Genomic DNA, 54,544 nt, shown 5'->3' with positions numbered 1-54,544 from the left:
GCGAGCACCGAGACGGCGATCGCGACGGCGAGCACCGCACGGCGGGCCCGCACGTCGGCGGTCGGGCCGGGCACGGCGGCGGCTGGGGTGGCGGTCACGCCCGCGACCTCACAGCTGCGCCCGCACGGCCGCGTGGAGTTCACGCAGGCCGGCGCGGTCGGTCGCGACCTCGAGCACGCGGATGCCACCGGCGGGAACCGTTGGGTCGGCGAGCGCGGCGGTCAGTCCGGGCAGATCGACGCGGGTGTGCGGGACGCGGTAGGCGGCGCACAGCGCGGCCAGGTCCATGCCGTGCGGGGTGCCGAAGACGCGTTCGAACACCCCCGCGTACTGGGGGTCACCCTGTTCGAGCAGCTCGAAGATGCCGCCACCGTCGTCGTTCGCGACCACGATCGTCAGATCGCGGGGACGCGGTTCGGCGGTGCCGATCAGCAGACCGGACGCGTCGTGCAGGAATGTCAGGTCGCCGAGCAGCGCGACCGTGCGGCCGTCCTCGTAGGCGAGGGCGGCACCGACCGCGGTGGAGACGGTGCCGTCGATTCCGGCGACCCCGCGGTTCGACAGCACGGTCACGCCCTGCTTGGGGTAGCTCACGAGCGCGGCGTCGCGTACCGGATTCGACGCGCCGAGCAGGAGCTGGTCGCCGGAGCGCAGAGCGTCGGTGACGGCCGCGGCGACGTGCAGGCCGGTCGCTTTCGGATGCCGGTCGAGCTGGGTGCGCACCGCCTTGTCGGTGTGCGCGGTCAGCCGGCGGCAGCGGTCGAGCCACGCCGGATCGGGGGTGCCGGTGACGACCGCACGGGTGCCGGTAGCCAGCACGTTGCCGGACACGTCGGGCCAGCGCGGCCCGGTGGTGAGTGCGTACACCTGCACGGACGGGTCCGCGAGCAGCTTCGACACGGGCCGGTGCAGCGTCGGCCGGCCGGTGACGACTGCTTGGCGGGGCTGAAGCTGCGGCAGGGCCATCGGGTGGACGGGGATGCCGTGCATCGGCGCGGTGGGTTCGGCGACGGTGGGCAACCCCGCCAGTTCCGGCCGGTACGCCGAGCCGTGCCCGGAGATCACGACGGTGTCGCCGGTGACGTCGAGTTCGAGCGGCACGTCGAGGGTGGCGTGCGTCGTGGTGGTCCAGGCGCTGCCGTCGGCGCGACCTTCCGGCGCCGGCCCCTGCGCGTGCACGTCGGGGACGAGCGGTTCACGCAGCGGAATGTCGAAGTGCACGGGACCCGCGTTGCCGGAGCGGGTGCCGCGCGCGGCGGCGAGGACGCGGCTGACGGCGGACCGCCACTGACTGTTCTGTTCGAGACCCTCGGCCAGGCCCAGGCTGATCGTCGCCCTGACCTGGCTGCCGAACAGTCCGAGCTGCTCCACGGTCTGGTTGGCGCCGGAACCGAGCAGCTCGTACGGCCGGTTCGCGCTGAGCACGACGAGCGGCACGCGGGCGTAGTTCGCTTCGAGGACGGCCGGCCCGAGGTTCGCGACCGCGGTACCGGAGGTCATGACGACCGGCACGGGCCGGCCGGACGCGAGCGAGAGGCCGATGGCGAGGAACCCGGCGGTGCGCTCGTCGATGCGCATATGCAGCCGCAGCCGGCCGGCCGTGTCTGCCGCCTGCAACGCGAACGCGAGCGGCGCGTTGCGCGAGCCCGGGCACAGGACCACGTCGCGAACACCGCCTCGGGCGAGTTCGTCGACGACTGCGGTGGCCTGGGCGGTGGACGGATTCACGGCGTCCAGCGTAGTTCGGCGTTCGCTGCGGACAGCCGTCCCCCGGCCGATCGGGAGGGGTGTCACAGTACGAATGTGCGCGGAGCCCGGCGAGAATGGGCGCATGCGCACAGTCTTCGAGCCCGCCGAGCTCAGCCCCGGTCGCTTCTACCGGCTTCTCACGGCGACGATCGTCCCGCGTCCGATCGCGTGGGTGTCGACGGTCTCGGCCGACGGTGTGGCCAACGTCGCGCCCTACAGTTTCTTCACGGTCGCGAGCGTCGCGCCGCCGGTGGTGCAGTTCACGTCGGTGGGCCGCAAGGACAGTGTCCGCAACATAGAGGAGACCGGCGAGTTCGTGATCAACATCGCGACCGTGCCGTTGATGGAGCAGGTCAACGAGACCTCGGCCGGGTTCGCGCACGACGTCGACGAGTTCGCGCAGGTGGGTCTGCGGGCCGAATGCAGCGAGCGGGTGCATCCGCCGCGGGTCGCCGAGTCCCCGGCTTCGATCGAGTGCACGCTGCACCGGATCATCGAGGTCGGTGACTGTTTCGTGGTGATGGGTGACGTGGTGGCGGTCACGGTGCGGCCCGACGTTCTCGCCGAGGACGGGGCGCCGAATTTCTCCGCGCTCGCCCCGGCCAGCCGTCTCGGGCGCACCGAATGGGGATTGACACCACAGATCCGCACGCTCGAGCGTCCCGAGTTCTGAGCGTCCCGGCTGGCACACTCCGGTCGTGGACAGTCGCGTCGTACTCGGTTTCATCGCAATCTTCGCCGGCCTGATCGCCGGTGCGGCGCTGTTCGTGCCGTTCGTCGCGGTGAGCTATCGCCGCCGGGGCAGGGTCTCGGTCGGGCGGCTGGCGGTGTGGGTGGCGGCCCTCGTCTATTTCTGGGCGCTCTGGGCCTACACCCTGCTGCCGTTGCCCGATCCGCAGACGCTGATGTGTGCCGGGACCAACACGGACCTCTTCGCGTCGGTCGACGATCTGAGGGGCGCGTGGTCGAATGCCGGGGGCCGTCCCACCGCCCTTCTCGGTGACGCGGCATTTCTTCAGCTTGCTCTGAACGTCCTGTTGTTCGTTCCTCTCGGTTTCCTCGTCCGGATACTCGGGGGCCGCGGACTCGTGGTGGCGGCCGCGCTCGGGTTCGCGACGTCGCTGTTCGTCGAGCTCACCCAGCTGACCGGGATGTGGGGTGCGTACGACTGCGCGTACCGGGTGTTCGACGTCGACGATCTGCTCACGAACACCGTCGGGGCGGTGCTCGGCTCGCTGCTGGCGCTCGCGGTTCCACGCGGCCTGCTGGACCGGTCCGGCGACGCCGACCCGGGGGAACCGCGCCCGGTCACCGTGCCGCGCCGGTTGCTGGCGATGGCGTGCGACTGGCTCGGCTACATGCTGACGACGTTCACCGTGGCGGTCGCGGTGCGGGCCTACCTGATCTACCTGGCCGACGATCGCGCGACCGCGGTCGACGGGCCGGTGTCGACGATCGTCGGCGGTGGCGTCGCGCTCGCGGTGTGGTTGCTCGTCACCCTCGTCAGCGGCGCGTCCCCCGGCGATCACGTGGTGCGGCTGCGGTACACGGGCGGGTCGATGCCCGTGGCGTTCTCGCGGCTGCTGCGGTTCCTCGGCGGCATCGGCGGGTACGGCCTGCTCGACCTGCTCCCCGAGCGGTGGAGCGGCCTGGTCACCGCGTTCGCGTGCGTCGCGGTCCTGGCGGCGGTGTTCACCCGCAACGGCCGTGGTCTGCCGGGTGTGCTGACCGGGCAGGAACTCGTGGACAGTCGCGCACCCGAACGGACACCGGTCGACATAGGTTAGGCTCGGCTGACCTCCGATCAGTTTCGGGGGGCAGGAGGTGGACATGGCCGATCGAGCCCGGACCGCGGCGCGCAGGACCTCGAAGTTCCTCAAACCGGCCACGCGCGAACTCGTGCGCGCCCGGGTGCTGGCGTCCGAGCGGATCAGCCCCTCCTTCGTCCGCGTCACCGTCGGCGGGGAACGCCTCTCGAGCATCGCCCCGATGGGGTTCGACCAGTGGTTCCGCATGCTGTTCCCGGACGCCGGGCAGAACGAACTGCACCTGCCGGTCGCGGACGACGACCAGTGGTGGCCGGGGCTCCAGGCCATGCCCGCCGACATCCGCCCGGTGCTGCGCAACTACACGATCCGCCGCTACCGCCCGGCCGGCGCGGGACGGTTCGGGGACACCGCGGAGATCGACATCGACTTCGCCTCGCACGGCGATCTGGGCCCGGCGTCCGTGTGGGCCGACACCGTCCGGCCCGGCGACGAGCTGGCGCTGCTCGACGAGGGCATCATCTATCAGCCGGCTCCCGAGGCGCGGTGGCAACTTCTCGTCGGCGACGAGAGCGCCCTGCCCGCGCTGGCGGGGATCCTCGATTCGGCGGAGTTCGACATGCCGGTCGAGGTGTTCGTGGAGGTCGCCGATCCGGACGACGTCACGGCGCAGAATCTGCAGACCGGGCCCCACGTGCGAGTGCACACGGTCGTGCGGCCGGATCCGGATGTGCGTCCGGGGGCCGCGGTGGTCGATGCGGTGCGGACGGCGGTTCTGCCGGACGGGCCCGGCTATGCGTTCGTGGCCGGCGAATCGGAACTGGCCACGGGTGTGCGGCGGCACCTGGTGCGCGACCGCGGACTACCGAAGTCGGCGGTGACCTTCACCGGTTACTGGAACCACGGTGCGGCCGCCTACTAGTCGGCGATGAAATGGGTGATGCCTTCCCGGGCCCGTCCCCGCCCCGAGACCGGAAAGGCATCTACTGCTCAGCTCAGCCGGCGTGCTTCTGGATGAGCGCACCCAGGCGCGGCAGCGCCTCGGCGACGTGCTTCTGTGCCGACCCGCGCAGCGAGTCGTACACCTTCTTGACGGCGGCCTTCGACGAGCCGGCGATGCGCTCGTCGGTCACACCCAGGAGCGCGTTCGAGACCTCGTCCTCGCGGGCGACGAGGAAGTCGGCGAACGATCCGTTGCCGCCGAACTCGTTCCAGAACGGCTGGATCTTCTCGACGAACTCGGGCAGCAGCCCCTCGATCGCGCCAGGCACGATCGACGGTCCCACCTTCTTCACCGCGGCGTATCCACCCTTGAGGGCGAGACCCGAGGCGCCCTTCTTGTCCGAGACCTCAGCATCGATCAGAGCCTCGACATCGGAGATGACTGCCGGGAACTTGTCGGCGCCGAGCAGAGCATCACCCAGAGCTGCAACCACTTTCACTGCCTCCATACATGGGACTTGTGACGATTGGGACGCCCGAACGATATACGACCCGGCGACGGCGACATACTCCCGAGTTACCCGAGAAGCGTGTGGCAGCGTCGGAGCCGGTCCGTCCACCACCGAACCCGCTCACTGGAGGCCGCCACCTCGGCCAGCAGCGCGGGGTCGGGGGCGATCGCCCCGACCGGGATCACCCCGTCGGACATCGTCCGCACCGGCGCCACATCGGCCGTGAAGAAGCCACCGGTGCCCAGGCCACAGGCGTACGGCAGGTCCGGCAGCGCTGCCGCGGCGGCCAGCCCCGAGCCCATGCCGACCGCGGAATCGAGTGCGCTCGACACCACGACGGGCACCCCGTGCTCGGCCAGCTCGGCAGCGAGGGCCAGGAGCCGCCGGGCCCCACCGAGAGGTGCGACCTTGACCACAGCGACGTCGGCACCACCCGCGCGGACCACCCGCAACGGATCCTCTGCCCGCCGGATGCTCTCGTCCGCCGCAACCGGCACGTCCGGCAGCCGGCGTCGCAGCTCGACGAGTTCGGGCACGGTGGCGCACGGCTGCTCCGCGTACTCGAGAGGCGCGTCCGCGGTGAGGGCGGTCAGCGCGGTCACGGCCTCGTCGACCTCCCAGCCGCCGTTCGCGTCGACGCGCACGTTGTCGATCAGCTCGCGGACCGCCCGCACCCGCGCAATGTCCTGCGCGAGGTCCTGCCCCTTCTCGGCGACCTTCACCTTCGCGGTCCGTGCCCCGGGGAACCTGGCCAGGATCTCGGGCACGCGGTCCGGGTCGACCGCGGGAACGGTCGCATTGACCGGCACCGCCGTGCGGCGCGGTTCGGGATCGCCGAGCCAGGCGGACTCGATCGCCGACCGCAGCCAGTGCGCGGCCTCGTCGTCACCGTATTCGGGGAACGGGCCGAACTCGCCCCAGCCGGCCGGTCCCTCGATCAGCACGACCTCGCGGGTGGTGATCCCCCGAAACCGCACCCGCATGGGCAGCGACACGACGACCGCGCCGGCGAGGACCTCGTCGACCGGGGGCAGGTCGAGTGGGGGCAGCACCGGATCGGTCACGGCTGGCCGGGCAGCAACTGGATCATGAGGGCTTCGCAGTCGCACAGCAGCGTACCGTCGGGCGTGCGCAGCTCCGCGGAGCAGAAGATCTTGCGGCCCTCCACCCGGTCCACCCGGCCCTCGACGACCAGCTCGGATCCGATCGGGGTGATCTTGCGGTAGTTGACGTGCAGATATCCGGTGCGGGAGATCGGATGCCCGGAAGAGTGCACGACCATGCCGAACAGATCGTCGAACAGCAGCGGGATGACGCCGCCGTGCACGGCATTGTTCCCCCCGCGGTGGAACAGGCGGAACGTGCCGCGCTCGCGGACGCCCTCGGCGTCGAACTTCTCGATGAGCCACGGCGGCTGCAGCAGGCTTCCGCGGCCGGGCAGCTCCGGATTGAACCCGGCCGGCGACTTGCCTTCCGGAACCTGATGCGGCTCGAGGAGATCACCGAGGGCCTCGGCCTGCGCGATCGCCTGCTCGACCACGTCGTCCGGAGGGTTGGTCGAGACCGCTAGATCCTGCAGGCGCCGCAGTGCTTCGACGAGCCGCCCGTAGTTCGGACCGGCCTTGACGGGCGTGTACACGGGGAACCCGCCGTGGTGTTCGTGTTCCGTGTCCACCGACCGGTCCGTTTGTTCGCTCATATCGAGCACGTTATCGGCCGCCGACGATCGGGTCGTGGCGAACCCCACCCTCTAAGGTGACGACGTGACCTTCAATCCTGAGTTGTGGCGCCCGGTCCCGGGCTTCGAGAACCTCACCGACATCACGTACCACCGGCACATCACGCAGGGCACCGTCCGCGTCGCGTTCGACCGGCCCGAGGTGCGCAATGCGTTCCGCCCGCACACCGTCGACGAGCTGTACCGGACGCTCGACCACGCGCGCATGACGTCGGATGTGGGTGCGGTGCTGCTCACGGGCAACGGTCCGAGCCCGAAGGACGGCGGCTGGGCATTCTGCTCGGGCGGCGACCAGCGCATCCGTGGCCGCAGCGGCTACCAGTACGCGAGCGGCGAGACCGCCGACACCGTGGACAAGGCGCGGGCCGGTCGGCTGCACATCCTCGAGGTGCAGCGGCTGATCCGGTTCATGCCCAAGGTCGTGATCGCGCTCGTCAACGGCTGGGCCGCCGGCGGCGGGCACAGCCTGCACGTCACGTGCGACCTGACCCTCGCCTCCCGCGAGCACGCCCGGTTCAAGCAGACCGACGCCGACGTGGGCAGCTTCGACGGCGGGTACGGCAGCGCCTACCTCGCGAAGATGGTCGGGCAGAAATTCGCCCGCGAGATCTTCTTCCTCGGCGACACCTACACCGCCGAGGAGATGCATCGGATGGGTGCGGTGAACCGGGTCGTCGACCACGACGAACTCGAGAACGTCGCGCTCGAGTGGGCGGCCAAGATCAACGGCAAGTCCCCGCAGGCGCAGCGCATGCTCAAGTACGCGTTCAACCTGCAGGACGACGGACTCGTCGGGCAGCAGTTGTTCGCGGGTGAGGCCACCCGCCTGGCGTACATGACGGACGAGGCCGTCGAAGGTCGCGACAGCTTCCTCGAGAAGCGCGACCCGGATTGGTCGCCGTTCCCCTGGTACTTCTGACCTCCTCTCCGGTTGCTCGCCTCCGGACGAGCAACCGGAGAAAGCCGGGCGTTTCGTTCGGCGAATCGGTCGCGAATCCCGGCCGGTCCGGCACACTGTGGTCCATGACCGACCGCGAGCGCCCGGCACCCGAACACACCCGGCCGGACGGAGTCGACGACGCGACGATCGAGGCAGTGGGCAAGCTGTCCGAGGCGCTCGAAACCATCGAACAGGCCCGCGGTCATCTCTATGCCTTCCATCAGCTCATGGGCCGCGGTGACCTGCAGGCCGGCGACGCCGCCGATCTCCTCGAGGCCGCCGGGCACACCGAACTCGCCGAGAAGGTGCGCACCGAACTCGTCGGCCGCAACGTCATCGAGGGACGGTGGAGTTTCCAGCTCGTCGAGGAGTTCGACGACGGCTACTGGTCGGAGTTCCGGGCTCTGGACTCGGACGTGCGCAGCAAACTGGTCGACGGTCGCCGGCACCTGTTCGAGGCCGAGATGAAAGAGGAACGACGGACCCACGGCCGGCGAGGTCACGAATCGTGCCCCGGCACGCACGAGTAGAGGAAGGAACCCGGAACGTGGAGGTGCTGAGCAGCCGGACGATCCTGCGTCCGCGCGACTACGACGCCGCGCTCGAGTTCTACGGGAAAACGCTCGGTCTCGCGATCGCCCGTGAGTACCCGGGCGGCACGGTGTTCTTCGCCGGGCAGGGGCTGATCGAGATTGCGGGGCACGGCGCGTCCGACGAACCGACCCACTTCGCCGGCGCCCTCTGGCTGCAGGTGCGGGACGTGTACGACGCCGAGGCGGAACTCGTTCTCGCCGGCGTCGAGATCGTGCGGGAGGCCAGGCAGGAACCGTGGGGGTTGCACGAACTGTGGATCGCGGACCCCGACGGCATCCCCGTCGTGCTCGTGCAGATTCCCCCGGACCACCCGATCCGGCGCGACACCCGGTAGCGCGAGCGGTGCCGGGAAACCGGGCCGAGGACCGGTCCGGGGCACCCGGGAAAGTAACGATGAGAACAAGATCACATCGCTCCGCGAGTGACTCCTCCCACACGCTTCGAGCGGCACCCTCCCGCGACCTCGTGTAACAGGTTCGAAACGCTTTCAGTTCATCAGAGCTTCGCTGTACTTTTGCCTAACCGCTACCGCACAATCTTCAGATGTGACCGCTGAGCTTGTTGTCCTCCTGGTAGTGGTCGTCACTGCCCTCGCATTCGACTTCACCAACGGATTCCACGACACCGGCAACGCAATGGCCACATCCATCGCCACGGGTGCGCTGAAGCCGAAGGTGGCAGTTGCGCTCTCGGCGACTCTCAATCTGGTGGGCGCCTTCCTGTCCGTCGAGGTCGCCGCGACCGTCGCGAAGGGCGTCGTCGATCTGGGCAGCACCGGCGGCGAAGAACTCCTCATCATCGTCTTCGCGGGTCTCGTCGGCGGCATCCTCTGGAACCTCGCCACCTGGCTGTTCGGCCTGCCCTCGAGCTCGTCGCACGCGTTGTTCGGCGGCCTGATCGGCTCGGCACTCGCGGCCATCGGCATCAACGGCGTCGTGTGGGACGGCGTGCTGGGCAAGGTGATCATCCCGGCACTGCTCGCGCCGGTGGTCGCCGCACTCGTCGCGACGGTCGGCACCTGGGCCGTTCACCGGCTCACCCACGACATCCCCGAGAATCACCGCTCGCACGGCTTCCGCATCGGCCAGGTGGGGACCGCGTCGCTCGTGTCACTGGCTCACGGCACCAACGACGCCCAGAAGACGATGGGCGTCATCTTCCTCGCGCTGGTCGCCCACGGCACCATCACCGCCGACGCCGAGATGCCGTTCTGGGTCAAGCTCGCCTGCGCGGTCGCGATCGCGCTGGGCACCTACCTCGGCGGCTGGCGGATCATCCGCACCCTCGGCAAGGGCCTCGTCGAGATCTCCCCGCCGCAGGGCATGGCGGCGGAGTCCTCGTCGGCCGCCATCATCCTCACGTCCAGCCATTTCGGTCTGCCGCTGTCGACCACGCACGTCGCGACCGGCTCGATCCTCGGCACCGGCCTCGGCACCAAATCGGCCGACGTCCGCTGGGGTGTCGCCGGGCGCATGGCCGTGGCCTGGTTGATCACGCTGCCGTCGGCCGCTCTGGTCGGCGCGATCTGCTGGGGCATCGCACACCTGATCGGCGGTCTCCCCGGCGTCCTGGTGGTGTTCGCGATCCTCTGCGCTCTGGCGCTGTTCATGTATCTGCGGTCGCGTAAGCAGCCGATCGACGCCTCCAACGTCACCGCCGAGTGGGAGGGCGGAAACAAAGGCAACGCCTCCGGCGCACACACCGTGTCGACGGATCCCGACGCGCGTCCGGCCGGGTCGAAGGGGCGCCTGTGAATCTCTTGGTCCACACTCTGAGTTCCCTGTGGCAGGTCGTGCTGGTCGGACTGATCTTCGGTGCCGGTCTTCCGGCACTGTTCGCCCTCGGAATGCGGTCGCTGGCGTCGGGCGGTACCGATGAGAACGCCGGTCCCACCCTCATCGGCAAGGCCGGTGCAATTGTCTGCTTCGCTGTGGTTGTGATTGCCATCATTGCGGGAATACTGCTGTTGACTGCCGACTTCCTGTCCAGCAGTTTCGGCATCAACCTGTTCTGATCGCACACCACGAAAGAAGCCCAGTGTCCAAGTATTCGCTTCGCTCGGTCCTCGACTGGCTGCGCGCCGGCTACCCGGAAGGCATTCCGGCAAAGGACCACTTCGCGCTGCTCGCGGTGCTTCGGAGACGGCTGACCGACGAAGAGATCGCCCAGGTCGTCGAACTGTCCATCGCTACCGCGCACGAACGTCCCGATCGTCACGTCGACTACGACACTCTCAAGAAGATCATCGCGGGGGTCCTGCACGAGGAGCCCACGGAGGAGGACGTCGAGCGGGTCACCGCACGTCTCGCCGAAGGCGGATGGCCGGTGTTGGCCGCCGAGGACGCCGCGTCCACCGAAGACACCGCGTCCACCGAAGACACCGCGTCCACCGAGGACACCGCCTCGGCCGACACCGCTGCCGCCGGTGAATCCGTCCCCAACGACGACCGGTTCTCCGACGACGGGGTCGCCAGGAACGGGATCTCCAGGAACGGGATCTCCGAGGACACGGCCCAGGACGACACGGCCCAGGACGACTCGTCCGCGAGGACTGCCGCCCGCGGACCGGCTAGAGGGGCGCCGTGATCTTGCCTCCGTTCCTCTCCTCGATCATCGAATGGCTCCGCGCCGGCTACCCCGAAGGGGTGCCGGAGCAGGACTACGTTCCGCTGCTGGCGCTGCTCACCCGCCGCCTGTCCGAGGACGAGGTCGACCAGGTCGCCGATGCGCTGATCGAGGCCGGCGACCTGCCGATAACCAAGACCGACATCGCGGTGCTCATCACGAAGGTGACCAACGAGATGCCGCTCGACCAGGACGTGGACCGGGTCCGGAAGCACCTGGAGGCCGGGGGCTGGCCCCTCACCGGCCGCGACCTGTGAGTGACGTTCTCGAAGTCCTGCGCGTCCCGCCGGGGCGGGACGTCGTCGCGATACTTCCCACGCTGCGCCGCATGCTCGACGGTGAGGGTCCCGCTCTGCTGCCCGTGCCCGCCGCGGACGAGCGCGAGACCCGCCGCCTGACCGACGCGCTCCGCCCCGGCGAGCCGATCGACGACGGCATCGGGCTGGTGATGGCGACGTCCGGCACCACCGGAACCCCGAAGGGCGCCCAGCTGACGGCGGCGGCCCTACGTGCCAGCGGGGACGCCACGCACGAGCGGATCGGTGGAACCGGATCGTGGCTCCTCGCGCTGCCCGCTCACCACATCGCAGGGATGCAGGTGCTGTTGCGCAGTCTGCTGTCGGGCACCGATCCGGTCGTAGTGGACGTCGCGAACGGATTCGATCCGGCAGCGCTTCCCGCGGCGGTCGCCGCGATGGACGGGCCGCGGCGGTATTCGTCGATGGTGCCGACCCAGCTGATCAAGACCCTCGAGCATCCGGAGGCCACGCGCGCCGCGGCCCGACTCGACGCGATCCTGCTCGGCGGTGCCGCGACCCCGGCGCCGGTGCTGCGCCGCGCCCGCGAGGCCGGCATCACGGTCGTGCGCACCTACGGGATGAGCGAGACGTGCGGCGGCTGCGTGTACGACGGGGTGCCGCTGACCGGGGTGGACGTTCGGGTCGACACCGAATCGCGGGTCTGGCTCGGCGGCGCAACGCTGGCGTCCGGGTACCGCGGCCTGCCCGACCATCCCGGGTTCGCCACTCCCGGCTGGTTCCGGACCGCCGACGCCGGGATCCTCGACGACGGGGTGCTCCGCATCCTGGGCCGGCTCGACGAAGCCCTGTCGACGGGCGGGCTCACCGTCGTGCCGCAGGTCGTCGAAGCGGTCCTGATCGAGCATCCCTCGGTGCGGGAGGTCGCGGTGATCGGCCTGCCCGACGCCCGCCTCGGGCAGCGCGTGGCTGCCGTCGTGGTCGCGGCACCCGGCTGCTCCCCCGCTCTCGACGAGTTGCGCGACCACGTCGCCGCGACACTCGACCGCACCGCCGCTCCGCGCGAACTGCACGTCGTCGACGCCTTGCCGCTGCGGGGACCGGGCAAGGTCGATCGCCGCGCGCTCGTCGCCCGATTCTCCTGACCACCGGGCAGGGTGCGAAGATCGATCCATGGCAACCGCAGGTCAATGGCTCGAAGGCGCCCGCCCGCGCACCCTCCCCAATGCGATCGCTCCGGTCGTCGCCGGTACCGGCGCCGCCGCCGCCATCGACGGCGCGGTGTGGTGGAAGGCGCTGCTGGCGTTGTGCGTCGCGTTGCCCCTCGTCATCGGGGTGAACTTCGCGAACGACTATTCGGACGGTATCCGCGGCACCGACGACGATCGGGTCGGTCCGCTGCGCCTGGTGGGTTCGGGTCTGGCCTCACCGGCGAGCGTCAAGCGCGCAGCGTTCGTGTGCTTCGGGATCGGCGCGGTCGCGGGCCTCGTGCTGGCGGCGACGAGCGCGTGGTGGCTGATCCTCGTCGGCGCGGTGTGCATCGTCGGCGCCTGGTACTACACCGGTGGCCGCAACCCGTACGGCTATGCCGGCTTCGGTGAGATCGCGGTGTTCGTGTTCTTCGGTCTCGTCGCGGTGCTCGGCACGCAGTTCGTGCAGGCCGGCCGGGTGACCTGGGCGGGTCTGGCGTGCGCGGTCGCGGTCGGGTCGTTGTCGACGGCCGTGCTGGTGACGAACAACCTCCGGGACATCCCGACCGACACGGTCAGCGGCAAGCGCACGCTGGCGGTGCGGCTCGGCGATCCGCGCACCCGCACGCTGCACCTGATTCTGGTCGGGGTGCCGTTCGTCGCGTCCCTCGCGCTGGTCGCGGTGACACCGTGGGCCCTGGCGGGTCTGCTCGCCGTGCCGTTCGCCGTGCGCGCCCACGCCCCTGTCCGCGCCGGAGGTCTGGGCAAGAGCCTGATCCCGGCGTTGCAGGATTCGGGGCTCGCCATGCTGGTGTGGGCGGTGGCGACCGCGCCGGCCCTCGCGTTCGGCTGAGCATTCGGCTCGGCCTCCGGCGGGGGCGCGGCGCGGTGGCGGTCAGTCGCCGGGCACGAACGCGCCGAGCACGAGATTGACGATGGAGATGATCAGGGCGCCCCACACGGCCGCCCAGAATCCGCTCAGGGTCAGGCCGTAGTCGGTGAACGAGCTGATCCACGAGGTCAGCCACAGCATCAACGCGTTGATGACCAGGGTGAACAGTCCGAGGGTCAGAATCAGCAGTGGCAGCGACAGCAGCTTGACGAACGGCTTCACGAGGGCGTTGACGATCGTGAAGATCACGGCGAGCACCAGCAGAGCCAGAACGGTGCGGCCGGTGAGCCCGTCCTCGCCTTCCATCGCGCCGATCCGGACGCCGTCGATGAGCGTGGCGGCGAGCCACAGCCCGATGGCGTTGATGACCAATCGCAGGATCAGTGATGTCATACCGCCACTGTTACACACGTCGGCCGCTGTGGCGGGTGGGACCAGCGGGGCGATCAGGCAGCGCGGTCGAGACGCGCGGCAAGGAGTTGCCGCAGGTCCCCGCTCGTGATGTGCTTTTCGATCAGCCCGAGCGCGGTGGGGTCGTCGGAGCGCAGGATCCCGAGGAGCAGGTGTTCGGCGGTGATGGATCGCTCTCGCCGGGCAATGGCTTCGCGCAGGGCCAGTTCCAGCGACTTCTTGGCGCCGCGGGCGAATGGCATGTGGCCCCACCGGCCCGGGCGTCCTGCAGCGGGCGATCGGCGGTCGAGGATCCCTTCTCCGAAGGTGCTCTCGAGTCGTTCGCGGATGGCGTCGAGGTCGATGCCGATGCTTTCGAGGGCGTCGGCGTCGTCCGGTCCGAGCACGCCGTCTGCGGCTTCGAGGTCGGCGAAGACGGCGTCGCCGGTGAGTCCGACACCGGCCAGTTGCGCGCGCAGCGATCGGTCGGCGGTCGCGAGCACTCCGAGCAGGAGGTGCTCCGGGCGGATTTCGGTCGCGTCGAGCGCTCGGGCCTGGGCCTGGGCGTCGACGACAGCGGCACGGGCGCTGTCGGTGAATCGTTCGAACATCGCGGTCACCTGCGCTTCCGGTTGTACTTCTGGTGGACGGCCTGCCGGCTCACCTCGAGTTCGTCGGCGATGGCCTGCCAGGACCAGCCCTGGGTGCGGGCGTTCTCGACCTGGATCTCTTCGAGTCGTTCGAGCAGTCGCCGCAGCGCACGTACTGCCCGTAGCCCTTCGGCGGGATCGGGGCTGGCGGCGGATGCGGCGAGCGCCGTTGCTTCGCTCATGTTGTCAATCTAGGTTGACAACCCCACCGTGTCAACGAATGTTGACGATTCGTTGCCGATTCCGCCCACGCGAAACTCGGGCGAACGCCGCCCGATCACCCGGAGACCGCGTCGCCGGAACGGTCACCCTCGCACTGCACCTGCCGCTCGGCCGCCTCGGCGTAGGCCTCGGTGAAGACTTCGAGGTTCCGGACGAAGTCGTCGCGCGCGTCCGCTGGGAGCGCGTCCAGCGCGGCCGCGAAGATCGTCATCTTGCGTGCGAGTTCGGTTTCGAACATGCCCCGGCCCTCGGCGGTGGCTTTCAGGGTCTTGGCCCCGCCGCCGGCCTGGTCCAGGCGCTCGACCAGGCCGCGGGCCAGGGCGGCGTGGACCTGACGGTTCACCGTGGACTGTTCCAGCCCGAGAGCCTCGGCCACCTGGCGCATCGTCTGTGGCCCCTGCGTGGTGAGCAACCACAGCAGGCGGTTGTCGGCAGCGTTGAGCTGATTCAACGACTGCGCGGCGCGCTGTCCTCGTTCGAAACGTGAGGTCGCCACGACGAGTGCCCACTCGGGCATCGCGCGCACCGAATCGACCAGGCCTGTGATAGGAACCACCCCTATTCGAGTACTTCTTCACCCGCGGACATGTGTATTCTACACATCTAAATATGTAACTTACATATCTCGTTACGTCAGGAACTCATGGACACCACCGCCGCGAAGAGCGCGCCGGCACCGCTCATCTCGTCGAGCCGCGCCACCGCCGTCATCATCACCCTGTGCTTCGGTTCCCTGGCCGGAGCACTCATGCAGTCGCTGGTCATCCCGATCCAGTCCGAACTGCCCGAACTGCTGAACACCACGGTCGCCAACGCGTCGTGGGCGATCACCGCCACTTTGCTGGCCGCCGGCGTCTCGATGCCGGTCACCGGCCGCCTCGCCGACATGTACGGCAAGAAACGCGTCATGGTCGGCTCTGCTGCCGTGCTCGTCGTCGCCTCGCTGCTCTGCGCACTGGGTTCCGGCCTCGTGCCGTTCCTCGTCGGTCGCGCGCTGCAGGGTATCGCGATGGGTTACATCCCGGTGGCCATCTCGGCCGTCCGTGAGCTGGCCCCGAAGGAGAAGCAGGGCACCGCGGTCGCCACCGTCTCCGCCACCCTCGGTGTGGGCGGCGCCATCGGTCTGCCGCTGTCGGCCTGGATCGCCCAGACCTTCGACTGGCACGCGCTGTTCTACGTCTCCAGCGCCCTGGCGATCATCGTCCTCGTGGCCACCGCACTGGTCGTCCCGGCCACCCAGGACACCCACCCGGCCCGCCTCGACTACGTCGGCGTCCTGCTCCTGGCAGTCGGCCTCGTCTCACTGCTCGTCGGCGTCTCGAAGGGCTCGACCTGGGGCTGGGGCAGCAGCACCACCTGGGGCTGCATCATCGGCGGCGCGATCGTCCTGGTCCTCTTCGGTGTCTTCGAGCTGCGTCACCACGACCCGCTGGTCGACCTGCGCACCATGGGCCACCGTCCGGTCCTCTTCACCAATATCGCCGCCATCCTGATCGGCTTCGGCATGATGGCGTCCTCGATCGTCGTGCCGCAGCTCCTGCAGATGGACGAGCGCACCGGCTACGGCCTCGGACAGACGATCCTCCAGGCCGGCCTGTGGATGTTCCCCGGTGGCCTGATGATGATGATCTTCGCCCCGATCTCCGCGAGGCTGATGTCCGCCATCGGCGCCCGCCTCACCCTGGCCATCGGCGCCACGATCGTGGCCTGCGGCTATGTCTTCGGCGCCGTCATGATGGACGCGCCGTGGAAGCTGATGGTCAGCGTCGTCATCTCCTCCGCCGGCGTCGGCATCGGCTACGCCGCCTTCCCGACCCTCATCCTGGACAACGTCCCGATGGAGGAGGCCGGTTCGAGCGTGGGTGTCAACTCGCTGATGCGCTCGGTCGGCACCACCGTGGCCGGCGCCGTCATGGCAGCCGTGCTCACCAGCAAGACCATGGACCTGGGGGGCCACTCGATCCCGACCGAGTCCGCGTTCCACCTCTGCCTGTTCGTCGGTGCGGGTGCAGCCCTGGCCGGCGCCCTGGTCGCACTGCTCGTCCCGGCCCGCACCAAGCAGGCCCCGGCCGAGCCGAGCACCCCGGATCAGGAGGCCGTTCCGGCCCACGCCTGACCCGGACGGGTCGGCTTCATGCACCCACCACGGCACACGACGGGCGCCTCCCTCACCCCTCGAACTGGGGCAGCGGGGCGCCCGTCGCGTATCAGCCGGTCCGGTACACCCGTCCGGCTTCGTCGAGATACTCCCGGAGCGCCCCCAAGATCGGCCGCTGCCCCTTCACCAGCGCGGATTCCGCCACGGGCAGCGTGACCCAGCGGGCGTCGTCGACCTCGGGGAACTCCTGGAGCCGTCCCGACCGCGGCGGCCATTCGAGTTCGAACGTGTTGCTGCGGACGAACGCGAAGCCCTCGGCGTCCTCGTCGGCCTCACCCACGTACACGGTGACGACCTTGCCGGAGGGCTGCCGGAACCTCCCCAGGAGCGAGGTCGACACCTCCGGGGCCGGGAATCCGCACTCCTCCTCGAATTCGCGCAGTGCCACGACGAGGGGATCCTCGTCCGCGGTGTACTCCCCCTTCGGGATCGACCACGCCGCCTCGTCCTTCCCCTTCCAGAACGGACCGCCGGGATGAACGAGCCACACGGTGAGCAGGTCCGACGGATCGATACGGTACAGCAGCAGACCCGCGCTCGTCACCGCCATCGGCCGTCCCTCCCCGACTCCGTGTGGATACCGTGCGATGTGGATACCGTACGGCGGCGTCAATACCGTGCGACCGCGCCGTCGACCGCCCGCTGCAGTTCCTCCGCGACCCGGTGGGTGATCTCCCGCGGAGTGCCGGTGAGCCCGAGTACCGGCTGGGTGATGAAGACGCTCGCGGGTTTCCGGGGATCGTTGTCCGGTCCGTAGCAGATGCCGACGGTCACCAGCGCCGGTTTCGCGCCGAGCCCGTCGGCGCGGCGCACGATGTGGCCGATGCCGGTGCCCATTGCCTGCACCCGGGCCGGGTCGACGGTGTTGCACGTTCCCTCCGGGAAGATCGCCAGCGAATCACCCCTGCTCAGGCGCAGCGCAGCGACGTCCATCATGCGGCGGCCCGCCTCGGCGGCGGCTCGCACCCCGTAGTTCTTCGCACGGAACACCGGGATACCGCCCATCATGTCGACCTCGCGACGCTGTCGCGGCTCGCGGAACAGTTCGTCCTTCGCCAGGACCCGGGTGCGGCCGATCAGCGTGCGCAGCGGGGACCGCCATGCGGTGGCGGCAAGGGTGTACTGGTCGCTGTAGGTGAGGTGATTCGCGACGATCACCAGAGGCGTGCCGTCCGCGATCACCGCGCGCAGCGCATCGCGGGCCCCACCTCGATAGTTGACGCGGGGCCGGTAGCGGGCCGCGAGCATCGCGTAGGCGGCCAGGGCGAGCAGGCGGGGCTGCCGGTGGTCGCGGTAGAAGTCGTAGACGGCGTCGGCGTTCGCCAGGGTCACCTCGGGGCGATCCATGCGTCCACGGTACGCGGGTGCCTTCGGCCGGTGTGCCTATGTGGCGGTCCCAGCCGCCATTAAGGCACACGAGCGGCGGAGCCGCACAGCGTCAGGGAGCCCAGCCCCCGGTCTTCGCGAACAGCTCCAGGGTGTCGGCCGGGCCGGTCAGGTCCAGACCTTCGGCCGCGACCCACTCGTCGGAGTAGTAGGTCTGCGCGTAGCGTTCCCCACCGTCGCACAGCAGGGTCACGACGCTGCCGCGGCGACCCTCGGCGAGCATCTCGGCGACGAGCCCGAACGCACCCCACAGGTTGGTGCCGGTCGACCCGCCGACGCGCCGGCCGAGGACCCCGCTCGCGTGCCGTGCTGCGGCGATGGACGCGGCGTCGGGGACGCGGATCATCCGGTCGACGACCTGGCCGACGAACGACGGTTCGACGCGCGGCCGTCCGATGCCCTCGATGCGGGACGGCATCCCCGTCGTGTAATCGGCCGATCCGGTGGCATAGCCGCCGAAGAAGGCGGAGTTCTCCGGGTCCACGACCGCGAGCCGGCTGCGATGACGCTGGTACCGCAGGTAGCGGCCGATCGTGGCGCTGGTGCCGCCGGTACCCGCACCGACGACGATCCACTCCGGCACCGGATGTTCCTCGAGCTGCAGCTGCGCGAAGATCGACTGGGCGATGTTGTTGTTGCCGCGCCAGTCGGTGGCGCGCTCGGCGTGGGTGAACTGGTCCATGTAGTGGCCGCCGAGCTCGGTGGCGAGGCGCTGGGCCTCGGAGTAGATCTCCGGGGGCCGGTCGATGTAGTGGCAGCGCCCGCCCTGCGCCTCGATCAGCGCGACCTTCGCGGCGCTGGTGCTGCGTGGGACCACCGCGACGAAGTCCAGTCCCAGCAGCTTCGCGAAGTACGCCTCGCTGACCGCGGTCGATCCGGAGGACGCCTCGACGATCGGGGTGTCCTCCCGGATCCAGCCGTTGCACAGCCCGTAGAGGAACAGCGACCGCGCGAGCCGGTGTTTGAGGCTGCCGGTGATGTGGGTGGACTCGTCCTTGAGGTAGAGCTGGATGTTCCAGTCCGCGGGCAGGGGGTACCGGAGCAGATGCGTGTCCGCGCTGCGCTGCGCGTCGGCCTCGATGAGCCGGATCGCGTTGTCGACCCAGTCCCGCGGCGCGCTGTTGTCGACGACGACCGGCTCTCCGGGTTGGGTCACTTGCCGTCCCGGCCGCGCAGGCGGGCCTCGAGGTCGGCTCGTTCGGCGCGACGGCGGGCGTCGACGTCGGCGATGCCCGCGTTCACCCGCCGCCGCAGCGGCGCGAACAGCACGAGCGACAGCGGCATCGCGATGAGGACCGCGAACAGGGCCGCGATGAGGAGCGGGATTTCCACCCCGAAGGAGCGCGGAACGTAGAGGATCAGGACTGCGAGCACGAGAACCAGCAGCATCCGGGCGAGCGAGTACACGACCACGTCGCGGGCGAGTGCTCCCTTGCCGGTGGCGGTCGGTCGGTCCTGGTCGGGGCGGTTGGCGGCTGCGTCGTTCACGCATCCAGGGTAGCCGTCCGCGGCGGCCCCGAATTTTCGTGCCGCGTCCCCCTCCGGGACGGCAGACAAAACGTCCGTTTTGTCTATTACTTCCGCTTTACCAACCGTAGACCGTTCGAGCAACCAGGGGTTTCGGTGTCAACATGGCTGGGAACAACCGATCGAATCACCCGATCACGACGAAACACCCGGAGGACTACAGCAATGAGTGCACCCGCTTTCAACGGCGCCAAGGAATCTCTGCTGACGCCCGGTCAGGTCGCCGCCCTCTTCCACGTGGATCCCAAGACCGTGACCCGGTGGGCCCACGCCGGCCGGTTGGGCTCCCTGCGCACCCCGGGCGGACATCGCCGCTTCCGGGAATCGGAGGTCCTGGCGTTGCTCCGCTCGCTCACCACCGAGGCGACCCGCTGACAGCACCTCTTCTCGACACCACACCGAGAGTCGCATTCCGACCTTTCGGACGAACCCGGCACCTCGGGTCGCCGGGGGCGTCGGGGACGCCTGACGGTGTCCCCGCTGGTCGGGGCGCATAGACTGGTGGAAGAGTCGCCCACGGCCCGGTCCGGACCGACAGGGGCGCGTCCACGGCAAGGAGGTGCATCGTGCTCTATCTGCTGGCATTCATCGGTGCGGTAACACTCGCGGTTCTGCTGTGGAAGGCGTTCGGTCCGGCAATGCACACGCAATCCGGACGCGCTCTCGGTCCGGACGACGATCCCGAATTCCTGTGGAAGGTCGATCGCGAGGTACACCGGCGTCGCACCGAAGGGCCGGCCGCCCCCGATCAGGACCCCGGCGACTGATTCCCCGACCGCCGCGGAAAATCCGCGGCCACATCCGCCGCGAGCCCCAGCAGCGCGCGGCGGGTGGTTGCGTGCAGGCGATCGAGATCGATCTCGGCGCCCTCTTCGAGATGCGGGTCGAAGGGCAGCACGTGGACCGCGCGGCAGCGCTGCGCGAAGTGCCCGACGAGCCGATCGATATCGACCTTGCCCGACCGCGGCCGCACTGCGTTGACCACCGCCACCGACTCCGCCACCAGCTGCCGATAGCCGTGCGCGTCGAGCCAGTCCAGCGTCGCGGAGGCACTGCGCGCGCCGTCGACCGAACCGGAACTCACGACGATCAGCGCGTCGGCGTTCTCGAGGATCGCGCGCATCGCCGAATGCATCAGCCCGGTTCCGCAGTCGGTGAGCACGATGCTGTAGAACCGCTCGAGCGTCGACAGGACCTGCTCGTAGTCCTGCGCGCTGAACGCCTCCGATACCGCCGGGTCGCTGTCGGAGGCGAGCACCTCGAGCCGGTGCCGGTTCTGGGAGGTGTAGGCGCGGACGTCGCCGTAGGTGCGCACGCGTGATTCGTCGCGCAGCAGGGTGCGCACGGTCGCCGGGGTTTCCGACGGCACCTTCTGGCTGAGCGTGCCCCGGTCCGGGTTCGCGTCGACCGCGATCACCCGGTCCCCGCGCAGCGCCGCGAACGTCGACCCGAGCGTGACCGTCGTCGTGGTCTTGCCGACCCCGCCCTTGAGGCTGAGCAGTGCGATGCGGTAGCAGCCGTGCAGGGGCTGCCGGACCTGGTCGGCCAGCTCGACCCGGCTGCGGTCGCGGCCGTTCTCCCCGACGTTGATGCGACCGCCCGTACCCCGGTAGAGCGCCCGCCGCCAGCCCCGCGCCGGGGGTGGCGTCACCCGCCGCACCAGCAGCGACGCATCGAGATCCTGCGCCGACGGCCCCCGCTTCGTCCCGTCCGGCATCGCCCGTTCCCCCTTGTTCTCGCCCCCACCAACGATCGCGGAGACGATAGCAGGATCAGGTCAGGCCGGCGTACGAGTGCAGACCGGACACCACCATGTTGATGATGAACAGGTTGAACAGCATGGCGACGAACCCGGCCACGTTGATCCAGGCCGCGCGGGTGTTGCGCCACCCGGACGTCGCGCGGGCGTGGAGGTAGGCCGCGTAGACGACCCAGGTGATGAACGAGACGGTTTCCTTCGGATCCCAGCCCCAGAACCGGCCCCACGCGGCCTCGGCCCAGATCGCACCGAGGATGATGCCGGCACCGAACAGCGGGAAGGCGATGATCGTCGTGCGGTAGGCCAGGCGGTCGAGGGTCTGCGCGTCCGGCAGGCGCTGGGCGACGCGGCCGAACACACCGCTCCCCTCGGCGTCCTTCTGGAAACGGATGCGCAGCAGGAACAGCAGGCTGGCGACACCGGAGACGAGGAAGATGCCGCTGCCGACGCTGATGATCGTCACGTGGATCGGCAACCAGAACGAACGCAGAGCCGGCACGACGGGCGCGGCGTCCGCATAGAGGACGGTCGCGGCGAGGAACATCAGGATCAGCACCGGCACCAGCAGGTAGACCCACATGATGCGGTAGGCGGGCTTGCGGAGCGCCACCAGGCCGAACAGGACCGCGGCGGTGCAGGCCATCGCCACGAACTCGTACATGTTGCCGAGCGGGAAACGCTCGGTGGCGAATCCGCGCAGCACGATCGAGGCGACCATCAGCGCGGCGACGACGACCACGAGGGCGCGACCCATGTTGCCGAGCCGCTCCGACATCGTCCGGCTCTGCGGACCGTCGACGCGGCCCGGGGTCGGCGGACCGTCGACGCGGCCCGGGACCTGTGTTCCACCGGAGGGGGCGCCGGCGGTGACGAGTTCGCGCTCGGCGACCCGGTCGGCCCGGTGGGTCGCGTACTCGGCGACGAGCAGCACCAGCGCCAGCACCAGCACGGCGAAGGCCGATTCGAAAGCCCAGTCGCTGTACCGCGCGAGCGTCTCGTGAGCAATCATCTGTTCTTCTCCTCTGCCGAACCGGCAGCGTCGTGACCGAGCAGGCGCGCAACCAGACGGTCGAACTCGTCACCCCAGCCGGCCTGATCCGTGCGGGCCAGACCACCGAGCTCTACTACGGTTTGTCGTTCGCCGTCTGTCACTGTACCGGCCGGATACACCCGGACCCAGACGCGCCGCCGCTTGACCAGCAGCGACACGAGCAGTCCCGCCATCATCGCCAGCGCCGACACGAGCACCCACTGCTGCGCCGGGTCGTGCGAGACCTGCAGGTTCACGAAGTCGGTGGCGCCGTCGAAGCGGACCTGGGTGCCGTCCGCGAGCGTGGCGCTCTCCCCCGGCTTCAGGTTCACCCGATCCTGCTTGACCAGGCGACCCTGGTTGATCAGCTCGCCGTTGAGCGAGAACAGCGACTGCGGGCTGCCGGTGTCGAGGCCGGCGTCGCCCTTGTAGATGTCGATCGCGACGGCCGGATCCAGCATCTTCGGGAACGCCGACGACAGCAGCGATCCGTGCAGTGCGGCCGTCGGCGCGAACAGGCCCTCGATCGCGATCTGGTTCCTGCGGCGTTCGTCGGCGTCGGGGAACATGCCGCCCGGCGGGTCGAACCGCATCGCGCCGCTGCTCAGGAACGTCCTCGGATCGTCGGGGGCGAACTGCAGCGTCTCGGTGCGGGTCTCGCCGTTCGGCCAGGTCACCGTGAACGTCGGCGCGAATCCGTGCCCCTGCAGGTACACGCGGTCGCTGCCGACGCGCAGCGGATGGTTCACCTTCAGCTCGGCCTGCCGCCACGTGTTCGAGGTGATGTCGTCGCCGTACTGGTAGTCGATGTTCGAGGTGAACATCTCGGCCTGGCCGTTGTCGAGGTAGTCCGCCTCGAAATCGTTCACCCGGATGCACATCGGGTTCAGCCCGGTGCCGTCCAGGGTGACACCGGCACGGAACGAATCGAACGACGCCGGGGAGGTCGTGCAGAACTCCTCCCCGTGCGCGATGAGGATGCGCTGCCCCTCGTATCCGAAGAGCTTGCCCATGGCGACGGTGAAGAGCAGACCGACCAGGGAGATGTGGAAGACCAGGTTGCCGAACTCGCGCAGATAGCCCTTCTCGGCGGACAGGGTCAGCTCGCCGTCCTTCGCGCGCGGTCCCCCGGCACGTTCGGCGATGCGCCAGCCCTTCAGCTGCCCACGGACCCGGGCGAGAATCTCCTCGGGACTCCCGCCGACGGTCGTCTCGGCGTGGTGCGGCAGCCGGCCCAGGTTCCGCGGCGCCGGCACCGGGCGGGTGCGCAACGCCCGGAAGTGCTCGACGCACCGCGGCAGGATGCACCCGACGAGCGAGACGAACAGCAGCACGTAGATCGCGGTGAACCAGAAACTGCCGAACACGTCGAACAGCTCGAGCTTGTCCATGAACGGTCCGAGGGTGGGCCGCGCGGCGATGTACTCGTCGACCTTGCCGGCGTTGAGGCTGCGCTGCGGCAGCAGGGCACCCGGGATGGCGGCGAGCGCGAGCAGGAACAGCAGCACCAGCGCCGTGCGCATCGACGTCAGCCCGCGCCAGGTGTTGCGCACGAACGCGACGGCGCGCCCGGCCGGACCCTGCCGAGGCGGCACCGGCTGCGGCGCGGTGGTCGGGGTGTCGGTCGCGGTCACCGGTGACCTCCCACGATGCTGCGACCTCCCGTGCGGACCATCTGACCGGGCTGCATGTACTGCCTCTCGAAACGTTCGGAACTGGTGGCGACCTCTGCCGTCAGATCGGCAGCGTCACCTCGGAGATGAAGGCGTCCCGCACCCAGGACACGAACATGTCCCACGCGCCGGTGACCAGGGCGACCCCCACCGCGACGAGCATGATGCCGCCGAAGATCTGCACGGTGCGGGCGTGCGATCGCAGCCAGCCGACCCCCCGCAACGCGCGCGCCGACCCCAGGGCCAGCACCACGAAGGGCAGACCCAGCCCGAGGCAGTAGAAGACGATCAGGGCGACACCCCGCGCCGCCGTCGTGCCTTCGGTGCCGGCCGCCAGCGAGATCACCCCGGCCAGCGTCGGCCCGAGGCAGGGGGTCCAGCCGAGCGCGAAGACGCCGCCGAGCAGCGGCGCACCCGCCAGGCTCGACAGTCGGCGCGGTTCGGGCCGGGTGTCGCGCTGCAACGCCGGGATCAGGCCCACGAACACCAGGCCCATGACGATGGTGACGACCCCGCCGACCCGCATCAGGACGTCACGGTTGACCGAGAGCAACGAGATCGCGCCGAAGACGGACGCGGTGGCCAGGACGAACACCACGGTGAACCCGGCGACGAACAGCGCCGCGGCGCCGGCGACCCGCAACCGGCCGTCGCTGCGCAGCGTCGTCGTGCGGGCCTGGGCCTGCGCCTCGGTGACCGCCGGTGCTTCCGCACCGACGACCCCGGCCAGGTACGACAGGTAGCCGGGAACGAGCGGCACCACGCACGGCGACGCGAACGAGACGAGCCCGGCGAGCAGGCACGCACCGGCGGCGAGCAGTAGCGGCCCGCTCGCGGCCATCGACTGGAAGGTGTCACCCACCCCGGACGCCAGCACCGTGTCGGCGCCGGTCGCGGTGAACGCTGCGGTACTCGTCGTCACTGCCGTACTCGTCATCACTGCTGTCCGGCCGGTTCGGCGGCGATCCGCTCGACCACCGGCTGCAGGTCCTCGGCGAGCAGTTCGGTGAGGAACACCGCGGCGACGCGATGGTCGCGGTCGAGCACCACGGTCGTCGGCACCACCGAGGTCGGATAGTTGCGGCCCAGCGCGAGCAGCGACCGCATCGCCGGGTCGTAGATCGACGGATAGGCCACCTTGTTGTCGACGACGAAGTCCTGCGCCTTGTCACGCTGGTTGTCGCGGACGTTGATGCCGAGGAACTGCACGCCCAGGTCCTTGGTCGACTCGTACACCTGCTCGAGGTCCCCGACCTCGCTGCGGCAGGGAGCACACCACTGACCCCACACGTTCAGCACGACGACCTGGCCCTCGTAGTCGGCGAGCGAGAGCGTCTGCCCCTCGTTCATCAGGTCCTCACCGGACAGGTCACCGAGGGTGCCTCGTTCGGCCGGCGGATCGTAGAAGATGCGGGTCTGACCGCCCGGGGAAACGAAATCGAACGTGCCGCCGGTGGCGACGGCGTCGTCACCGGTCGCGCACGACGTCAGAGCCGCGACGCTGCACAGCAGCGCCGCGACGACCACGAAGATCCTTCTCATGCGCCGTGCACATTCGGGTCGGAGGCCCCGGCCGGCTCCGAGTACACGATGTCGACGAGGGTGTCCCCGTCGTACACCAGAGACGTCAGAGACGCGAGACTGCACTGCCGGTTCCGCGGGTCGTGCCACAGCCGCTCCCCTTCGAGGAATCGGCGCAGCGTCCACACCGGAAGCTGGTGGCTCACGCACACCGCCTCGCGGCCGACCGCGGCGACGCGCGCGGCGTTGACGGCGGCGAGCATGCGATGCGCGATCTGCAGGTAGGGCTCGCCCCACGAGGGGGTGAACGGGTCGCGCAGCTTCCACCAGTGCCGGGGACGGCTCAGCGCGCCGTCGCCCACCGCGACCTTCAGGCCCTCGAACTGGTTGCCCGCCTCGATGAGGTTCTCGTCCGTGAGGACCGGCAGTCCGTGCTTCTCGGCGATCGGCGCGGCGGTCTGCTGCGCGCGCTCCAGCGGGGACGCGACGACGTGCGCGATGTCGTGGTCGGCGAGCACCGCCGCCACCGACCGTGCCTGCGACTCACCGGTGACGGACAACCGGTAGCCCTGCAGCCGGCCGTAGAGGATGCCGGTGGGGTTGTGCACCTCGCCGTGCCGCAGCACGTGCACGATGGTGCGCTTCTCGGACGGGACGGTTTCGGTCACGTGGGTATTCCTCGCGTCGGGCGTCAGCGGATCGGGATGGAGGCGGGTCGGGTCGGGTCAGGGGGCGGTCGCCGCCGCGGCGGCCTTCGCGGCGTGCGGCAGGGCGTCGGCGATCCGCGAGAAGGCGTCGTCGTCGAGGGCGGACGAGACGAACCAGGTCTCGAAAGCGCTCGGCGGGGCATACACGCCGTGCTCGAGCAGGGCGTGGAAGAACGCCGGGAAGCGCCAGGTCTGCGCGGCCTTCGCCTCGTCGTAGTTCGTCACCGGCGCGTCCGTGAAGAAGACGCTGAGGAGGGTGCCGGCGTTCTGCACGCGGTGCGGCACGCCTTCGGCGGTGAGGGCCTCGTCGAGCAGCCGGCCCAGGGTCGCGGCGTTGCGGTCGAGGGCCGCGTACACGTCGGCGTCGGCGGCGCGCAGGCTCGCGAGACCCGCGGCGACCGCGACCGGGTTACCGGAGAGGGTGCCGGCCTGGTAGACCGGGCCGGCGGGGGCGAGACGGGCCATGACGTCGGCGCGGCCACCGAATGCGGCGGCGGGCAGGCCACCGCTCATCACCTTGCCGAAGGTCATCAGGTCGCCGGCCACCCCGTCGATGCCGTGCCAGCCGGTGGCGCTCGCGCGGAACCCGGTCATCACCTCGTCCATGATCAGCAGCGCGCCGTGCTCGCGGGTGATCTCCCGCAGTCCCTCGTTGAACCCGGGCAGCGGCGGGACGGTACCCATGTTGCCGGCGGCCGCCTCGGTGATGACGGCGGCGATCTGCCCCGGGTTGGCGGCGAACGTGGCACGGACGGCCTCGAGGTCGTTGTACGGCAGCACGAGGGTGTCCTCGGCCTGCGCGCCCGTCACGCCCGGGGAGGTGGGCAGGCCGAAGGTCGCGAGACCGGAGCCGGCGTCGGCGAGCAGCGCGTCGACGTGACCGTGATAACACCCGGAAAATTTGACGATCTTGCTGCGGCCGGTGAATCCGCGCGCCAGACGCACCGCACTCATCGTCGCTTCGGTCCCGGAATTGACGAGCCGGACCTGTTCGACGGGCGCGATGCGCGCCACGATTTCCTCGGCGAGTTCGACCTCACCGGCGGTCGGCGCACCGAACGACAGACCGGACGTCGCGGCGGTGCGGACCGCCTCCACGACCGCGGGATGCGCGTGGCCGAGAATCATCGGCCCCCACGAACACACCAGGTCCACATAGGAATTGCCGTCGACGTCGGTGAGGGTGCTGCCCGAGGCCGAGGCGATGAACCGGGGGGTTCCGCCGACCGAACCGAACGCTCGAACCGGCGAGTTGACGCCTCCGGGCGTCACCTTCGACGCCCGGTCGAACAGGGCGGCGGAAGCAGTGTCGTGGGTGCGGGAGGCATCGGGGGTCGCAGTCACGACCTCCAGTGTCCCAGTTTCGGCGGATTTGCCAAAAGGCACCCGGGCGTGCGTGACCTCCGTCTCGGTCCGGCGGGAACACCGGTTGTCCGGCGGGAACGCCGATTCACGGCACCCGGTTCACGGCGTGCCGCACGCGGAACCGCAGCACCAGCAGGGGCACCGCCCTAGGGTCGGATTCATGGCGACCACAGCTGATCATCTCCGTGACACTCTCGACGGCGCGTGGCGGCAGGCCCGCTCCCGGGCCCGCACCGACCTGGCACGGGAGGAATTCGCTCCCCATCACATCCCCGATCTGGACCGGGCCCGCGCGACCGTCCTCGACCAGATGCGGCTGCTCGCCGAGGCCGGCTACGCGTCGGCCGGTTTCTCGGAGGCGAGCGGCGGCACCGGCGACCCCGGCAGCGCGGTCGCGTCGATCGAGATGCTCGCGATGTCGGACCTGTCGCTGATGGTCAAGTCGGGCGTGCAGTGGGGCCTGTTCGGCGGTGCCATCGAGAACCTGGGCACGCAGCGGCACCACGAGCGCTACATCCGCCCGCTCATCGACCTCGAGTTGCTCGGGTGCTTCGCGATGACCGAGACCGGCCACGGCAGCGATGTGCAGGCGCTCGAGACGACCGCGACATACGACCCGGCCACGCAGGAGTTCGTCATCGACTCCCCCACCCCGTCCGCGCGCAAGGACTACATCGGCGGGGCGGCACAGCACGCGACGGTCGCGGCGGTGTTCGCGCAACTGATCACCGGCGGCGTGACGGAGGGTGTGCACTGCTTCGTCGTGCCGATCCGCGACGAGCACGGCAACGACCTGCCCGGCGTGACGACCTCCGACTGCGGATACAAGGGCGGGCTGCCCGGCGTCGACAACGGCCGCATCAGCTTCGACGGGGTGCGGGTGCCGCGGGAGAACCTGCTCAACCGGTACGCGGACGTGGACCCGGACGGCACCTACCACTCGCCCATCGAGAACCCGAACCGCCGGTTCTTCACCATGGTCGGCACCCTCGTGCGCGGCCGCGTCACGGTCGGCGGGTCCGCCGGGGCCGCGGCGCGCGTCGCGCTCACGATCGCCACGCAGTACGCGCTGCAGCGCCGCCAGTTCTCCGCGCCGAACGACGAGCAGGAGGTGCTGCTGCTCGACTACCTCGTCCACCAGCGCCGACTGTTGCCGCTCATCGCCCGCTCGTACGCGCTCGGGTTCGCGCAGAACGAGCTGATCTCGACGATGCACCGCATCCAGACCACCCCCGTCGAGGACGTCGACCCGCAGGAGCAGCGCGAGCTCGAGGGCCGCGCGGCGGGTCTGAAGGTCGCGAACACCGAGCACGCGACCCGCGCGATCCAGGAGTGCCGGGAGGCGTGCGGCGGCGCCGGCTACATGGCCGAGAACCGGCTGACGTCGCTGCGGGCGGACACCGACGTGTTCACCACCTTCGAGGGCGACAACCACGTCCTGACCCAGCTCGTCGCGAAGGAACTGCTCACCGCGTACGCCGACGAGGTGCGTGGCATGAGCCCGGTCGAGTGGATGCGGTTCGCGGCGACCACCGTCTCCGACATCGTCAAGAAGCGCACCGCGGCGCAGCAGATCATCCAGACGCTCGTCGACACCCGGCAGGACAACGAGGAGGACGGCAGCCTGTTCAACCGGGGCACGCAGCTCACGATGTTCGAGGACCGCGAGCAGTACCTGCTCTCGACGGCGGCGCGGCGGCTGCAGGCGGCGTCGAAGCGGGAGAAGAGCCAGTTCGACGCGTTCAACTTCGTGCAGGACCACGTGTTGCACGCGGCCCGCGCACACATCGACCGGGTCGTGCTCGAGGCGTTCGTCGCCGGGATCGAGTCGTGCGAGGACGAGACGACCCGGGAATTGCTGTCGGACGTGTGCGATCTGTACGCGCTGAGCGTCATCGAGGACGACAAGGCGTGGTTCATGGAGCATCGGCACCTGTCCGTGGAGCGGGCGAAGGCGGTGCTGCGCGGCATCAACGAGCGGTGCCGGACGTTGCGCCCGCACGCGGCGACGCTCGTCGAGGGACTCGGCGTGCCCGAATTCCTGCTGGGGTCGGCGATGCTCGACGGGCCGGGAACCGACGCGGGCCGAGTCTGAACCTCAGTTCGGAATCACCCGGAGGATGCGGTCGTCGTCTCCGTTGTCCGTGGTCACCAGCAGGGAACCGTCGGGCAGCGGGGTCAGCGACCGCAGCCGCCCGTAGGTGTCTTCGAGCAGGGTCGCGGAATCGACGACGCTGCGCCCGTCCTCGGACAGCTTCAGCAGGATCAGCCGGGCCGCCTGCTGGCTGCTGACCACGAGGGCTCCCGACCACGGCCCCCACGCATCGCCGGTGACGAATGCGAGGCCCGGTGTCGCGATCGTCGGGGACCCGGAACTCCACACCGCACCGATCGCGCCGGGCACCCGGTCGGGGTCGGTCATGGGCACCGACTCGTCGTAGCGGCCGGGTTCCCGGTCGGGCCGGTAGCCGTAGTTGCCGCCGGGTTCGAGCAGGTTGACCTCGTCGTCGCGGCGGGTGCCCTGTTCGACGGCATAGATGCGCCCGGTGCCGGGCTGCAGTGCCAGTCCCTGCACGTTCCGGTGGCCGAGGGTGTAGATCGGGCTGCCGGGATCGGGGTTGCCGGCGGCGGGTGTTCCGTCGGGGTTCAGGTGCAGCACCTTGCCGCCGAGGCTCGCCCGGTCCTGCGGGACGGTGGGGCGGGCGCTGTCGCCGGTGCCCACGTAGAGGGTGCCGTCCGGGTGGACGAGGATCCGGCAGCCGGCGTGGCGGCCGCCCGCGGCGACCGGCATGCCGGAGACCACGGTGCGGACCCGGGTGGCGGTGGTCCAGTCGGGGTCGACCGTCCAGGCGAACACGCGCACGTCGTCCGGGTCGCGGTGACCCTGGCACGAGTAGAAGGTCCGGTCGGTGGCGAAGTCGTCGGACAGCGCCAGCCCCATCAGGCCGGTCTCCCCGACCGCGTAGAGGTCGGACAGGTCGGCCTGCAGCGCGGTGACCTGCCCGTCCGGGCGGCGGACGACGAAACGCCCGCCGCGCTCGCCGGTGAGGAGCGTGCCGTCGGGAGCCCGGACGACGTCCCACGGATGGTCCAGCCCGTCGATCAGTATCTCGACGGTGACCGACGGCGGGGCGCTCACGGCGGGGACCGTCACGGAGGTCTCCTCCACCGTATCCCCGGGTGGCGCCGCCACCGTGTTTCCGGGCGGCTCGGCCGCCGTGCTTCCGGGCGGCTCCGCCACCGGTGTCCTGGGCGGCTCCGCGTTCGTGCACGAGGCCGCCGCACACACGAGTGTGGCGGCGGCCAGGAGGGACCCGGCGGTCCTGCGCAGTCTGCTGCTCATGATGCCGGCGGGGTCACGGGATCAGGCGACGAGCGCGTATCCGGCTTCGTCGACGGCATCCGCGACCGCCTTCGGATCCAACTCGGTGTCGCTGACGACCACGACGGTGCCGGTCTCGAGGTTCACGTCCACCTCGGAGACACCGGGGATCGCGGAGATCTCCTCGCGCACGGCGGAGACGCAGTGTCCGCAGGTCATGCCCTCGACACGGTAGGTGTTCTGCATTGTGGCTCCTTCGAGTCTCGACATCACCACCGACGATACCCCCAGGGGGTACCTGCCGTCATCCGGTCCGTCAGCGCGCACGCCCGCTCACGAGGCCGTCGAGGCACCTGCGCAGCTCCGCATCGTCCTTCGCCCACGCCCTCACGAACGTGCCACCGCGCAACCGCAATCCGACGGCGGTGCGCTTGCGCGGTACGCCGGACAGCTCCCCGAGGGTGCGCGCATTCTCCCAGCGGGCCGGGTCCCGCGACGCGGGATCTGCGGGTGGCAGGACCGCCTCGATGTCCGCGACCGGCAGCTCCTCGGTCCCCTGCCGCAGCACCGTCTCGGTCAGTTCGACGCTCACGTGCCGACGGCCTGCGACGACCATGATGTACGCGAAAACGGCCAGTACCACCGCGATCACCGGCAGCGCGAACCAGTGCACGACCGGCCCGGTCGCCACTTCGATCAGCAGACCGACGAGGCAGAACAACGGACCCGACGCGACCGCCCGCCAGCGGGCGCCGGGTTCGTGGAACAGCGGCGCGGGCACACTGCCGTTCAACGTGATACGCCGTTCAACGTGAGACGCCGTTCAACGTGAGCCGTCCGTCGGGCGCAGCAGTCCGTCAGGCCGAGAAGGTGCCGGGAACGACCAGGAGCACGAGCGTTACGAGACCCAGGACTGCGATGAGGCCGATCAGGAGCGCCTCACGTCGACGGCTGTAGGGTCGCGGTTCCACGTACGGGTGTTCCACCTGCATGAGTCCTCACGCTCGTCGGGTACGGCCACAGACCGTTGGTCGAGCCCACCGTACTCCCTACGCGCGCAAGGTCAAATAGCCGGACGAAACCCTCTCCGTAAGCTCAATTATTAGGAATCCGAAGGAAGTACAGATTTGCGTCGCGCCGATGCATGAGTACGATCGCGCCCACCGTCAGCACCGACTGGAGGATGCCGACGATGCCGAGCACCCAGCCTTCGACGCCCGTACCGGCGCCCACACCGAACAGCGTCGGCACCGTCGACAGGGTCATGAAGACCCCGACCAGCGTCAACAGCATGCGCGCCCAGTTCTTTCCGCGGCGCATCTGTCGCACGACGAGATAGAGCAAGCCGAGAATCACGAAGCTGCCGACCGCCGCCGCGCCCAGACCGAACGGAATCAGTGCGAGGAAATCGTCGCGCGTCAACGTCTCCGACCCGGACATCTCCGGCATCTGATCCATCAATCGATCGACGAACGCCTGACGATCACGCCACATCACGGCCATGCTTGTGACCGCCGACACAATTCCGAGAATCAGGACGCCACACCACAATTGGCACGCCGTTCCGACGTCGACGGGCATCGGACGCGGTTCGCCGACCGGCCGCTGCGGCGGTGTGGGCATCGGCATGGGCCCGGTCACGACAACCAGCCTGCAGCCTCGGCGGCCCAGTAGGTCAGGACGATGTCGGCGCCGGCGCGACGGATGCTCGTCAGCGACTCGAGGACGGCGGCGTCACGGTCGATCCAGCCGTTCTGCGCGGCGGCCGTGATCATCGAGTACTCTCCCGAAATCTGGTACGCCGCAACGGGAACGTCGGAACGATCCGCGACCTCGCGCAGGATGTCGAGATAGGACATCGCCGGCTTGACCATCACCAGGTCCGCACCCTCGGCGAGATCGAGGTCGACCTCCCGGAGCGCCTCGCGCCGGTTCGCCGGATCCTGCTGGTAGGTACGGCGATCGCCCTCGAGCGACGATCCGACGGCCTCGCGGAACGGGCCGTAGAACGCCGACGCATACTTGGCCGCGTACGCCAGCTGCCCGACGTCCTGGAAGCCGGCCGCATCGAGAGCCGCGCGGATCGTCGCGACCTGCCCGTCCATCATTCCGCTCGGACCGAGCAGATGTGCACCCGACTCTGCTTGCGCCACAGCCATTTCCGCGTAGCGCTCGAGTGTCGCATCGTTGTCGACCCGCCCGGACTCGGTGAGCACACCGCAGTGCCCGTGATCGGTGAACTCGTCGAGACAGGTGTCGGCCATGAGCACAGTCGCGTCACCGAGTTCGTCGCGCAGGTCCCGCAGCCCCCGGTTGAGCACCCCGTCGGGATCGGTGGCGCCGGATCCGCGCGCGTCCTTGTCCTCCGGGCGGGGCACACCGAACAGCATCAGACCGCCGACGCCGGCCTCGACCGCCGCCGTCGCCGCGGCCCGCAGCGAGTCGAACGTGTGCTGGAAGACGCCGGGCATCGACGAGATCTCGCGGGGTGCGCCGATCCCGTCGGCGACGAACATCGGCAGCACCAGATGTCGTGGCTCGAGCGAGGTTTCGGCGACGAGTCGCCGCATCGCCGGGGTAGTACGCAGCCTGCGGGGACGAAATTCCGGATACACGGTTCACACCTTCCGATACGAGTCGTGCGCGGTTCCGGTAGCGGTGGCTACCGAAACCGCGCACGAGTGGAGTCAGCGCCGGGCTCGGGACTTCTTGCGCGGCGGCGGCAGAGCGCCCTCGGCGCGCAGCCGGGCGGCGTGCTCGGCGAGCGCCTCGACCAGCGGACCGACCTGCGCGGTCTCGGGCTGCACGTCGACCCGCAGACCGAACTCGATCGCGGTCTCCGCGGTCTTGGGACCGATGCAGGCGACGATCGTGCGCGCGTGCGGCTTACCGGCGATACCGACGAGATTCCGGACCGTCGACGACGAGGTGAAGCACACCGCGTCGAAACCACCGGTCTTGATCATCTCGCGGGTCTCGGCCGGCGGCGGCGCGGCCCGGACGGTGCGGTACGCGGTGACGTCGTCGATCTCCCAGCCGCGTTCGCGCAATCCCTCGGCGAGCGTCTCGGTCGCGATGTCGGCGCGGGGCAGCAGGATCCGGTTGACCGGGTCGAACACGTCGTCGTACGGCGCGAACTCGGCGAGCAGGCCCTCGCTGGACTGCTCCCCCGTCGGCACCAGCTCCGGGGTGATACCGAACGACCGCACCTTGTCCGCGGTGGCCTGACCGACGCAGGCGATCTTCACGCCGGAGAACGCACGTGCGTCCAGACCGAACGCTTCGAACTTCTCCCACACCGCGCGCACCGCGTTGGTGGAGGTGAACACCACCCACTGGTAGCGACCGTCCACCAGGCCCTTGACGGCCCGCTCCATCTGGGCGGGGCTGCGCGGCGGCTCGACCGCGATGGTCGGCACCTCGATGGGAATCGCACCGTGGGTGACGAGACGATCGCTCATCTCACCGGCCTGATCCTTGGTGCGCGGCACCAGCACCGTCCAGCCGTACAGGGCGCGCGATTCCCACCACGACAGCTTGTTGCGGTGCGAGACGACCTTGCCGACCGTGACGATCAGCGGGCCCACCAGCTCGGATCCGGCGTCGTTGAGGGTCGCGAGGGTCGCTTCGACGGTGCGCTGCTGACGGGTCGTGCCCCGCACCGTGATCGCGGCCGGGGTCTGCGGCGCGAGACCGTGCTCGACGAGGGCACTCGCCGTCTCGGCCAGGTGACCGGAGGTCGCGTGCAGCACGAGCGGGCCGGGTGCGGCGGCAAGCGCAGCCCAGTTCACCTCGCCGCGGACGTCGACCTCGGTGTGGCACGAACCCAGCGCCATGCCGGCGTAGCTGGGGACGGCGGAGCCGGACGGCAGGCCCGGCAGGACCTCGAACACCACCTGGGTGCGGGAGACGGCGTTGACCTCGGCGATCACCGAATCGGTCGTCATCGGATCCCCGGCGACCAGACGCACCACGTCGTGGCCGTTCCTGGCCTCGGCGACCAGCGTCTTCGCGACCTCGGCGGGCTCGCCCAGCGCGGGACGGACCTCGGCGATCGGTTCCCCGGTCTCCGGGTCGCGGCCGGCGTCGCGGCCGACGAGCGCGACGACGGCCTTGTCCACGTCGGGGTCGGTGAAGGCCATGGTGGCGCTCGTCAGCACGTCGCGTGCGCGCACGGTGAGCAGCGCCGGGTCGCCCGGCCCCGATCCCACGAACAGGATCCGTCCGGGAGTGTGCTTGCGGACTCGGCTCATCGGTGATTCTCCAGTGCGATCAAATCTGCGGTATCGGGAAATCGGAAACGGGAAGGCAGGGCGTCAAACATCTGCTGCACTTTCTTCTGCCGGTCTGCCGGCACCTTCGTCGGCGGCCATGAGGTCGCGGGCTCCGAGGTCGAGCAGCTCCCGGGCGACGGCGCGACCGAGCTCGGTGGCACGCTCGAGCGGTCCGACCGCGCTCGCGCGGATCGCGTCGGAACCGTCGATCGCGGCGGCACAGCCACGCACCGACAGCTCCTCGAACACCCGGCCGTCGTCGTCGAGGGATTCGACGACCTCGGCGAGCGCCCCGACGGGCGCGGTGCACCCGGCCTCGAGTTCGGCGAGCAGTGCACGCTCGGCGTCGACGGCGGCGCGGCTGGCCGGGTCGTCGAGCTCGGCGAGCACGGCGATCATCTCCGGATCGTCGGCACGGCACTCGACGGCGAGTGCCCCCTGCGACGGTGCCGGCAGCATCTGCACCGGTTCGAGGGACTCGGTGATGCGGTCGGTCCGGCCGATGCGGGAGAGACCGGCGCGGGCGATGACGATCGCGTCGAGCTCGCCGGATTCGACCTTGCCGAGCCGGGTGTCGATGTTGCCGCGCAGCGGCTGGATGTCGAGGCCGAGACCGAGCGCGGCGAGCTGCGCGCGGCGCCGCGGCGCCGACGTGCCGACCTTCGATCCGGGCGGCAGTTCGCCCAGCACCAGGCCGTCCCGCGCGACGAGCGCGTCGCGGGGATCCTCGCGCGGCGGGACCGCGGCGATGACCAGGCGCGGATCCTGGAAGGTGGGCAGGTCCTTGTACGAGTGCACGGCGAGATCGACCTCGCCGGCGAGCAGCGCCTCACGCAGTTCGGCGGTGAACACGCCGACGCCGATCCGCTGGACCGGGCCTGCGGTGACGTCGCCCTTGGTCGTGATGATCACCAGCTCGGCGGGATGCCCGGCGGCGATCAGTGCGTTTCTGACGGTGCCCGCCTGCGTGGTCGCGAGGAGGCTGCCGCGCGTTCCGATACGCAACGTGCGGCTGCCGGCCCGGTCGTCGCTCCGGGTGACCGATGCGGCCTCGGCGCTCATGCCTGCCTGTCCTTTCGTGGAGTCCGCAGCTCCGTTGTGAGGGCGGGATCGAGAGCTGCGGACAGGTCGGTGCCGACCGGCTCCGCCAGGGCACCCGGTTCCTTCGTCATGGGCATGGCGACGGCCTCGACCGCACCCGGTCGCAGTTCGAACAGTTCGCGCAATGCCTCGGCGTACTGGTCGCCGCCGGGAGTGGAGGCCAGTTGTTTCACGCGCACGGTCGGCGCGTGCAGGAGTTTGTCGACGACGCGACGGACGGTGCGCGCGACCTCGCCGCGTTCCCCCTCGTCGAGATCGGGCAGCCGGGATTCGAGACGCATCAGCTCGGCCTCGACGACCTCGGCGGCGCGCTGCCGCAACGCGGTGACGGTCGGGGTGACCTCGGCGAGACGCTGAGAGGTCAGGTAGTCGGACAGTTCGGCGGCGACGATCGCGCGGGCGGCCTCGGCATCCGATGCGGCCGCGCCGGCGGCGGGATCGTTCTGCAACGCCTCCATGTCGAAGACGGTGACGTCGGGAAGACCCGAGACGGACGCGTCGACGTCGCGCGGCAGGCCGAGGTCGCAGATGACGAGGGGGCGGTCCGATCCGCGGCCGGGCTCGGCGAGCGCGCGGTGTGCGTCGGCGAGGGTCACGACGGTTCCGACCGCGCCGGTACAGGTCACCGCGACATCCGCGCAGGCGAGCGCGGACGCGAGATCACCGAACGCGACCACCTCGGCCTCGACGCCGTTGCCGCGGGCCGTTTCGGCGAGTCGTTCGGCGCGCTCGCGCGTGCGGTTGGCCACGATGATCCGCCCGATCCCGGCCCGGGTCAGATGCGCGACCGCGAGACCGCCCATCGCACCGGCACCGACGACGGCGGCGGTGCGGCCGGCGAGACCACCGAGCCGGGCACCGGCCTTGTCCAGCGCGACCGACACCACCGAGGCGCCGGCGGCGTCGATACCGGTTTCGCTGTGGACGCGCTTGCCGACGCGCAGCGCCTGCTGGGCGAGTTCGTGCAGTGCCCGGCCCGCGGCCTGCTGCGCGTCCGCGCTGGCATAGGCGGCGCGGATCTGGCCGAGAATCTGCTGTTCCCCGACGACCATCGAGTCCAGGCCGCTGGCGACCGAGAACAGGTGCTCGGCGGCGGCCTCGCTGTACCGCACGTAGGCGTGCCGGTGCAGATCGGACAGGGTCAGACCGGAATGCTCGGCCATCAGTGCGCTGACGTCGGCCAGGGCGCCGTGGAACGCGTCGACGACCGCGTAGATCTCCACCCGGTTGCAGGTGGAGACGATCATCGCCTCGGAGATGTGCCCGGAGGACATCATCTTGTCGGTCAGCTTCGGTCGGTCGGTGTCGGTGACCGCGACCTTCTCGAGCACTGACACCGGGGCACTCCGGTGCGAGATCCCGACGAGGAGAACACTCACGGCGCGATCACCGATCCGTTTCTTGTCACGGTCGAACCCAGCGGGCCCGACTTCCCGGACGAGGCCCGGTGCGGGGCGCTCGTTGCCTTCACCGCGGTAGCGCGGGAACTCATCGGCTGCCCCATTCCGGTGGGACGTGCGTCCCCGGCAGCGTGTGCGAGTTCGTCGTTGCGGGCGCTGTTGAACGAGAGCACCTGCATCTCGACGGAAAGATCGACGCGGCGGACCTCGACGTGTTCGGGCACCTCGAGCGGCGTCGGAGCGAAGCTCAGGACGCTGCGCACCCCGGAACGGACCAGGACGTCGCACACCTGCTGGGCGGCCTCACCGGGTGTCGCGACGACCCCGATGGTCGCGCCGAGTTCGCGGGCACCGGACTCGAGGCCGTCGACGTGGCGGATCGTCAGATCGCCCACACGGGTGCCGACGATCTGCGGATCGGAGTCGAACAGGCCGGCCATGGTGAATCCGCGGCGGTCGAAACCCGGGTACCGGGCGAGCGCACGACCGAGATTGCCGACGCCGACCAGCACCACGCGGTGTCCCTGGTCCAGGCCGAGCGCGTTCTCGATGCGCGCCTGCAGGCGCAGCACGTCGTAGCCGACGCCGCGAACCCCGTTGGGGCCGAGGAACGACAGGTCCTTGCGGAGTTTGGCGGATCCGACCCCGGACGCGGTCGCGAGTTCCTCGCTCGAGACGATGAGCGTCCCGGCGTCCGCGAGCCCACCGAGGACCCGCAGATAGGTCGCGAGACGCGTCACAGTAGCCTGAGGGATGTCGCGCACCGGAACTCCGGGAGAGGCACCCCCGCCGCCCCCGGCGTTGTCGCGGGCGTCGTCGCCCTGCGGGGGGTGCAGCTCTGTCACGTTCGTGGCTCCTCGTCCGGCCGACGGATACACGTCGGTCCTCACGGTGATCCGGGGTTTCGTTCACACCACGGTAACCGCTTGTGAAGCCATGCACAAAGTTGCTCGAAGGGCCCCGAATGTGCTCGCTACCTGCGCGACGGACCGCGCCGACCGTGGTCAGCGAGCGAGATCGGCCCTGAGTCGCGGCTCGTCCACCTCCCAGTAACTGTGCTCGCGGCCGTCGAGCAGAACGACCGGCAACCGGTCCCCGAATTCGGCGCGCAGCTCGGGATCCGTTGCGGCAGCGGCGTCGACGTCGACGCATGTCGGAGTGAGCCCGAACTCCTCGCACACCTGCTCGAGCCGAGCGCGTGCGGGCGCGCACGCGCCGCAGCCGGCGCGGACGAGGAGAGTGACTTCGTGGGCGGGTGCGGAGGCGCCGGCGGCGTCCTGTCGAGGCTCTGTCATTCCCCTACTGTGCGCCATCGCCGGTCGAGATGAACGTCACACCCGGTCCGTGCGTTCGCTCCCGCCCGGAATGCGGTCCGGTCGCGGGCTAGGCTGGGCGCGTCGTCCGTTGCCCGCGGCGACACGGCCGTCGTGACACGGAGGTGCGAGTGCCTGGACGTTCATTGCCGTACGGGTGGGGAATCGGCGAGTTTCTGTCCGGCCTCATCCGACCGGGACGCCGCCGGTGGTTCAGCAAGTTCGGTCCCAGCGAGGCCGAGGTGCGCGCGAACCTGGCCGGTGAGGCCAGCGCCGACGCCGCACTGGCGCTGCACGAGGCGCGCGCCGAGGCCGAGGTCGAGGCCGGGATCGAAACCGAGGCCGCGACCCCCGCGCCGCGCGATCTGACCGCGGCGGCGTTCTTCGACGTCGACAACACGATGGTGCAGGGCGCCTCGATCATCCATTTCGCCCGGGGTCTGGTCGCGCGGGACTACTTCCGCAAGACCGATCTGCTCGAGTTCGCCTGGCAGCAGGTGAAGTTCCGGGTCACCGGCAAGGAGAACTCGAACGACGTCGCGAGCGGCCGCGAGAAGGCGTTGTCGTTCGTGCAGGGACGGTCGACGGAGGAACTGCGCCGCCTGGGAGAGGAGATCTACGACGAGATCATCGCCGACAAGATCTGGCCGGGCACGCGCGCGCTCGCGCAGATGCACCTCGACGCGGGCCAGCAGGTGTGGCTGGTCACCGCGACCCCGGTGGAACTGGCCGACGTCATCGCCAAGCGGCTCGGGTTGAGCGGCGCCCTGGGTACGGTCGCCGAATCGAAGGACGGCGTCTTCACGGGCCGGCTCGTCGGCGACATCCTGCACGGGCTCGGCAAGGCGCACGCGGTGCGTGCCCTGGCGATCCGGGAGGGCCTGAACCTCAAGCGGTGCACCGCCTACTCCGACAGCCACAACGACGTGCCGATGCTGTCGCTGGTGGGTACGGCCGTCGCGATCAATCCCGACGCGGACCTGCGGGAACTCGCCAAGACCCGCGGCTGGGAGATCCGGGATTTCCGGACCGCCCGCAAGGCCGCGCGGATCGGTGTGCCGACCGCGCTGGGGATCGGTGCGGCGGGCGGAGCGCTCGCGGTCCTGCTCGGGCGGCGGCGGGACCGCGCCGCGTAGTTCCGGTTCCGGTGCGCGTCAGCCGAGGAAGACGTTGCGGCGCCGGGTGAGCAGCTTGTACAGCGTCTGCTGAATGGTCTCCCGCACGTGGTCGGTGACCTCGAACAGCACCATCGGGTCGTCGGCGGCCGCGTCGTCGTACACGTCGGTGGTGATCGGGGTGCCGAACTCGATGTACCACTTCGACGGCAGCGGCACGAGGCCGAGCGGACCGAGGGCCGGGAACAACGGCGTGACGGGGAAGTAGGGCAGGCCGAGCACCCGCGCGAGCGACGTGAGGTCGGCGATGTTCGGGTAGATCTCCTCCGAACCGACGATCGAGCACGGCACGATCGGGGCGCGCGTCTTCAGTGCCGCGGACACGAATCCACCGCGGCCGAACCGCTGCAGCTTGTACCGCTCGCGGAACGGTTTGCCCAGGCCCTTGTAGCCCTCGGGGAACACCGCGACCACCTGGTCGTCGCGCAGCAGCCGCTCGGCGTCCGGGTGGCAGGCGAGTGTGTGGCCGGCCTTGCGGGCGACGTTGCCGATGACCGGCATGTCGAAGGCGAGGTCGGCGGCGAGCATCCGCAGCGGCCGGTGGGCCTGGTCCCACACCGCGACCGAGGTCATCAGCGCGTCGAGCGGCAGGGTGCCGGCGTGATTGGCGACGACGAGGGCGCTGCCGTCGGCGGGGATGTTCTCGATGCCACGGACCTCGACGCGGAACCACTTGTCGAACAGCGGCCGCAGCACCGGCATCACGACGTGCTCGGTGAAGTGCGGATCGAATCCGAAGTCGTCGACGTCGTAGTCACCGGTCATGCGGCGCCGCACGAACTCGGCGGTCCCGGTGACCTGCTCGATCAGGGTCCGGCGGAGGTCGTCGAGGAAACCGTCCGCCGGGGTGTGCTGTTTCGGCAGATCGAAGGGCTCGAGGTCGCGGCCGGCGGGATGACCGCTGCCGGGTCTCGCACCGCCGCGGCGCTGCGCATTCGGTCCGCCGTGCAGCGGAATGACCTTTGCAACCTGCGTCATCGCGCCTCCGTCCTCTCTCCCAGTGCGGAGAGCACCATCGATTCGGCTCGATCGACCCATTCGGTCTTCACGATGCGGCTGCGCCCGATGCTGCGGGCGAAGTCGTCGAGTGCGTCCATCGTCGTCCAGCGCGGCTCGAACCCGAGTTCGGTACGCATCCGGGTGGTGTCGAGTCCGCAACCGAAGTGGAAGTAGTCGAGTTCTTCCTTGGTGAACGATTTCATGACGGATCCCATGAGGGCCTGTCCCGCCGTGCGGAAGAGCCCGTACGGCATGGGAACCGGGATCCCGCCCGCGCGGCGGACGGCCTGCGAGACCATCACGACGCCGTCCCCGGCGATGTTGAAGGTCCCGGCGGGACCGGCGACGGTGGCTCGTTCGAGTGCGCCCAGCGCATCCTCTTCGTGCAGCAATTGCAGCCGGGCGTCGCGCCCGAACACGGTCGGCACCAACGGCGAGGTCAGATATGTGGACACCGAACCGGGCATCCGGTTCCCGACGGTCGGGGCGAGCCGCAGGATCGTGGTCGAGATGTCGCTGCGCCGGCGGGCCAGACCCCGCAGATAACCTTCGATCTCGATCATGTCGCGGGCGAAGGCGCCGGTCGGCCGACGACGGGCGCTCATCTCCTCGGTGAACTTGGCGGGGTCCTTGGCGCTGGATCCGTACACCACCGACGACGACCGCAGCACCACGCGCCGGACGGACGGCACCTTCTGGCACACCGCGAACAACTGCATGGCACCGAGGACGTTCATGTCCTTCATGGCGGTGCGGCTACCGGACTTGGGGGCCTTGGTCACCGTCGACGCGTGGACGACGGTGTCGACGTCCATGTTGCGGATGACCTTGCCGATCAGGGGGTTCCGGATGTCGGCGAGGACGAACTCGGCGCGGCCCATGCGGCGGAGCATGTCCTTGGTGGGCGACTGGGTGTCGACCGCGATGACCCTTTCGATCGCCGGATTCTGAGCGAGCCGGGTGACGAGGAATCCGCCGAGGAAACGGCTGGCACCGGTCACCAGAGCTACCTTCGGCGGCTCGATGTCAGCAGTCGAAGTCACGCACAACCCCCTGTTTCCAGACCTACCGGCTCTCCGGACCCCACGTGCTCGGCGAACCGGCGCTCGTCATGTCGGCAGACCGACCTCGTGGTGTCGACCGAATCGACTCGTATCACGGAACGACTCTCGCGCGGTATGGGTCCCAACAATACGGTGAGTTGCGCGACACCGCATTACACAGAGGTCAACACTCTTCCCGAAGTCCGCACAACGGACGAATCACCCCCGGAATGCCGGATGCCCGCCACCGAAACGGTGACGGGCATCCGGAATGTCGAAATTACTTGCCGAGTTTACGACGCTGAACGCGCGTACGGCGGAGCAGCTTGCGGTGCTTCTTCTTCGACATGCGCTTGCGGCGCTTCTTGATCACAGAACCCATGGTGGGCTTCCCTCGTTCTCTCTATCGGTCCTGCGCACGCCGGTGACGTACGCCTGTATGTCGACGCTGGGCCCCGTGGTGACGAGCGCAGCGCCTTACGACACCGGCTGGCCGGTACGACGACTTGCAATCGTACCGGGGCGAATCCGCCGAACGAAAACGAGGTCCGCTCCGCTCGTCGATGCGCCCGACGACAGTTACCCGACGTCGAAGTACGAAGTCTCCAAGTAGTCGTGAACGGCCTTTGCGTGGACGCGGAACGACCGTCCCACGCGCACGGCAGGCAGCTCGCCACTGTGGACCAACCTGTACACGGTCATCTTCGATACCCGCATCAACGCCGCAACCTCGGCCACGGTGAGGAACTGGGTGCCGGCGAGGACCGACTGTCCGTCCTGAGGCTGTTGCCCCTTCGACGGTGTGTTTCCAGAAACCATTGGACACCTCCGGCACGTCCCGCGCCGCCGGCTTCCCCTCCGGCGGAACAGACACGCACGTGCTAATCCGAGCTTAGCGTGACGATTGGTTCCTGTGCGACGGTGCGGACGACGAATTTGACACGCCGTCCGATCCGTCCGTGTTCTACTCTCCGGTTGAGCCGAGCTGGGCCGACCGGTTGCGGGCTGCGGTCAGCGCCTCGTAGAAGGCAGTGCGCACCCCGTGGCGTTCGAGTTCGCGGACGGCCGCCGCGGTGGTTCCGCCGGGCGAGGTGACCGCCGCGCGGAGGTCCGCCGCGTTCTCCCCGGAGCGGTCGAGCATCGCCGCCGAACCGGTCATCGTCTGGACGACCAGTTCGGTCGCCACCGCGCGGCTGAGGCCGAGCGAGACACCGGCGTCGATCATCGCCTCGGCGATCAGGAAGAAGTAGGCCGGACCGGAACCGGACACCGCGGTGACCGCGTCGATCTGGGATTCGGGGACGACCGTCACGGTGCCGACGGACGACAGGATCTCGCGCACCAGCTCGAGGTGGTCGGCCTTGGCATGCCGGCCCGCAGCGATGACGCTGGCACCCTCGCCCACGAGCATCGGAGTGTTCGGCATGGCCCGCACGACCGGGAAGCCGGCGGGCAGCTTGTTCTCGTACCGCGCGGTGGGGATCCCCGCCGCCAGCGACAGCAGCAGTTGTTCGCGATCACCCTCGAGGTCCGCGTTGGCCAGGTCGTTGAGGACGGCGTCCACGTCACCGGGCTTGACCGCGACGACCAGGACGTCGGCGCCTTCGGCGGCGTCCGCGACGGAGCCGGTCACGCGGATCGAGTACTCCTGGGCCAGCGTCTCGGCTCGGGCCGGGAACTTCTCGGAGACGACGAGGTCCTTCGTCGCGAATCCACCCTGCAGCAGGCCCGAGACGAGGGCCTCGCCGATTCTGCCGCCACCGATAACCGCAATTCTCGTCATGGCCGTAAGCCTGCCACGCCGCCGGAACCGGGCCTAGGCCGCCCTACCGGGGCGGAGAGCCCCTACCTACCGGGGCATCATCGCGAGCTGGCGACTCTGCACCACGACGGCACCGGTGGAGTCCACGACGGTGTGGTCCTCCTCGAACCACGTGCCGCCGAGGACGGTGCTGCTCGCCATGACGCGCAACCAGCCCGGCTGCGGAAGCCGACGCAGGTATGCGGTCAGCTGCACGGTCGGCGCCCAGCCGAACCGGCCGAGGTTCATCGCGACCGGCGCGGAGATGTCCCCCGCCATGAGCGCGAACAGCGCCGCGGTGTTCCGGTCGGCCTCGTCCTCGGGACGCGGTCGTGCCCACATCCGTACGACCGGGTCGCCCTGTCGTCCCGTGAGGAAGTGCGCACTCGTCTCGTCGACGCACAGGTCCGCGCCGCCGCTCACGTTGACGATCTTCCCCATCGGATGCTCCGGCGTCACCAGCCTCGATCCTAGCGTCGGTTCGGCCGGCAGGTCCGCGAGCGGCTGTGCCGCGGCGAACACGTCGTCGCCCTCGTCGGGGCAGCCGAGGGTGATCGAGGCCCGCACGGCCACGCGGTCGCCCTGCACGAGTTCGACGTCGACGAGGGAGACCTGCTTACCCTGCTTGCGGACCGTGGTGATCAGGTCGACATCCCCCGCGTCCGGTGCCGCCACGAACGAGGCGCTCACGGCGAGAGGCTGAATCGCGCTGTCGCCGGTGTCGTCGGCGAGCAGCGTCCGGCGCGCGGCGGCGGCGCACACGGCGAGCATGCAGCCGCCGTGGACCTTGGGCCCGATCGTCCAGGTCGGATGGATGTGGGCGCGCCATCGGCCGTCGCCGAGGGCGTCGACGGTGGTGAGGTCGCGGAACGGGTGGGGGCCGAGCTCGGTCACTGCTGCTCCTGTCGGGGGCGGGGGTCGTCGAAGAAGATGCGGGACGCGAGGTCCTGGTGGGCGAGCCGGCGCATCGCTGTCAGCACCGGCTCGTAGAGGGCGGTGCCGAGGACCGCGGCCTCCACGGTGTCCTGACGCGATCCGGTGGGCAGCAGCGCGAGCTCGAGCTCGGCGATCCCGCGGATGTGCCGGCCGTAGACGTCGATGCGTTCGTCGGTCATCGGCAGCCCGGCGGCTTCGAGCGTTTCGAGCGCGCGTTCGAGCTGGGCGACGGCCGCGAAGCGCGGATCGTAGATCTGGCCCAGACGTTCGAGGACGCGCCGGGCCCGCGGGTGGTCGCGGGTACCGGGGTCGCCGGTTTCGGTGTCCGGCGCATAGGGCGGCAGCGCTTCGATGGCGCGCCCGAGGACGGTGAACAGCGGGTCGTCGCGGTTGTCGATCAGGTCGACGACGATCTTGACCTGGTTCAGCGGCAGCCCTCGGGTGACGAGCGCGCGGACGAGGGCGAGACGCCGCACGTGCCGTTCGTCGTAGCGCGCCTGGGTGGCGCTGGTGGTCTCACCCGGCATGAGCAGGCCTTCGCGCAGGTAGTACTTGACGGTCGCGAGCGGCACTCCGGTGCGGGCGACGAGTTCCGAGATTCGCATGTTCACCTCCGATCCTTGACACCGGATACTATAACTATCCAATATTGGATAGTTATAGTATCCAATGATTTCCCGGCCCGGCAGATCAGCGAGGAACCCTCATGAATCCCGTGCTCACCATCGTTCTCGGCATCACCCTGCTCACCGTCGTCGGCATCGCCTTCGGCGGCACCTTCCTGCTCCGCGTCGGCAACGGCAGTGTTCCGGCGAACGACCTGCAGAAAACGTTCTTCCGGGCGGGCCACGCGCACGCCGGTGTCCTCGTGACGCTCGGCGTCCTCGTCGCGGTACTCACCCACGTCGCCGGCACCTCGACCGTGTGGGGGACGACGGGCGCGATCGCCGTGCTGACCTCGGCAATCCTCATCCCGGCCGGATTCTTCCTGTCCGTTCTCGGAGCCGACCCGCAGCGACCGGGACGGATGTTCACATCCGTGTGGGCGGGCGCGGTGTCGCTGGTCGCCGGGCTGGTGATCTCAGGAGTCGCGGTCCTCGCCGCGGGCATCACCGCTCTGTGAACCCGCCTCGATCCGCGCGATCGCCGCGGAACGCGGCTGCACCGGACCCGCGGTGATCGCCCGGCGGGGCGCCCGCTCCAGATGTTCGCGCGCGAACTCGAGCGCCCGCCGCAGCAGGACCGTCCGCTCCGCCCGGGTGCGGGCGCTCTGCGTGCTCACCTCGAGCACCACCTGCCCGGCGAAGTCGCTGTCGGCGAGCCGGCGGCAGATCTCCTCACACGGCTGCGTGCCGTCACCGGGCAGCAGGTGTTCGTCGAGCGACGCACCGCGACCGTCCGCGAGATGCAGGTGGGCGAGCCGCTCCCCCATCCGGTCCGCCAGCGCCGTCGCATCCATACCCGCGGTCGCGGTGTGCGACAGATCCAGCGTGTAGTTCGCGTAGCCGGTGTCCGTCGGGTCGATCGACGGACTGTACGCCGACACTGCCCGCCCGGGACCTCCGCGACGACGCATCCGTTCGGCGCTTCGGCTGCCGAAGAAGGCGTCGGCCCGCATCGGGTACATGTTCTCGACCGCCACCGACACGTGGCTGCTCTCCTCGAGCCGCGCGACCTGGTCGGAGAACCCCTCCGCGTAGCGGCGCTGCCACCGGAACGGCGGGTGCACCACGACCGTCCGCGCCCCCAGTTTCTCGGCGGTCCGGACCGACCGATCGAGTTTGGCCGCGGGATCGGCGCCCCACACGCGCTGGGAGATCAGCAGGCACGGGGCGTGCACGGCCAGCACCGGCATCGCGTACTTGCGGATCAGCGACTGCACCGAACCGACGTCCTGGCTCACCGAATCGGCCCAGACCATCAGCTCGACGCCGTCGTAGCCGAGGTCGGCCGCGAACCGGAATGCCGCCTCGGTGTTCTCCGGATACACCGACGCGGTGGACAACCCGACCAGGATCCGTTGCGCCGTCCCCATACCGGTGCGACCTCAGCCGTTCGGCAACAGGAACAGGAGCGGACCGAACGTGACGAACGCCCCGACGGCCAGCGCGATGAGCTGGCTGGTGATGTCGTCGGTGCGGCGCAGGATGCGCACGACCGCCACCAGCCCGACGATCACCAGCAACGCCAGCGCGAACGCGACCCACGGGAGCGAATCCCACAGGCGTTCGAAGCCCTTGAACAGCAGGGCGCCGGCGACGATCGCGGCGATGCTCTCACCGGCGAGCATCGCCCACTGCTTGAGACCGGTCGCGGTGTCCTCGGAGGCCTTCGAGTCGGATTCTTCGCCCGCGTCGGCATCCTCACCGTCCTGGACGGCGGCGCGGCGGCGCTTGCTCCGGCCGCTCGTCTTCGAGTCCTCGGCGCCCTCCGCCGTGTCCTTCGCGTCCTTCGAGCCGGCCTTCGACTTGGCGTTCGTCTTCTTCGCGTTCGCCTTCTTCGGATCGGCGACGGCGCCACCGATCAGATCCGTGTCCTCGAGCGCGTCCGCGTCGTCGGGTCCGGTTCCGTGCAGGTCGCTGGCAGGTCCCGACAGCAACCGCGGTTCCGGGCCGTCGGCCGGTCGCGGGAGGACCGGCGCGGGAGGCACGATCGCCGCGGCGGCCGCGGTCGTCTCGAGGTGGGCGCGCGCGCGGCGCGGGAGCGCGGACGGGCGGATCACCTCGGTCGGCGATTCGACCTTCGCGCCGTCCGCGGTGGTCGGCGCGTCCTCGGTGGTCCGCGCCTTACCGGCGGCGGGTGCCGGCTTCGCCGTGACCGGCTCGGGCTTCGAGACCGTGACCGGTGCAGGCTTCGGGGCCGGGACGGGTGCAGCCTTCGGGGCCGTGACCGGTTCGGGCTTCGGCGCACTCGGGGCGGGCGCCTCGACCACCGCGGGGGACGGCGACGGGACGTCCCGCTTCGGGACCTCACGCTTCGGAGTATCGCGCTTCGGGGTATCGCGCTTCGGAGCCTCCGGCTTCGGGACCTCGAGCTTCGGGGCGTGGAGCTGCGTGGCTTCGAGTCCGAGGGGTTCGGGCTTCGGGGCTTCGACCACCGGCTCGGGGGCAGGCGCGGGCGCGGCCTTCGCCTCGACGATCGGTTCCGCCGGGGACGGCTGCGCCGGCGTGACGGGGATCTCGCCGGTCAGTTCCGCGACCGAGATACCCCCGCTGGTGCCGCGACGACGTCGCCCACCCGCGCGGGTGTCCACCTTCTTACCGTTGCGCGCGAGCAGTTCGGCAACCGAGATCTGCCCGGTGTCGGGCTTGTGCTCCGTCATTGCGCCACCACCAGTTCGCCCCCCATCTCCGTGTCCAGCTTGCGCAGGATAAGCCCTTCGCGCAGCGCCCACGGGCAGATCTGGACCGACTCCACACCGAGCGCCCGCATGCTCGCTTCCGCGACGAGCGCGCCCGCGACGAGTTGCTCCGAACGATCGGAGCTCACGCCCTCGAGTTCCGCGCGATCGGACGTGGTCATCCGGGAGATGAACGCGATGAGCTGACGCAGCCCGCTCGCGGTGAGGGTCCGTTGCACCCGGATCCCCGCCGACGACGGCGCCGCACCCGTCAGCCGCGCCAGGGTGCGGAACGTCTTCGAGGTCGCAACCATCAGGTCCGGGTCCCCGGCGGCGCGCAGGTGCTTGGCCGGAGCGGCCAGTTCGGCGTCGAGCCAGTCCCGCAGCGCCGAGATGCGGCGTTTGCCCGGCGGATCCTCGCGGAACCAGTCGCGCGTCAACCGGCCCGCACCGAGCTGCAGCGAGTACGCGACGTCGGGATCCTCGTCGCCGCCGTACGCGAGCTCGAGGGACCCACCGCCGATGTCGAAGTTCAGGATGCGTCCGGCGCTCCACCCGTACCAGCGGCGGACCGCGAGGAAGGTCAGCCGGGCCTCGTCCTCGCCGGAGAGCACGTCGAGGGTGACGCCGGCCTCGGTACGCACGCGCTGCAGCACCGCGTCGGAATTGCAGGCGTCGCGCACCGCGGAGGTCGCGAAGGCCATCAGCTCACCGCACCCGGAGGTGCGGGCGATGCTCTCGAAGTCGTGCACCGTCTCGACGAGCCGGTCGGCGCCCGACTTCGAGATGTTGCCGTCGTCGTCCAGGCTCTCGGCGAGCCGCAGGGTTGCCTTGGTCGAGCTCATCGGTGTCGGGTGTCCGCCCCGATGAGCATCCACCACGAGCAGATGAACCGTATTGCTTCCGACGTCGAGTACCCCTAGCCGCACATACACAAGGTACTGGGTCTACCGTCGGACACTGTGACAGCAGGTATGTCCGGCAGCGAACCCAAGCTCGACCCGGCCCCGGAAGTTCCCCTCGATTTCCCACGAGAATGGGTCGAGTTCACCGACCCCGACAACGACGAACATGTGATCGCCGCAGACCTCACTTGGCTGCTTTCGCGCTGGACATGCGTGTTCGGCACACCCGCATGCCAGGGCATCATCGAGGGCAGGCCGGACGACGGCTGCTGCTCGCACGGTGCGTTCCTGTCCGACGACGAGGACCTCGAGAAGCTCAACGCGGCAGTGAAACATCTCACGGCCGACGACTGGCAGCTCATGAAGAAGGGGCTCGGCAAGAAGGGCTACCTCGAGGAGGACGACCTCGACGACGAGCCCGCGCTGCGCACCCGCCGCTACAAGGGCGCGTGCATCTTCCTGAACCGCCCCGGCTTCGAAGGCGGCATCGGCTGTGCCCTGCACAAGATGGCACTGCGTCGCGGCATCGAACCGCTCGAGATGAAACCCGACGTGTGCTGGCAGCTGCCGATCCGGCGCACCCAGGATTGGGTCGAGCGCCCGGACGGCACCGAGATCCTCCGCACCGTCATCACGGAATACGACCGCCGCGGCTGGGGTGAGGGCGGGCACGACCTGAACTGGTACTGCTCCGGCTCCCCCGACGCGCATGTCGGATCCAGGCCGGTGTGGCAGTCGTACGCACCGGAGCTGCGGGAGCTGCTCGGCACCGCCGCGTACGACGAACTCGCGCGCCTGTGCAAGCGCCGCGAAGGCCTCGGCCTGATCGCGGTGCATCCCGCCACGGCCGCCGCCCAAAAGTGACCCGTGCGTGGTTTCGGTAGCAGCCGCTACCGAAACCACGCACGAGGATCAGGGTTCGAGTTTGTACCCGAGGCCCCGGACGGTGAGCAGGTGCCGGGGCTTGGCGGGATCCGCCTCGATCTTCGAACGCAACCGCTTGACGTGCACGTCCAGGGTCTTGGTGTCGCCGACGTAGTCGGCGCCCCACACCCGGTCGATGAGCTGTCCGCGGGTGAGCACGCGACCGGAATTGCGCAGCAGGTACTCGAGCAGGTCGAACTCCTTGAGCGGAAGCGTGATCGGCTCGCCGTCGACGTGCACGACGTGCCGGTCGACGTCCATCCGCACCGGCCCCGCCTCGAGGACCGCGTCGTCGACCTGGCTGTCGGCATCGCTCTCGGCACCGCGGCGCAGCACCGCGCGGATGCGGGCGATCAGTTCCCGCGCCGAGTACGGCTTCGTGACGTAGTCGTCGGCGCCGAGCTCGAGCCCGACCACCTTGTCGATCTCGCTGTCCCGCGCGGTCACCATGATCACCGGCACGCTCGAGCGGCTGCGCAGCCGTTTGCACACGTCGGTGCCGCTCATTCCGGGCAACATGAGATCGAGCAGGACGATGTCCGCGCCGGCACGATCGAATTCCGCCAGAGCCGACGGCCCGTCGGTGACGACGGTGGTTTCGAAACCCTCCTTGCGCAGCAGGAACGCCAGCGGATCCGCCAGCGATTCCTCGTCCTCCACGATCAGCACATTCGTCACCGCAGGCCTCCGTACCTTTCGTCGTCCGCGACCGCGACAGTCGCGTGGTTCGCCACACGAGATGCGGCAGAATCTTCCTTCTCAGGGCAGCTGGGATCGTTCAACGCTGTCCGGCCCCCGCCTCGGGCTTCGCCCGGACCTCGTCCTCGTCGCTCTGTTCGAAATGGGCCGGGATCAGCAGGGTGAAGGTGGAACCGGTCCCGGGTCGGCTCCACAGGGTGATCTCGCCGTTGTGGTTGGCCGCGACGTGCTTGACGATCGCAAGACCCAAACCGGTGCCGCCCGTCGCCCGCGACCGCGCCTTGTCCACCCGGAAGAACCGCTCGAACACCCGCTCCTGGTCTTCCTTCGCGATTCCGATGCCGCGGTCGGTGACCGCGATCGCGACCTTCCCGTCGCGCAGCGACCGGCTCACCGAGACGGGCGAGCCCTTCGGCGAGTACGCGATGGCGTTCTCGATGAGATTGGTGAGCGCGGTGACGAGCAGGCTCTGGTCCCCGAGTACCTCGTAGCCGGTGGACCGATCGGTGGCGACGACGATGTCGGCGTTCTCCGCGGTCAGCGCGGTGCGTTCGAGGGCTTCCTTCACGACGGAGTCGACGTCGACGATGTCGAGGTCGGGCATCTTCTCGGCGCCCTGCAGTTTGGACAGGGAGATCAGTTCGGTGACCATGTTGCCGAGCCGATGCGCTTCGCTCTGCACCCGCTGCCCGAAGTAGCGCACAGTCTCGGGATCGTCGACGGATTCGAGGAGTGCCTCGGCGAGCAGCGCCATCGCGCCGACCGGCGTCTTGAGTTCGTGGCTGACGTTCGCGACGAAGTCGCGCCGGGTCGCTTCCATACGCACCATCTCGGAGTCGTCGATGGCGTACAGCGCGACGAAGCGGGGATCGTCGTCGAAGAGACGGCTGGCACGGCAGCGCACCGCGAGTCCGTCCCGGCCGCGCCGGTTCGGATCGCCGAGGTCCAGTTCGATGACCTGGTCGCGATCGAGGATCTTGTTGGCGACGACCCAGGCGCGGTCGTCGATGCGCCGGTTGCGGACGAGTCCGAGTTCCTCGGCGCGAGGATTGAACAGAATCACGTCGTGGAACTTGTCGACGACGGCGATGCCGGTGGAGGCGGAGTAGACGACGCGGTCGAGGACCTGCCCCATGGTCAGTTCGGTCTCGCTGCTTCCGCTGCTGCGGGACCGGGCGATCCACATCAGTCCGGCGCCGACGGCGGCTCCGACGACCGCGGCGAAACCGGCGAGCAGAACGCTCTGCAACACACTCACGATTCGAATCGTACGTACGGCCGGGGAGATGAGAACGGCGGGTTCGCCCGTTTCGGGGCACGTCACACGGCATTTTTGCGAGGTTTGCCGGTTGTTAACCGGCAGTTTGCCGGGACCGCACGACGTCGCGCGCGGCCCCGGCAGAGCTCCTCGCCCGAGCTCCCCGTCCGGATCCCGGCTCCCGCTCTCCCGATCCGAGCGAATGTATCCTTCGTCTCCTCTGACTGATCGAGCGAATGTACCGTTCGCTCGGAAAAGGGCGGGGGCCGAAGAGGCGAGGGGTGCTACCGGCCGCCCTGGGAGGCGACGGCGGCGGCACCGGCCGCGGCGGCCTCGGGATCGAGGTAGGTGCCACCCCGGTTCAGCGGGCGCAGGTTCTCGTCGAGGTCGTAGCGCAGCGGGATGCCGGTCGGGATGTTCAGGCCCGCGATCGCCTCGTCGGAGATTCCGTCGAGGTGCTTGACGAGCGCACGAAGCGAGTTGCCGTGTGCGGTGACGAGCACGGTCTTGCCGGCGAGGAGGTCCTTGGAGATGGTCTCCTCCCAGTACGGGATGAGCCGCTCGACGACGTCCTTCAGGCACTCGGTGAGCGGGATCTCGTCGACGCCGGCGTAGCGCACGTCCGCGTCCTGGCTGTACTTGCTGCCGGGCTCGATCGGCGGCGGCGGGGTGTCGTAGCTACGACGCCACAGCATGAACTGCTCCTCGCCGAATTCGTCCTTGATCTCGGCCTTGTTCTTGCCCTGCAGCGCACCGTAGTGCCGCTCGTTGAGGCGCCAGTCGCGAACGACGGGGATCCAGTGGCGGTCGGCGGCGTCGAGCGCGATGTTCGCGGTGCTGATGGCACGGCGCAGCAGCGAGGTGTAGAGCACGTCCGGGAGCACGCCGTGCTCCTTGAGCAGTTCGCCGGCGCGCTTGCCCTCTGCGATGCCCTTGTCGGTCAGGCGCACGTCCACCCAGCCGGTGAACAGGTTCATCGCGTTCCATTCGCTCTCGCCGTGGCGGAGCAATACAAGTGTTCCGATACTCATAGCTCCCAATCCTGGCACGTCACGATCGCCATTCGGCCACGGGAGGGCCGTCCCGTCGACTATATGTGACAACAAGCGTTTTCACTCGACTCGCGAACGCTGGGGGGTTCACATGATCGACGCCCGTTTCTCCCGCCGCACCGCTCTGACCGCCCTGGGACTTCTCGGTGCCGCCGCCGCACTCCCGGGCGGCGCCGGCGCAGGTCCCGCACCCCGGCTCGGACCGCGCTCACCCGCGCTGCGGTCGACCGGTCGCCGCGTCGCGGTTCTCGGTGGCGGCATGGCCGGACTGACCGCAGCCCACGAACTGATCGAGCGCGGATTCGAGGTCACCGTCCACGAACCGACCGCACTCGGCGGCAAGGCCCGGAGCATCCCGTCGCCCGGCACCGCGGCGGGCGGCCGGCTGGACCTGCCCGGCGAGCACGGATTCCGGTTCTTCCCGGGCTTCTACCAGCACATCCCGGATACGATGCGCCGAATCCCGTTCCCCGGCAACCCGAACGGTGTCTTCGACAATCTCGTCGCGGGCGACGCCTTCCGGCTCGCCCTGCCCGGCGCCCCCGATCTGACGGCACCGGCGACGATCGCGCCGCTGCGCACCGACATCTACGACCCGGCGACTCTGCAGCAGTCGCTGGCCGCGGCGTTCTCACTCGGTGGCGCGATCCCGCCGCACGAGCTCGCCGTCTTCCTGCGCAAACTCGTCATGTTCCTCACCAGCAGCATCGAGCGGCGCGACGGGGAATGGGAGCACCAGACCTGGTCGCAGACGCTCGAGAGCGACGGAAAATCGCAGGGCTACCGCGACATCCTGGTTTCCGCGCTGACCCGGCAACTCGTCGCGGCCCGTCCCGCGGTGGTGTCGACCCGCACCATCGGGATCATGGGTCAGGCATTCGTCTGGAATGCGATGGGCACCGTCCCCACCTACGGTCACCTGGACAGGCTGTTGTCCGCTCCGACCAACGAGGCCTGGATCGAGCCGTGGGCGCAGCTGTTGCGCGACCTCGGCGTCCGGTTCGAGATGGGTTGGGCAGCAGAGGCATTGGAGATGTCCGGCGGCCGGATCAGCGCGGCCCGCATGGTCGACCGCTCCGGCGGCACTCGGACCGTCGAGGCGGACTGGTTCGTCGCGGCGATGCCCGTCGAACGCGCGGTGCCGCTGTGGTCACCGGAGATCCTCGCCGCGGATCCTCGCCTGGAGGGGATGCGGCAGCTCCACACCGACTGGATGGTGGGCATCCAGTACTTCCTGCGCCGCCCCACCCCGATCGCGAAAGGCCATGTCGCCTACCTCGGATCACCGTGGGCCCTCACCTCGATCAGCCAGGCACAGTTCTGGCGCGGCGACTTCGCCGCGCGCTACGGCGACGGCTCCGCGCACGACTGCCTGTCGGTCGACATCTCGGACTGGGACACCCCCGGCA

The 54,544-nt window shown here is 69.6% G+C and carries 63 protein-coding genes and 1 pseudogene (2 of these 64 only partly in view); 20 read left to right on the top strand and 44 right to left on the bottom strand.

What is annotated here, in order from left to right; all coding sequences use genetic code 11:
* Nucleotides 1-98 carry the beginning of a DUF3592 domain-containing protein gene (locus ACWDTS_RS03600; protein ID WP_248674852.1) on the bottom strand. 337 nt of this gene lie to the left of the window's left edge, so 98 of the gene's 435 nt are visible here — the first part of the coding sequence; its start codon is at nucleotides 96-98; its stop codon lies beyond the left edge, outside the window.
* 10 nt (nucleotides 99-108) lie between these two features.
* Entirely contained in the window at nucleotides 109-1,728 is a 1,620-nt protein-coding gene (gene menD / locus ACWDTS_RS03595) for a 2-succinyl-5-enolpyruvyl-6-hydroxy-3-cyclohexene-1-carboxylic-acid synthase (RefSeq protein WP_450110337.1), read from the bottom strand.
* Between the two features lie 103 nt (nucleotides 1,729-1,831).
* Between menD and ACWDTS_RS03590 the strand changes: the two genes are divergently transcribed.
* Genes ACWDTS_RS03590 through ACWDTS_RS03580 form a run of 3 tightly spaced genes read left to right on the top strand, consistent with a single transcriptional unit; the run spans nucleotide 1,832 to nucleotide 4,437 of the window.
* Nucleotides 1,832-2,422, top strand: a complete 591-nt coding sequence (locus ACWDTS_RS03590; protein ID WP_450110338.1) for a flavin reductase family protein — start codon at nucleotides 1,832-1,834, stop codon at nucleotides 2,420-2,422.
* A gap of 25 nt (nucleotides 2,423-2,447) precedes the next feature.
* Entirely contained in the window at nucleotides 2,448-3,536 is a 1,089-nt protein-coding gene (locus tag ACWDTS_RS03585; protein ID WP_450110339.1) for a VanZ family protein, read from the top strand.
* A gap of 43 nt (nucleotides 3,537-3,579) precedes the next feature.
* Entirely contained in the window at nucleotides 3,580-4,437 is an 858-nt protein-coding gene (locus ACWDTS_RS03580) for a siderophore-interacting protein (protein ID WP_450110340.1), read from the top strand.
* 73 nt (nucleotides 4,438-4,510) lie between these two features.
* Here the strand turns inward: ACWDTS_RS03580 and ACWDTS_RS03575 are convergent, their stop codons facing one another.
* From ACWDTS_RS03575 to ACWDTS_RS03565, 3 genes are all read right to left on the bottom strand, one after another.
* On the bottom strand, nucleotides 4,511-4,951 hold the full coding sequence (locus ACWDTS_RS03575; protein ID WP_450110341.1) for a DUF6918 family protein: 441 nt from the start codon (nucleotides 4,949-4,951) through the stop codon (nucleotides 4,511-4,513).
* A gap of 83 nt (nucleotides 4,952-5,034) precedes the next feature.
* Nucleotides 5,035-5,952 (bottom strand): o-succinylbenzoate synthase, encoded by a 918-nt coding sequence (locus ACWDTS_RS03570; protein ID WP_450117608.1) that lies wholly within the window; start codon nucleotides 5,950-5,952, stop codon nucleotides 5,035-5,037.
* Nucleotides 5,953-6,029: 77 nt separating this feature from the next.
* Nucleotides 6,030-6,668, bottom strand: a complete 639-nt coding sequence (locus tag ACWDTS_RS03565; RefSeq protein ID WP_450110342.1) for a hotdog domain-containing protein — start codon at nucleotides 6,666-6,668, stop codon at nucleotides 6,030-6,032.
* Between the two features lie 64 nt (nucleotides 6,669-6,732).
* Here ACWDTS_RS03565 and ACWDTS_RS03560 point away from each other — a divergent pair, with 64 nt between their 5' ends.
* The 9 genes and pseudogenes from ACWDTS_RS03560 (at nucleotide 6,733) to ACWDTS_RS03520 (ending at nucleotide 13,166) form a co-directional block, all read left to right on the top strand.
* Nucleotides 6,733-7,626 (top strand): 1,4-dihydroxy-2-naphthoyl-CoA synthase, encoded by an 894-nt coding sequence (locus tag ACWDTS_RS03560; RefSeq protein ID WP_450110343.1) that lies wholly within the window; start codon nucleotides 6,733-6,735, stop codon nucleotides 7,624-7,626.
* Nucleotides 7,627-7,730: 104 nt separating this feature from the next.
* Nucleotides 7,731-8,177 (top strand): hypothetical protein, encoded by a 447-nt coding sequence (locus ACWDTS_RS03555; protein WP_197250555.1) that lies wholly within the window; start codon nucleotides 7,731-7,733, stop codon nucleotides 8,175-8,177.
* Between the two features lie 17 nt (nucleotides 8,178-8,194).
* Nucleotides 8,195-8,575, top strand: a complete 381-nt coding sequence (locus ACWDTS_RS03550) for a VOC family protein (protein WP_450110344.1) — start codon at nucleotides 8,195-8,197, stop codon at nucleotides 8,573-8,575.
* Nucleotides 8,576-8,786: 211 nt separating this feature from the next.
* Nucleotides 8,787-9,995, top strand: coding sequence for an anion permease (locus ACWDTS_RS03545; protein WP_450110345.1), 1,209 nt, complete (start codon nucleotides 8,787-8,789; stop codon nucleotides 9,993-9,995).
* Complete coding sequence (locus ACWDTS_RS03540; protein WP_197250557.1) at nucleotides 9,992-10,255, top strand: hypothetical protein; 264 nt, start codon at nucleotides 9,992-9,994, stop codon at nucleotides 10,253-10,255. The genes ACWDTS_RS03545 and ACWDTS_RS03540 overlap by 4 nt, the downstream gene beginning before the upstream one ends.
* A gap of 23 nt (nucleotides 10,256-10,278) precedes the next feature.
* Nucleotides 10,279-10,614, top strand: a pseudogene (locus ACWDTS_RS03535) (DUF3349 domain-containing protein); the annotation flags it as partial.
* A gap of 209 nt (nucleotides 10,615-10,823) precedes the next feature.
* Entirely contained in the window at nucleotides 10,824-11,123 is a 300-nt protein-coding gene (locus ACWDTS_RS03530) for a DUF3349 domain-containing protein (protein ID WP_197250558.1), read from the top strand.
* Nucleotides 11,120-12,268 carry an o-succinylbenzoate--CoA ligase gene (gene menE / locus ACWDTS_RS03525; protein ID WP_450117600.1) on the top strand — a complete coding sequence of 383 codons (1,149 nt, stop codon included), beginning with the start codon at nucleotides 11,120-11,122 and terminating at the stop codon, nucleotides 12,266-12,268. The genes ACWDTS_RS03530 and menE overlap by 4 nt, the downstream gene beginning before the upstream one ends.
* A 28-nt stretch (nucleotides 12,269-12,296) precedes the next feature.
* Nucleotides 12,297-13,166 (top strand): 1,4-dihydroxy-2-naphthoate polyprenyltransferase, encoded by an 870-nt coding sequence (locus ACWDTS_RS03520; RefSeq protein ID WP_450110347.1) that lies wholly within the window; start codon nucleotides 12,297-12,299, stop codon nucleotides 13,164-13,166.
* A gap of 42 nt (nucleotides 13,167-13,208) precedes the next feature.
* Here the strand turns inward: ACWDTS_RS03520 and ACWDTS_RS03515 are convergent, their stop codons facing one another.
* From ACWDTS_RS03515 to ACWDTS_RS03500, 4 genes are all read right to left on the bottom strand, one after another.
* Nucleotides 13,209-13,598 carry a phage holin family protein gene (locus tag ACWDTS_RS03515; RefSeq protein WP_197250560.1) on the bottom strand — a complete coding sequence of 130 codons (390 nt, stop codon included), beginning with the start codon at nucleotides 13,596-13,598 and terminating at the stop codon, nucleotides 13,209-13,211.
* A 53-nt stretch (nucleotides 13,599-13,651) separates the two neighbouring features.
* A complete protein-coding gene (locus tag ACWDTS_RS03510; RefSeq protein ID WP_450110348.1) occupies nucleotides 13,652-14,206 on the bottom strand; it encodes a Clp protease N-terminal domain-containing protein in 555 nt (184 codons plus the stop codon).
* A gap of 5 nt (nucleotides 14,207-14,211) precedes the next feature.
* The gene (locus ACWDTS_RS03505) at nucleotides 14,212-14,427 is read right to left on the bottom strand and encodes an HTH domain-containing protein (protein WP_197250562.1); all 216 of its coding nucleotides are present in this window, start codon (nucleotides 14,425-14,427) and stop codon (nucleotides 14,212-14,214) included.
* 95 nt (nucleotides 14,428-14,522) lie between these two features.
* Nucleotides 14,523-15,023, bottom strand: coding sequence for a MarR family transcriptional regulator (locus ACWDTS_RS03500; RefSeq protein ID WP_248674857.1), 501 nt, complete (start codon nucleotides 15,021-15,023; stop codon nucleotides 14,523-14,525).
* Nucleotides 15,024-15,110: 87 nt separating this feature from the next.
* Between ACWDTS_RS03500 and ACWDTS_RS03495 the strand changes: the two genes are divergently transcribed.
* The gene (locus ACWDTS_RS03495) at nucleotides 15,111-16,583 is read left to right on the top strand and encodes an MFS transporter (protein ID WP_197250563.1); all 1,473 of its coding nucleotides are present in this window, start codon (nucleotides 15,111-15,113) and stop codon (nucleotides 16,581-16,583) included.
* Between the two features lie 91 nt (nucleotides 16,584-16,674).
* Here ACWDTS_RS03495 and ACWDTS_RS03490 read toward each other — a convergent pair whose 3' ends face one another.
* The 4 genes from ACWDTS_RS03490 to ACWDTS_RS03475 all read right to left on the bottom strand — a co-directional run bounded on the left by ACWDTS_RS03490 (nucleotide 16,675) and on the right by ACWDTS_RS03475 (nucleotide 19,499).
* Nucleotides 16,675-17,175, bottom strand: a complete 501-nt coding sequence (locus tag ACWDTS_RS03490) for an NUDIX domain-containing protein (RefSeq protein WP_450117599.1) — start codon at nucleotides 17,173-17,175, stop codon at nucleotides 16,675-16,677.
* Between the two features lie 59 nt (nucleotides 17,176-17,234).
* Nucleotides 17,235-17,972 (bottom strand): lysophospholipid acyltransferase family protein, encoded by a 738-nt coding sequence (locus tag ACWDTS_RS03485; RefSeq protein WP_450110351.1) that lies wholly within the window; start codon nucleotides 17,970-17,972, stop codon nucleotides 17,235-17,237.
* 91 nt (nucleotides 17,973-18,063) lie between these two features.
* Complete coding sequence (locus tag ACWDTS_RS03480; RefSeq protein ID WP_450117598.1) at nucleotides 18,064-19,167, bottom strand: PLP-dependent cysteine synthase family protein; 1,104 nt, start codon at nucleotides 19,165-19,167, stop codon at nucleotides 18,064-18,066.
* Nucleotides 19,164-19,499 (bottom strand): DUF4229 domain-containing protein, encoded by a 336-nt coding sequence (locus tag ACWDTS_RS03475; RefSeq protein WP_197250567.1) that lies wholly within the window; start codon nucleotides 19,497-19,499, stop codon nucleotides 19,164-19,166. Before ACWDTS_RS03475 ends, ACWDTS_RS03480 begins: the two co-directional genes overlap by 4 nt.
* Nucleotides 19,500-19,703: 204 nt before the next feature.
* Here ACWDTS_RS03475 and ACWDTS_RS03470 point away from each other — a divergent pair, with 204 nt between their 5' ends.
* Together ACWDTS_RS03470 and ACWDTS_RS03465 are read left to right on the top strand one after the other, a co-directional pair.
* Nucleotides 19,704-19,913, top strand: a complete 210-nt coding sequence (locus tag ACWDTS_RS03470) for a BldC family transcriptional regulator (protein WP_006935908.1) — start codon at nucleotides 19,704-19,706, stop codon at nucleotides 19,911-19,913.
* Between the two features lie 191 nt (nucleotides 19,914-20,104).
* Nucleotides 20,105-20,305: a hypothetical protein gene (locus tag ACWDTS_RS03465; protein WP_197250568.1), complete on the top strand. Its 201-nt coding sequence runs from the start codon at nucleotides 20,105-20,107 to the stop codon at nucleotides 20,303-20,305.
* Here the strand turns inward: ACWDTS_RS03465 and ACWDTS_RS03460 are convergent.
* The 7 genes from ACWDTS_RS03460 to hemL all read right to left on the bottom strand — a co-directional run bounded on the left by ACWDTS_RS03460 (nucleotide 20,287) and on the right by hemL (nucleotide 27,572).
* Entirely contained in the window at nucleotides 20,287-21,255 is a 969-nt protein-coding gene (locus tag ACWDTS_RS03460) for a MinD/ParA family ATP-binding protein (protein WP_450117597.1), read from the bottom strand. The genes ACWDTS_RS03465 and ACWDTS_RS03460 overlap by 19 nt on opposite strands.
* 55 nt (nucleotides 21,256-21,310) lie before the next feature.
* A complete protein-coding gene (ccsB, locus tag ACWDTS_RS03455) occupies nucleotides 21,311-22,306 on the bottom strand; it encodes a c-type cytochrome biogenesis protein CcsB (RefSeq protein ID WP_450117596.1) in 996 nt (331 codons plus the stop codon).
* Complete coding sequence (gene resB / locus ACWDTS_RS03450) at nucleotides 22,303-23,961, bottom strand: cytochrome c biogenesis protein ResB (protein ID WP_450117595.1); 1,659 nt, start codon at nucleotides 23,959-23,961, stop codon at nucleotides 22,303-22,305. The genes ccsB and resB overlap by 4 nt, the downstream gene beginning before the upstream one ends.
* Before the next feature lie 100 nt (nucleotides 23,962-24,061).
* Entirely contained in the window at nucleotides 24,062-24,841 is a 780-nt protein-coding gene (locus tag ACWDTS_RS03445) for a cytochrome c biogenesis CcdA family protein (RefSeq protein ID WP_248674874.1), read from the bottom strand.
* Between the two features lie 95 nt (nucleotides 24,842-24,936).
* On the bottom strand, nucleotides 24,937-25,542 hold the full coding sequence (locus ACWDTS_RS03440) for a TlpA disulfide reductase family protein (RefSeq protein ID WP_197250572.1): 606 nt from the start codon (nucleotides 25,540-25,542) through the stop codon (nucleotides 24,937-24,939).
* On the bottom strand, nucleotides 25,539-26,189 hold the full coding sequence (locus ACWDTS_RS03435; RefSeq protein ID WP_450117594.1) for a histidine phosphatase family protein: 651 nt from the start codon (nucleotides 26,187-26,189) through the stop codon (nucleotides 25,539-25,541). The genes ACWDTS_RS03440 and ACWDTS_RS03435 overlap by 4 nt, the downstream gene beginning before the upstream one ends.
* Before the next feature lie 57 nt (nucleotides 26,190-26,246).
* On the bottom strand, nucleotides 26,247-27,572 hold the full coding sequence (hemL, locus tag ACWDTS_RS03430) for a glutamate-1-semialdehyde 2,1-aminomutase (protein ID WP_197250574.1): 1,326 nt from the start codon (nucleotides 27,570-27,572) through the stop codon (nucleotides 26,247-26,249).
* A gap of 181 nt (nucleotides 27,573-27,753) precedes the next feature.
* On the opposite strand from hemL, the gene ACWDTS_RS03425 reads away from it, so the two are divergent.
* The gene (locus ACWDTS_RS03425; protein WP_450117593.1) at nucleotides 27,754-29,688 is read left to right on the top strand and encodes an acyl-CoA dehydrogenase family protein; all 1,935 of its coding nucleotides are present in this window, start codon (nucleotides 27,754-27,756) and stop codon (nucleotides 29,686-29,688) included.
* A gap of 3 nt (nucleotides 29,689-29,691) precedes the next feature.
* Here ACWDTS_RS03425 and ACWDTS_RS03420 read toward each other — a convergent pair whose 3' ends face one another.
* From ACWDTS_RS03420 to ACWDTS_RS03370, 11 genes are all read right to left on the bottom strand, one after another.
* A complete protein-coding gene (locus ACWDTS_RS03420; protein ID WP_450117592.1) occupies nucleotides 29,692-30,936 on the bottom strand; it encodes a PQQ-dependent sugar dehydrogenase in 1,245 nt (414 codons plus the stop codon).
* 21 nt (nucleotides 30,937-30,957) lie between these two features.
* Nucleotides 30,958-31,161, bottom strand: coding sequence for a heavy-metal-associated domain-containing protein (locus tag ACWDTS_RS03415; protein WP_450117591.1), 204 nt, complete (start codon nucleotides 31,159-31,161; stop codon nucleotides 30,958-30,960).
* A 70-nt stretch (nucleotides 31,162-31,231) separates the two neighbouring features.
* Nucleotides 31,232-31,708: a hypothetical protein gene (locus ACWDTS_RS03410; protein WP_450117590.1), complete on the bottom strand. Its 477-nt coding sequence runs from the start codon at nucleotides 31,706-31,708 to the stop codon at nucleotides 31,232-31,234.
* A gap of 64 nt (nucleotides 31,709-31,772) precedes the next feature.
* Entirely contained in the window at nucleotides 31,773-31,907 is a 135-nt protein-coding gene (locus ACWDTS_RS03405; RefSeq protein ID WP_269437511.1) for a hypothetical protein, read from the bottom strand.
* A 103-nt stretch (nucleotides 31,908-32,010) separates the two neighbouring features.
* Nucleotides 32,011-32,556 carry a hypothetical protein gene (locus ACWDTS_RS03400; RefSeq protein ID WP_450117589.1) on the bottom strand — a complete coding sequence of 182 codons (546 nt, stop codon included), beginning with the start codon at nucleotides 32,554-32,556 and terminating at the stop codon, nucleotides 32,011-32,013.
* Nucleotides 32,553-33,530 carry a porphobilinogen synthase gene (gene hemB / locus ACWDTS_RS03395; protein WP_450110357.1) on the bottom strand — a complete coding sequence of 326 codons (978 nt, stop codon included), beginning with the start codon at nucleotides 33,528-33,530 and terminating at the stop codon, nucleotides 32,553-32,555. Before hemB ends, ACWDTS_RS03400 begins: the two co-directional genes overlap by 4 nt.
* A gap of 72 nt (nucleotides 33,531-33,602) precedes the next feature.
* On the bottom strand, nucleotides 33,603-35,168 hold the full coding sequence (locus ACWDTS_RS03390; protein WP_197250581.1) for a bifunctional uroporphyrinogen-III C-methyltransferase/uroporphyrinogen-III synthase: 1,566 nt from the start codon (nucleotides 35,166-35,168) through the stop codon (nucleotides 33,603-33,605).
* A 63-nt stretch (nucleotides 35,169-35,231) separates the two neighbouring features.
* Nucleotides 35,232-36,251, bottom strand: coding sequence for a hydroxymethylbilane synthase (gene hemC / locus ACWDTS_RS03385; RefSeq protein ID WP_450110358.1), 1,020 nt, complete (start codon nucleotides 36,249-36,251; stop codon nucleotides 35,232-35,234).
* A complete protein-coding gene (locus tag ACWDTS_RS03380) occupies nucleotides 36,248-37,669 on the bottom strand; it encodes a glutamyl-tRNA reductase (RefSeq protein ID WP_197250583.1) in 1,422 nt (473 codons plus the stop codon). Before ACWDTS_RS03380 ends, hemC begins: the two co-directional genes overlap by 4 nt.
* Entirely contained in the window at nucleotides 37,666-38,535 is an 870-nt protein-coding gene (locus ACWDTS_RS03375; protein ID WP_197250584.1) for a redox-sensing transcriptional repressor Rex, read from the bottom strand. The genes ACWDTS_RS03380 and ACWDTS_RS03375 overlap by 4 nt, the downstream gene beginning before the upstream one ends.
* Before the next feature lie 159 nt (nucleotides 38,536-38,694).
* A complete protein-coding gene (locus tag ACWDTS_RS03370) occupies nucleotides 38,695-38,985 on the bottom strand; it encodes a glutaredoxin family protein (protein WP_248674864.1) in 291 nt (96 codons plus the stop codon).
* Nucleotides 38,986-39,134: 149 nt separating this feature from the next.
* Here ACWDTS_RS03370 and ACWDTS_RS03365 point away from each other — a divergent pair, with 149 nt between their 5' ends.
* Entirely contained in the window at nucleotides 39,135-40,139 is a 1,005-nt protein-coding gene (locus ACWDTS_RS03365; RefSeq protein ID WP_197250586.1) for an HAD family hydrolase, read from the top strand.
* Nucleotides 40,140-40,157: 18 nt separating this feature from the next.
* Here ACWDTS_RS03365 and ACWDTS_RS03360 read toward each other — a convergent pair whose 3' ends face one another.
* From ACWDTS_RS03360 to ACWDTS_RS03330, 7 genes are all read right to left on the bottom strand, one after another.
* Nucleotides 40,158-41,156: a lysophospholipid acyltransferase family protein gene (locus ACWDTS_RS03360; RefSeq protein WP_450117588.1), complete on the bottom strand. Its 999-nt coding sequence runs from the start codon at nucleotides 41,154-41,156 to the stop codon at nucleotides 40,158-40,160.
* Nucleotides 41,153-42,220, bottom strand: a complete 1,068-nt coding sequence (locus ACWDTS_RS03355) for an NAD-dependent epimerase/dehydratase family protein (protein WP_450117587.1) — start codon at nucleotides 42,218-42,220, stop codon at nucleotides 41,153-41,155. The genes ACWDTS_RS03360 and ACWDTS_RS03355 overlap by 4 nt, the downstream gene beginning before the upstream one ends.
* Before the next feature lie 280 nt (nucleotides 42,221-42,500).
* On the bottom strand, nucleotides 42,501-42,602 hold the full coding sequence (locus tag ACWDTS_RS03350; protein ID WP_003402602.1) for a 30S ribosomal protein bS22: 102 nt from the start codon (nucleotides 42,600-42,602) through the stop codon (nucleotides 42,501-42,503).
* Nucleotides 42,603-42,799: 197 nt separating this feature from the next.
* Nucleotides 42,800-43,039 (bottom strand): helix-turn-helix domain-containing protein, encoded by a 240-nt coding sequence (locus ACWDTS_RS03345; RefSeq protein ID WP_197250589.1) that lies wholly within the window; start codon nucleotides 43,037-43,039, stop codon nucleotides 42,800-42,802.
* A gap of 145 nt (nucleotides 43,040-43,184) precedes the next feature.
* Nucleotides 43,185-44,003 carry a pyrroline-5-carboxylate reductase gene (proC, locus tag ACWDTS_RS03340; protein ID WP_197250590.1) on the bottom strand — a complete coding sequence of 273 codons (819 nt, stop codon included), beginning with the start codon at nucleotides 44,001-44,003 and terminating at the stop codon, nucleotides 43,185-43,187.
* Between the two features lie 66 nt (nucleotides 44,004-44,069).
* Complete coding sequence (locus ACWDTS_RS03335) at nucleotides 44,070-44,915, bottom strand: thioesterase family protein (RefSeq protein ID WP_450117586.1); 846 nt, start codon at nucleotides 44,913-44,915, stop codon at nucleotides 44,070-44,072.
* A complete protein-coding gene (locus ACWDTS_RS03330; protein WP_197256669.1) occupies nucleotides 44,912-45,562 on the bottom strand; it encodes a MerR family transcriptional regulator in 651 nt (216 codons plus the stop codon). Before ACWDTS_RS03330 ends, ACWDTS_RS03335 begins: the two co-directional genes overlap by 4 nt.
* A gap of 101 nt (nucleotides 45,563-45,663) precedes the next feature.
* On the opposite strand from ACWDTS_RS03330, the gene ACWDTS_RS03325 reads away from it, so the two are divergent.
* Complete coding sequence (locus ACWDTS_RS03325; protein ID WP_197256651.1) at nucleotides 45,664-46,080, top strand: hypothetical protein; 417 nt, start codon at nucleotides 45,664-45,666, stop codon at nucleotides 46,078-46,080.
* Here ACWDTS_RS03325 and ACWDTS_RS03320 read toward each other — a convergent pair.
* From ACWDTS_RS03320 to ACWDTS_RS03310, 3 genes are read right to left on the bottom strand one after another with little or no spacing between them, the layout of a single operon-like run.
* Complete coding sequence (locus ACWDTS_RS03320; protein WP_197256649.1) at nucleotides 46,039-46,992, bottom strand: sugar phosphate isomerase/epimerase family protein; 954 nt, start codon at nucleotides 46,990-46,992, stop codon at nucleotides 46,039-46,041. The genes ACWDTS_RS03325 and ACWDTS_RS03320 overlap by 42 nt on opposite strands.
* A gap of 12 nt (nucleotides 46,993-47,004) precedes the next feature.
* Nucleotides 47,005-48,279, bottom strand: coding sequence for a hypothetical protein (locus ACWDTS_RS03315; RefSeq protein WP_450110361.1), 1,275 nt, complete (start codon nucleotides 48,277-48,279; stop codon nucleotides 47,005-47,007).
* A complete protein-coding gene (locus ACWDTS_RS03310; RefSeq protein WP_450117585.1) occupies nucleotides 48,276-49,226 on the bottom strand; it encodes a Ppx/GppA phosphatase family protein in 951 nt (316 codons plus the stop codon). Before ACWDTS_RS03310 ends, ACWDTS_RS03315 begins: the two co-directional genes overlap by 4 nt.
* 45 nt (nucleotides 49,227-49,271) lie before the next feature.
* Here ACWDTS_RS03310 and ACWDTS_RS03305 point away from each other — a divergent pair, with 45 nt between their 5' ends.
* Complete coding sequence (locus ACWDTS_RS03305) at nucleotides 49,272-50,066, top strand: hypothetical protein (RefSeq protein ID WP_197256667.1); 795 nt, start codon at nucleotides 49,272-49,274, stop codon at nucleotides 50,064-50,066.
* Nucleotides 50,067-50,114: 48 nt separating this feature from the next.
* Here ACWDTS_RS03305 and ACWDTS_RS03300 read toward each other — a convergent pair whose 3' ends face one another.
* The 3 genes from ACWDTS_RS03300 to ACWDTS_RS03290 all read right to left on the bottom strand — a co-directional run bounded on the left by ACWDTS_RS03300 (nucleotide 50,115) and on the right by ACWDTS_RS03290 (nucleotide 53,123).
* A complete protein-coding gene (locus ACWDTS_RS03300; protein ID WP_450110363.1) occupies nucleotides 50,115-50,804 on the bottom strand; it encodes a winged helix-turn-helix domain-containing protein in 690 nt (229 codons plus the stop codon).
* Between the two features lie 100 nt (nucleotides 50,805-50,904).
* A complete protein-coding gene (locus ACWDTS_RS03295) occupies nucleotides 50,905-52,083 on the bottom strand; it encodes a sensor histidine kinase (RefSeq protein WP_307846571.1) in 1,179 nt (392 codons plus the stop codon).
* Between the two features lie 284 nt (nucleotides 52,084-52,367).
* A complete protein-coding gene (locus ACWDTS_RS03290; protein WP_197256640.1) occupies nucleotides 52,368-53,123 on the bottom strand; it encodes a phosphoglyceromutase in 756 nt (251 codons plus the stop codon).
* 103 nt (nucleotides 53,124-53,226) lie between these two features.
* On the opposite strand from ACWDTS_RS03290, the gene ACWDTS_RS03285 reads away from it, so the two are divergent.
* Nucleotides 53,227-54,544 carry the 5' portion of a hydroxysqualene dehydroxylase gene (locus ACWDTS_RS03285; protein ID WP_450117584.1) on the top strand. Its footprint extends 464 nt past the window's final position, so only the first 1,318 of its 1,782 coding nucleotides appear in the window; the start codon lies at nucleotides 53,227-53,229; the stop codon falls past the right edge of the window.

Source organism: Rhodococcus sp. NPDC003383, from assembly GCF_053589115.1.
This window is presented reverse-complemented; position numbering and strand designations above follow the sequence as displayed.

Coding starts and splice junctions, on each gene's coding strand:
- ACWDTS_RS03590 (WP_450110338.1), top strand. CDS start 1,832: ATGCGCACAGTCTTCGAGCCCGCCGAGCTCAGCCCCGGTCGCTTCTAC.
- ACWDTS_RS03580 (WP_450110340.1), top strand. CDS start 3,580: ATGGCCGATCGAGCCCGGACCGCGGCGCGCAGGACCTCGAAGTTCCTC.
- ACWDTS_RS03570 (WP_450117608.1), bottom strand. CDS start 5,952: ATGCGGGTGCGGTTTCGGGGGATCACCACCCGCGAGGTCGTGCTGATC.
- ACWDTS_RS03565 (WP_450110342.1), bottom strand. CDS start 6,668: ATGAGCGAACAAACGGACCGGTCGGTGGACACGGAACACGAACACCAC.
- ACWDTS_RS03555 (WP_197250555.1), top strand. CDS start 7,731: ATGACCGACCGCGAGCGCCCGGCACCCGAACACACCCGGCCGGACGGA.
- ACWDTS_RS03520 (WP_450110347.1), top strand. CDS start 12,297: ATGGCAACCGCAGGTCAATGGCTCGAAGGCGCCCGCCCGCGCACCCTC.
- ACWDTS_RS03515 (WP_197250560.1), bottom strand. CDS start 13,598: ATGACATCACTGATCCTGCGATTGGTCATCAACGCCATCGGGCTGTGG.
- ACWDTS_RS03510 (WP_450110348.1), bottom strand. CDS start 14,206: ATGTTCGAACGATTCACCGACAGCGCCCGTGCCGCTGTCGTCGACGCC.
- ACWDTS_RS03505 (WP_197250562.1), bottom strand. CDS start 14,427: ATGAGCGAAGCAACGGCGCTCGCCGCATCCGCCGCCAGCCCCGATCCC.
- ACWDTS_RS03495 (WP_197250563.1), top strand. CDS start 15,111: ATGGACACCACCGCCGCGAAGAGCGCGCCGGCACCGCTCATCTCGTCG.
- ACWDTS_RS03490 (WP_450117599.1), bottom strand. CDS start 17,175: ATGGCGGTGACGAGCGCGGGTCTGCTGCTGTACCGTATCGATCCGTCG.
- ACWDTS_RS03485 (WP_450110351.1), bottom strand. CDS start 17,972: ATGGATCGCCCCGAGGTGACCCTGGCGAACGCCGACGCCGTCTACGAC.
- ACWDTS_RS03470 (WP_006935908.1), top strand. CDS start 19,704: ATGAGTGCACCCGCTTTCAACGGCGCCAAGGAATCTCTGCTGACGCCC.
- ACWDTS_RS03460 (WP_450117597.1), bottom strand. CDS start 21,255: ATGCCGGACGGGACGAAGCGGGGGCCGTCGGCGCAGGATCTCGATGCG.
- ccsB (WP_450117596.1), bottom strand. CDS start 22,306: ATGATTGCTCACGAGACGCTCGCGCGGTACAGCGACTGGGCTTTCGAA.
- ACWDTS_RS03445 (WP_248674874.1), bottom strand. CDS start 24,841: ATGGCCGCGAGCGGGCCGCTACTGCTCGCCGCCGGTGCGTGCCTGCTC.
- ACWDTS_RS03440 (WP_197250572.1), bottom strand. CDS start 25,542: ATGAGAAGGATCTTCGTGGTCGTCGCGGCGCTGCTGTGCAGCGTCGCG.
- ACWDTS_RS03425 (WP_450117593.1), top strand. CDS start 27,754: ATGGCGACCACAGCTGATCATCTCCGTGACACTCTCGACGGCGCGTGG.
- ACWDTS_RS03420 (WP_450117592.1), bottom strand. CDS start 30,936: ATGAGCAGCAGACTGCGCAGGACCGCCGGGTCCCTCCTGGCCGCCGCC.
- ACWDTS_RS03415 (WP_450117591.1), bottom strand. CDS start 31,161: ATGCAGAACACCTACCGTGTCGAGGGCATGACCTGCGGACACTGCGTC.
- ACWDTS_RS03405 (WP_269437511.1), bottom strand. CDS start 31,907: ATGCAGGTGGAACACCCGTACGTGGAACCGCGACCCTACAGCCGTCGA.
- ACWDTS_RS03390 (WP_197250581.1), bottom strand. CDS start 35,168: ATGAGCCGAGTCCGCAAGCACACTCCCGGACGGATCCTGTTCGTGGGA.
- hemC (WP_450110358.1), bottom strand. CDS start 36,251: ATGAGCGCCGAGGCCGCATCGGTCACCCGGAGCGACGACCGGGCCGGC.
- ACWDTS_RS03370 (WP_248674864.1), bottom strand. CDS start 38,985: ATGACAGAGCCTCGACAGGACGCCGCCGGCGCCTCCGCACCCGCCCAC.
- ACWDTS_RS03360 (WP_450117588.1), bottom strand. CDS start 41,156: ATGACGCAGGTTGCAAAGGTCATTCCGCTGCACGGCGGACCGAATGCG.
- ACWDTS_RS03350 (WP_003402602.1), bottom strand. CDS start 42,602: ATGGGTTCTGTGATCAAGAAGCGCCGCAAGCGCATGTCGAAGAAGAAG.
- ACWDTS_RS03345 (WP_197250589.1), bottom strand. CDS start 43,039: ATGGTTTCTGGAAACACACCGTCGAAGGGGCAACAGCCTCAGGACGGA.
- proC (WP_197250590.1), bottom strand. CDS start 44,003: ATGACGAGAATTGCGGTTATCGGTGGCGGCAGAATCGGCGAGGCCCTC.
- ACWDTS_RS03330 (WP_197256669.1), bottom strand. CDS start 45,562: ATGCGAATCTCGGAACTCGTCGCCCGCACCGGAGTGCCGCTCGCGACC.
- ACWDTS_RS03325 (WP_197256651.1), top strand. CDS start 45,664: ATGAATCCCGTGCTCACCATCGTTCTCGGCATCACCCTGCTCACCGTC.
- ACWDTS_RS03320 (WP_197256649.1), bottom strand. CDS start 46,992: ATGGGGACGGCGCAACGGATCCTGGTCGGGTTGTCCACCGCGTCGGTG.
- ACWDTS_RS03315 (WP_450110361.1), bottom strand. CDS start 48,279: ATGACGGAGCACAAGCCCGACACCGGGCAGATCTCGGTTGCCGAACTG.
- ACWDTS_RS03305 (WP_197256667.1), top strand. CDS start 49,272: ATGTCCGGCAGCGAACCCAAGCTCGACCCGGCCCCGGAAGTTCCCCTC.